This is a genomic window from Paenibacillus sp. YIM B09110 (assembly GCF_037167145.1).
Classification (GTDB): Bacteria; Bacillota; Bacilli; order Paenibacillales; family Paenibacillaceae; genus Pristimantibacillus.
In genome coordinates this window covers 57,672-115,342 of the sequence record NZ_JBANSP010000019.1, presented here as the reverse complement: position 1 = coordinate 115,342, position 57,671 = coordinate 57,672, and the positions used below count along the sequence as shown (strand labels likewise).

At 52.3% G+C, this 57,671-nt stretch carries 41 protein-coding genes and 2 riboswitches (2 of these 43 cut by a window edge); of the genes, 30 read left to right on the top strand and 11 right to left on the bottom strand.

Going from position 1 to position 57,671, the window contains the following annotated elements:
- The 3 genes from V8F51_RS23455 to V8F51_RS23445 all read left to right on the top strand — a co-directional run.
- A protein-coding gene (locus tag V8F51_RS23455) for an MFS transporter (RefSeq protein ID WP_337102926.1) crosses the window boundary here: on the top strand, positions 1-862 show its 3' portion. 452 nt of this gene lie to the left of the window's left edge; only the last 862 of its 1,314 coding nucleotides appear in the window; its start codon lies off the left edge, out of view; its stop codon occupies positions 860-862.
- A 36-nt stretch (positions 863-898) separates the two neighbouring features.
- The gene (locus V8F51_RS23450) at positions 899-3,184 is read left to right on the top strand and encodes a glycoside hydrolase family 3 protein (protein ID WP_337102925.1); all 2,286 of its coding nucleotides are present in this window, start codon (positions 899-901) and stop codon (positions 3,182-3,184) included.
- A 457-nt stretch (positions 3,185-3,641) separates the two neighbouring features.
- Positions 3,642-4,397, top strand: a complete 756-nt coding sequence (locus tag V8F51_RS23445; protein WP_337102924.1) for a tryptophan-rich sensory protein — start codon at positions 3,642-3,644, stop codon at positions 4,395-4,397.
- Between the two features lie 171 nt (positions 4,398-4,568).
- Here V8F51_RS23445 and V8F51_RS23440 read toward each other — a convergent pair whose 3' ends face one another.
- Positions 4,569-5,426, bottom strand: a complete 858-nt coding sequence (locus tag V8F51_RS23440) for a helix-turn-helix transcriptional regulator (RefSeq protein ID WP_337102923.1) — start codon at positions 5,424-5,426, stop codon at positions 4,569-4,571.
- A gap of 264 nt (positions 5,427-5,690) precedes the next feature.
- On the opposite strand from V8F51_RS23440, the gene V8F51_RS23435 reads away from it, so the two are divergent.
- The 10 genes from V8F51_RS23435 to V8F51_RS23390 all read left to right on the top strand — a co-directional run bounded on the left by V8F51_RS23435 (position 5,691) and on the right by V8F51_RS23390 (position 17,314).
- Positions 5,691-6,830 carry an LLM class flavin-dependent oxidoreductase gene (locus tag V8F51_RS23435; protein ID WP_337102922.1) on the top strand — a complete coding sequence of 380 codons (1,140 nt, stop codon included), beginning with the start codon at positions 5,691-5,693 and terminating at the stop codon, positions 6,828-6,830.
- 18 nt (positions 6,831-6,848) lie between these two features.
- A complete protein-coding gene (locus tag V8F51_RS23430; RefSeq protein WP_337102921.1) occupies positions 6,849-8,159 on the top strand; it encodes an ABC transporter substrate-binding protein in 1,311 nt (436 codons plus the stop codon).
- A 4-nt stretch (positions 8,160-8,163) separates the two neighbouring features.
- The gene (locus tag V8F51_RS23425) at positions 8,164-9,036 is read left to right on the top strand and encodes a carbohydrate ABC transporter permease (RefSeq protein WP_337102920.1); all 873 of its coding nucleotides are present in this window, start codon (positions 8,164-8,166) and stop codon (positions 9,034-9,036) included.
- Positions 9,037-9,057: 21 nt separating this feature from the next.
- Entirely contained in the window at positions 9,058-9,873 is an 816-nt protein-coding gene (locus V8F51_RS23420; protein WP_337102919.1) for a carbohydrate ABC transporter permease, read from the top strand.
- Positions 9,874-10,043: 170 nt separating this feature from the next.
- Positions 10,044-11,153 carry a glycosyltransferase gene (locus V8F51_RS23415; protein ID WP_337102918.1) on the top strand — a complete coding sequence of 370 codons (1,110 nt, stop codon included), beginning with the start codon at positions 10,044-10,046 and terminating at the stop codon, positions 11,151-11,153.
- Positions 11,153-11,782 (top strand): glycerol-3-phosphate acyltransferase, encoded by a 630-nt coding sequence (locus tag V8F51_RS23410; RefSeq protein ID WP_337102917.1) that lies wholly within the window; start codon positions 11,153-11,155, stop codon positions 11,780-11,782. Before V8F51_RS23415 ends, V8F51_RS23410 begins: the two co-directional genes overlap by 1 nt.
- Positions 11,783-12,292: 510 nt before the next feature.
- Positions 12,293-13,582: a GTPase HflX gene (gene hflX, locus V8F51_RS23405; protein ID WP_337102916.1), complete on the top strand. Its 1,290-nt coding sequence runs from the start codon at positions 12,293-12,295 to the stop codon at positions 13,580-13,582.
- Positions 13,583-13,753: 171 nt separating this feature from the next.
- Positions 13,754-15,061: an ArsR family transcriptional regulator gene (locus V8F51_RS23400; RefSeq protein ID WP_337102915.1), complete on the top strand. Its 1,308-nt coding sequence runs from the start codon at positions 13,754-13,756 to the stop codon at positions 15,059-15,061.
- 253 nt (positions 15,062-15,314) lie between these two features.
- Positions 15,315-16,034 (top strand): type 1 glutamine amidotransferase, encoded by a 720-nt coding sequence (locus tag V8F51_RS23395; RefSeq protein ID WP_337102914.1) that lies wholly within the window; start codon positions 15,315-15,317, stop codon positions 16,032-16,034.
- A gap of 20 nt (positions 16,035-16,054) precedes the next feature.
- On the top strand, positions 16,055-17,314 hold the full coding sequence (locus V8F51_RS23390) for an ammonium transporter (RefSeq protein WP_337102913.1): 1,260 nt from the start codon (positions 16,055-16,057) through the stop codon (positions 17,312-17,314).
- A gap of 318 nt (positions 17,315-17,632) precedes the next feature.
- Here V8F51_RS23390 and V8F51_RS23385 read toward each other — a convergent pair whose 3' ends face one another.
- Both V8F51_RS23385 and V8F51_RS23380 read right to left on the bottom strand, forming a co-directional pair.
- Complete coding sequence (locus V8F51_RS23385) at positions 17,633-19,045, bottom strand: 8-oxoguanine deaminase (RefSeq protein WP_337102912.1); 1,413 nt, start codon at positions 19,043-19,045, stop codon at positions 17,633-17,635.
- A gap of 53 nt (positions 19,046-19,098) precedes the next feature.
- A riboswitch (purine riboswitch) is annotated at positions 19,099-19,197 on the bottom strand.
- 381 nt (positions 19,198-19,578) lie between these two features.
- Positions 19,579-19,812, bottom strand: a complete 234-nt coding sequence (locus V8F51_RS23380; protein ID WP_337102911.1) for a helix-turn-helix transcriptional regulator — start codon at positions 19,810-19,812, stop codon at positions 19,579-19,581.
- 236 nt (positions 19,813-20,048) lie between these two features.
- Between V8F51_RS23380 and V8F51_RS23375 the strand changes: the two genes are divergently transcribed.
- Entirely contained in the window at positions 20,049-21,368 is a 1,320-nt protein-coding gene (locus tag V8F51_RS23375; RefSeq protein ID WP_337102910.1) for a family 43 glycosylhydrolase, read from the top strand.
- Positions 21,369-21,689: 321 nt separating this feature from the next.
- Here V8F51_RS23375 and vanT read toward each other — a convergent pair whose 3' ends face one another.
- The 4 genes from vanT to V8F51_RS23355 form a co-directional block, all read right to left on the bottom strand.
- Positions 21,690-23,939 (bottom strand): serine racemase VanT catalytic subunit, encoded by a 2,250-nt coding sequence (gene vanT, locus V8F51_RS23370; RefSeq protein WP_337102909.1) that lies wholly within the window; start codon positions 23,937-23,939, stop codon positions 21,690-21,692.
- Entirely contained in the window at positions 23,936-24,742 is an 807-nt protein-coding gene (locus V8F51_RS23365; RefSeq protein WP_337102908.1) for a D-alanyl-D-alanine carboxypeptidase family protein, read from the bottom strand. The genes vanT and V8F51_RS23365 overlap by 4 nt, the downstream gene beginning before the upstream one ends.
- Positions 24,739-25,806, bottom strand: a complete 1,068-nt coding sequence (gene vanG / locus V8F51_RS23360) for a D-alanine--D-serine ligase VanG (RefSeq protein WP_337102907.1) — start codon at positions 25,804-25,806, stop codon at positions 24,739-24,741. The genes V8F51_RS23365 and vanG overlap by 4 nt, the downstream gene beginning before the upstream one ends.
- Before the next feature lie 209 nt (positions 25,807-26,015).
- Entirely contained in the window at positions 26,016-26,741 is a 726-nt protein-coding gene (locus V8F51_RS23355) for a hypothetical protein (RefSeq protein WP_337102906.1), read from the bottom strand.
- 183 nt (positions 26,742-26,924) lie between these two features.
- Here V8F51_RS23355 and V8F51_RS23350 point away from each other — a divergent pair, with 183 nt between their 5' ends.
- The 3 genes from V8F51_RS23350 (at position 26,925) to V8F51_RS23340 (ending at position 31,434) form a co-directional block, all read left to right on the top strand.
- Positions 26,925-27,677: a response regulator transcription factor gene (locus V8F51_RS23350; protein ID WP_337102938.1), complete on the top strand. Its 753-nt coding sequence runs from the start codon at positions 26,925-26,927 to the stop codon at positions 27,675-27,677.
- Positions 27,677-29,113, top strand: coding sequence for a sensor histidine kinase (locus V8F51_RS23345; RefSeq protein ID WP_337102905.1), 1,437 nt, complete (start codon positions 27,677-27,679; stop codon positions 29,111-29,113). Before V8F51_RS23350 ends, V8F51_RS23345 begins: the two co-directional genes overlap by 1 nt.
- Before the next feature lie 199 nt (positions 29,114-29,312).
- Positions 29,313-29,509, top strand: a riboswitch (cyclic di-AMP (ydaO/yuaA leader).
- A gap of 98 nt (positions 29,510-29,607) precedes the next feature.
- Positions 29,608-31,434, top strand: a complete 1,827-nt coding sequence (locus tag V8F51_RS23340; RefSeq protein ID WP_337102904.1) for an APC family permease — start codon at positions 29,608-29,610, stop codon at positions 31,432-31,434.
- Between the two features lie 149 nt (positions 31,435-31,583).
- On the opposite strand, the gene V8F51_RS23335 is transcribed toward V8F51_RS23340, so the two are convergent.
- On the bottom strand, positions 31,584-32,879 hold the full coding sequence (locus tag V8F51_RS23335; RefSeq protein ID WP_337102903.1) for a glycosyltransferase family 39 protein: 1,296 nt from the start codon (positions 32,877-32,879) through the stop codon (positions 31,584-31,586).
- Positions 32,880-33,072: 193 nt separating this feature from the next.
- Here V8F51_RS23335 and V8F51_RS23330 point away from each other — a divergent pair, with 193 nt between their 5' ends.
- Positions 33,073-33,786: a carbonate dehydratase gene (locus tag V8F51_RS23330; RefSeq protein WP_337102902.1), complete on the top strand. Its 714-nt coding sequence runs from the start codon at positions 33,073-33,075 to the stop codon at positions 33,784-33,786.
- 78 nt (positions 33,787-33,864) lie between these two features.
- Positions 33,865-34,332, top strand: a complete 468-nt coding sequence (locus V8F51_RS23325; RefSeq protein ID WP_337102901.1) for a DinB family protein — start codon at positions 33,865-33,867, stop codon at positions 34,330-34,332.
- A 330-nt stretch (positions 34,333-34,662) separates the two neighbouring features.
- Here the strand turns inward: V8F51_RS23325 and V8F51_RS23320 are convergent, their stop codons facing one another.
- Positions 34,663-36,513: a hypothetical protein gene (locus V8F51_RS23320; protein ID WP_337102900.1), complete on the bottom strand. Its 1,851-nt coding sequence runs from the start codon at positions 36,511-36,513 to the stop codon at positions 34,663-34,665.
- Between the two features lie 267 nt (positions 36,514-36,780).
- On the bottom strand, positions 36,781-40,701 hold the full coding sequence (locus V8F51_RS23315; protein WP_442956478.1) for a CARDB domain-containing protein: 3,921 nt from the start codon (positions 40,699-40,701) through the stop codon (positions 36,781-36,783).
- A 604-nt stretch (positions 40,702-41,305) separates the two neighbouring features.
- Here V8F51_RS23315 and V8F51_RS23310 point away from each other — a divergent pair.
- Positions 41,306-43,270, top strand: a complete 1,965-nt coding sequence (locus V8F51_RS23310; protein ID WP_337102898.1) for a methyl-accepting chemotaxis protein — start codon at positions 41,306-41,308, stop codon at positions 43,268-43,270.
- Here the strand turns inward: V8F51_RS23310 and V8F51_RS23305 are convergent, their stop codons facing one another.
- Positions 43,271-44,191: a helix-turn-helix domain-containing protein gene (locus V8F51_RS23305; protein WP_337102897.1), complete on the bottom strand. Its 921-nt coding sequence runs from the start codon at positions 44,189-44,191 to the stop codon at positions 43,271-43,273. It lies immediately after the preceding gene.
- A gap of 170 nt (positions 44,192-44,361) precedes the next feature.
- Between V8F51_RS23305 and V8F51_RS23300 the strand changes: the two genes are divergently transcribed.
- The 10 genes from V8F51_RS23300 to V8F51_RS23255 form a co-directional block, all read left to right on the top strand.
- Positions 44,362-44,994 (top strand): YhbD family protein, encoded by a 633-nt coding sequence (locus V8F51_RS23300; RefSeq protein ID WP_337102896.1) that lies wholly within the window; start codon positions 44,362-44,364, stop codon positions 44,992-44,994.
- A 24-nt stretch (positions 44,995-45,018) separates the two neighbouring features.
- Positions 45,019-45,696, top strand: a complete 678-nt coding sequence (locus V8F51_RS23295; protein WP_337102895.1) for a hypothetical protein — start codon at positions 45,019-45,021, stop codon at positions 45,694-45,696.
- Positions 45,697-45,722: 26 nt separating this feature from the next.
- Positions 45,723-46,466, top strand: coding sequence for a bactofilin (locus tag V8F51_RS23290; protein WP_337102894.1), 744 nt, complete (start codon positions 45,723-45,725; stop codon positions 46,464-46,466).
- A 605-nt stretch (positions 46,467-47,071) separates the two neighbouring features.
- Positions 47,072-47,683, top strand: coding sequence for a peptide-methionine (S)-S-oxide reductase (locus V8F51_RS23285; protein WP_337102893.1), 612 nt, complete (start codon positions 47,072-47,074; stop codon positions 47,681-47,683).
- A 15-nt stretch (positions 47,684-47,698) separates the two neighbouring features.
- Positions 47,699-48,346, top strand: a complete 648-nt coding sequence (locus V8F51_RS23280; RefSeq protein WP_337102892.1) for a hypothetical protein — start codon at positions 47,699-47,701, stop codon at positions 48,344-48,346.
- A 188-nt stretch (positions 48,347-48,534) separates the two neighbouring features.
- Positions 48,535-52,038 (top strand): glycosyl hydrolase, encoded by a 3,504-nt coding sequence (locus V8F51_RS23275; protein ID WP_337102891.1) that lies wholly within the window; start codon positions 48,535-48,537, stop codon positions 52,036-52,038.
- 291 nt (positions 52,039-52,329) lie between these two features.
- The gene (locus V8F51_RS23270) at positions 52,330-53,079 is read left to right on the top strand and encodes an HAD family hydrolase (protein WP_442956477.1); all 750 of its coding nucleotides are present in this window, start codon (positions 52,330-52,332) and stop codon (positions 53,077-53,079) included.
- A 33-nt stretch (positions 53,080-53,112) separates the two neighbouring features.
- Positions 53,113-54,927 (top strand): sensor histidine kinase, encoded by a 1,815-nt coding sequence (locus tag V8F51_RS23265; RefSeq protein WP_442956476.1) that lies wholly within the window; start codon positions 53,113-53,115, stop codon positions 54,925-54,927.
- Positions 54,928-54,934: 7 nt separating this feature from the next.
- Positions 54,935-56,461: a response regulator transcription factor gene (locus tag V8F51_RS23260; protein ID WP_337102889.1), complete on the top strand. Its 1,527-nt coding sequence runs from the start codon at positions 54,935-54,937 to the stop codon at positions 56,459-56,461.
- Positions 56,462-56,695: 234 nt separating this feature from the next.
- A protein-coding gene (locus V8F51_RS23255; protein ID WP_337102888.1) for an ABC transporter substrate-binding protein crosses the window boundary here: on the top strand, positions 56,696-57,671 show its 5' portion. The gene runs 506 nt beyond the window's last position; the window shows 976 of its 1,482 coding nt (coding positions 1-976); its start codon is at positions 56,696-56,698; its stop codon lies beyond the right edge, outside the window.

Here is a 57,671-nt window from a genome sequence, read left to right as displayed (position 1 = left end):
CTTGATCGGACTCGTGCTGCCGATCGCGATGTCGATCGGCATGGTGCTGATGATCGTTATGACCGACGTATCCTCGGACGTGAAGTGGATTCTGATGTCGGTTATCGGCATCGTCGGTCCGGTTATTAGTTTATTCATCATAAAAGACGGCAAGGTCGAGACGGCTCAAGAGAAGAAGGCGCATATGCCGCTTGGGGAGAAACTGAGCAAAGTGTACCCGAGCCCGCGCCAATTCCCGGAATTCACATGGGCGATCGTATCCAAGTTTCTGCTAATGATGGGCTATTGCAGCAGCTTGTACTTAACGGTCATGCTCGTTAACCGTATGGGCTTCACGGAAAGCGAAGCGACGGCGAGCGTAGGTACGATCAACATCATTTCGATGATCGCGATGGCGATTACGAGCGTATTCGGAGGCATGCTGTCGGATAAATTCCGCAAGCAAAAGCCGTTCTTGTACGGCTCTGCTTTCATTATGGTCATTGGCATTCTCGTATTCGCTTTCGTTCCGAATTATATGGCTTATATTATTGCATCGGCTGTTATCGGTCTTGGCGCCGGCTGCTTCACGGCAGTAGACATGGCGCTCGTCTCGCGAATTCTTCCGCGCAAGGAAGATGCGGCTAAGGATTTCGGCCTCATGAACGTGGCGAACGCACTGCCGCAATCTATCGTTCCAGCGATTGCACCGCTTCTGCTCGCCGTCGGCGGCTGGTCCTTCTTCTATATTGCCCTCGCGATTTGCGTCGTAATCGGCATAGCGGCAGTGAAGCCGCTGCCGGAAATCGGGCAGTCTTTCGGTCAAGATCGCAAGGTTGGAGCAGGCGAGCCGGTTGCACCTATTCAGACCAAAATCGTATAAACAATAAAATCGCAACAGGATATGGAGGATATTAAAATGACGAATCATACAGAAAAAGTCGCATCGAACAGCCAAACCGAAATTCGCTACATGAACAATAAAGGAGGGCCGACGCTCGGTTACTCAGCCGCATCGGGCGTTCCGATTATAGAGCAGGACGGGTTGTCGTTCAAAAACTTGAGCAAGGACGGCGCCTTGAAGCCATACGAGGATTGGCGTCTGACGCCTGAAGAGCGGGCGAAGGATCTGGCTTCCCGCCTGTCGGTCGAAGAGATCGCCGGACTTATGCTGTACAGCCGGCACCAATCGATTCCGGCGGCAAGCGGCGGCTGGTTCTCCAGCACGTACGACGGCAAGCCGTTCGAGGAAAGCGGCGCGCAGTCATATGACCTGACCGATGAGCAAAAAGCGTTTCTCGCGAACGATCATCTTCGCCATGTGCTCGTTACCGTCGTGGAAAGCCCGGATACGGCAGCACGCTGGAACAACCTCGTGCAAGCGTTCGCCGAAGGAACAGGGTTCGGCATACCGGCCAACAACAGCTCCGATCCGCGCCACGGTTCGGATTCCAGCTCCGAGTTCAATGCGGGCGCCGGCGGCAGCCGCGTATCGAAGTGGCCGGAGACGCTCGGACTGGCTGCATCGTTCGATCCCGAAGTTACGCGCAAGTTCGGCGAAGTCGCTTCGAAGGAATATCGCGCATTAGGCATGACGACGGCTCTGTCGCCGCAGATCGATATCGCGACCGATCCGCGCTGGTTCCGCTTCAGCGGCACGTTCGGCGAGGATTCGGCCTTGTCGGCCGATATGGCAAGAGCTTACGTGGACGGCTTCCAGACGTCGGAAGGCGACCGCGAGCTGGGCAATGGCTGGGGCTATGACAGCGTCAACGCGATGGTGAAGCATTGGCCCGGAGGCGGTTCGGGCGAAGGCGGCCGGGATGCGCATTTTGCCTGCGGGAAGTATGCGGTCTATCCGGGGGGCAATTTCGAAGAGCATTTGATTCCGTTTACGGAGGGCGCCTTCAAGCTGGACGGGAAGACGGAGCAAGCGTCCGCGGTGATGCCGTATTACACCGTTTCGTACGATCAGGATAAGGCGAACGGCGAGAACGTCGGCAATTCATATAGCTCTTACTTGATTACGGATCTGCTGCGCGAGAAATACGGTTATGATGGCGTCGTCTGCACGGACTGGTTGATCACCGGAGACGAATGGGGCGGCAAAGCGTCGTTCCTGACGGGCAAGCCATGGGGCGTGGAAGGATTATCGATTGCCGAACGCCATTATAAGCTCATCATGGCGGGCGTCGACCAATTCGGCGGCAACAACGAGGTAGGCCCGGTACTGGAGGCGTACGCAATGGGCGCCGAGGAGCACGGAGAGGCGTTCATGCGGAGCCGCTTCGAGAAGTCTGCCGTACGGCTGCTGCTGAATATGTTCCGCCTTGGCTTATTCGAGAATCCTTATTTGCTTCCAGAGGAAAGCGTTGCTCAGGTAGGAAACGAGGCATTCCTGCAGGCCGGTTTTGAAGCGCAGCTGAAGTCGGTCGTCATGCTGAAGAACCAAGAGCATACGCTTCCGCTTCCTGCTAGAAGCAAAGTGTATGTACCGAAGCGATTCACGCCGGCAGGCACGGACTGGTTCGGCAATCCAACGCCGGAGAAGCTGGGGCATGCGGTCAATATGGATGTGGTCGGACGTTACTTCGAGGTAACGGACAATCCGGACGAGGCGGACTACGGACTCGTGTTCATCCATAATCCGAAGCCGGGCTTCGGCTACAGCGAGGAGGACGCGGCAAGCGGCGGCAACGGATATGTGCCGATCAGCCTGCAATACAGGCCGTATACGGCCGAGCATGCCCGCGAGCATAGCATCGCCGGCGATCCGCGCGAAGGCGATGTGCTGGACCGTGCGTATAAGGGCAAATCGGTGACGACGCACAATGAGAGCGACCTCGATACGGTGCTGGAGACGAAGGAAATGATGAAAGGCAAACCGGTTATCGTATCCATGCTGTTGTCCAACCCGGCGATCGTAGCGGAATTCGAATCAGAGGTAGAAGCGATCGTCGTGAACTTCGGCTTGGAGGAGCAAGCATTGATGGATGTGCTTTCCGGCGCTTTCGAGCCGTCGGGCTTGCTGCCGATGCAAATGCCGGCCGACATGAAGACCGTCGAGGAGCAGCTTGAAGACGTCGCCCATGATATGGACTGCCATGTCGATTCCGAAGGCCATGCATACGACTTTGCGTTCGGGCTCAACTGGAGCGGCGTTATCAACGATACCCGTACGGCCCAATACCGCAAAACCTTCTAAGTTAAGCACCTCCTGCATCTCTCAAACTAACGGTACCGTTGCAGAAACTGCAACGGAACGGGCGTGTGGAGTCATTGGTGAACGAGTTGATTGCAGTTAGTGCAACAGATTCGGGTAAAAGGCGTTATCTATACAGCAATAGAGGCAGTTCCATTGCAGAAACTGCAACGGAGCTGTACGAATGAGTGGGAAATAGACTATTCCGTTGCAGATCTGCAACGGAATAGATGCAAGGAGTCGCTAGTGAACCACGGCAAACCAATCCCCCCGCAAAGCGTTGCATAAGCGCTTTACGGGGGGATTGTCATTTTTACTGTCGTTGATTGTTAATGGCATACGTTGGCGGCGGTTGTCCCCATGCTGCCCACTCGATCAAACCTATTCTTAGCCGTATGAATAAATAACGGACAAGACGGGTATGTATCAATCATAACGATTTACCGAGGGGGTTGATGTCATGAGAGTCTTAAACGCTTTGGGGCTTATCTTGGTTCTGGTCATGAACGTACTGGCGGATAAACTGCCGCTGGGCGGCAAAACGACGGGAGAGCTTTCCGCGCAGTACCCCGTTCTTATTATGCCTGCCGGTTACGCATTCGGCATATGGCTTGTCATTTATGCGCTGCTGATCGCTTTTGTCGTCTATTCTTTTACTAATAGGGGAAGGGAAAGCAAATCTGTTCAGGCGGTAGGCATCTATTTCGTCCTTAGCTGTATATTCAACGTTGGCTGGCTGCTGGCTTGGCATTATGAATATGTGAACAGCAGCGTATTCATCATGCTCGCGCTCTTGTTATCGCTTATCGCCATTTATTTGAGAATCAACTCGTCTATTGTGCGGACGGCTGCAACAACCTCCGATCGCTGGCTGGTGAGGCTGCCCTTCAGTCTCTACTTAGGCTGGATCTGCGTGGCGACCATCGTCAATGTTGCATGCGCGCTGTACGCGGCCGAATGGCAAGGATTCGGCTTATCCGAGGAGACGTGGGCAATCATCATGTTGTCCGTCGCTTTCCTATTAGCTCTATGGATAGGTGTAACTAAACGCGATCCGGTCTTCATGCTCGTCTTCGTCTGGGCGTTCGTCGCCATCTTCGTCAAGCAACAGCAGGCACATTCCGCTGTCGCCGTCACAGCTATCCTTTTTGCCGGCATAATCGCCGTGTGCTTGGCAGCGATTGCTTTGAGGAGCAGTAAAGTTGTGAATCGATAAGCAAAGGGAATGATGTGTAGATTGCTTTACCTAATGATTGCCGAAGGTCGGTTCCTTTCGATTCGCATCGAGAGTATCGGTCTTTTTTGCGTACCTATTCAAAATTATTCACCCTATAAAAAATTAATGATAAAGGGATAGAATGGCTCAACTTACTCTTCCGGGCTGCGCTTACCCTTTGCGATAAATTGCCGGGGCCATACCCATCTGCTTCTTGAATGCTTTGGAGAACGAGAACAAGTCGGGATAGCCGACGGAAAGCGCAATTTCGGACAGCTTATAGTCGGTCTGCTTCATCAGCAGCACCGCCTCGTTCATTCGCAGCTGCTGTACATATTTCATTGGCGATTGGCCGAAAGCGCGATGAAACGACTTGGACAAGTGAGTACGCTCAATGCCGATGTAATCGGCTACGCTCTCGATCGAGATACCGTCAGCATAGTGTATCTCAATGTAATCCTTCGCTTGCTGCAGCCAGGTGCCTGAGGATGCCGCATGAGTTTTCGGACCGCTCGATGGAACGGTTAACACATCGAAGATACGTTGGAATACTGATAGCCTAGCGAGATCGGAGTGCGGCCGTTCTTTATTCGTGACGAGCTCGAAGAAGCTCTCCATGGCTTGGAGGGCTTCGCTTGTAAGTCCACCCTGCATATGCGGGCTATATGGCGTTAGCCCGATTCGCTCCAGCAGTTGAAGCGCATGTTTGCCGTCGAAGGCGAAGAACGCCTTGCGCAGCAGCGCCTGCTCGGAGGTGTAATATTCATGCGTCACCTGCGGGAACAAGCAATAAATATCGTTCGGACGCAGCGCATACGTCTGGCCGCCTTGGTGGAAGGTTCCTTCCCCATCGATAACGGCAATTAAATAATAGTAAGGCGATATCCGGGGGCCGATATGATAGTTCGGTTTGGCCATATTCGCGCCGAGTCGGATTGGCCAAGCCGCGCCTGCCTTCTCGAAGGTTGATGGCGTAAAATAATGAATTTCCAACAGCTCGTGGTTATCCTCTCTCATCTGCTCGAACATGGCTACCGCTCCTTTTGCACCTGCATTTAAAATCAATGAAACCACAAAATGACAAACGATTCAACATACAAATTGACATTGACCCGCATCAGCTTGATTGATATTATTCAGGTAACAAATTAATCCGATAAGGTTTGTTGGTTATCTTCCGGACAACTGGCGGTTCAACGATAATCGCATCGAAAGCGTTTGTGGTTGCAATCTATTTCATATGAGATACCATTCTTTACTTCACGATAACGAAGCGTAAAGGGGACAACAGCAATGAGCAATCAGACAGGGGCACAAGTAGAATTCGGGTGGTTTATTCCAACGAACGGAGATGGACGATACATCGGCGTTAAGCCGGAGAGAGAGCCGTCGCAGCAATATTTCGTAGAGGTCGCGCAGGCTGCCGAGGAAGCGGGTTATGAGTTCGCGTTAATACCGGCCGGCGGCGAATGTTGGGATGGATGGATCGTTGGATCATGGGTCGCCTCCGCAACGAAGAAGCTGAAGCCGCTGATCGCGATGAGACCGGGACTGATTACGCCGGTGCTGGCTGCGCGGATGGCCTCCACGCTGGATCGGATGTCGGGAGGAAGAGCGCTCATTAATGTCGTGACCGGCCATTACCCGGCTGATCTGAAGGCAACGGGGGATCCGCTTCATGGAAGCCATGATGAGCGGTATGAACGTACGAAGGAGTTTCTTGAAGTCGTTAAGGGCGTATGGCAGCAGCCGGAATCCGGAGCGGAAGACTTCAATTACGCCGGCCAATATTACGAAGTGGAAGGCGGCGTAAGCAAGCCGGTGCCGCTCCAGCAGCCGCATCCTCCGCTTTACTTCGGAGGCAGCTCGGAAGCGGGCAAGCGCGTAGCCGCCGAGACGGCCGATGTGTACTTGATGTGGACCGAGCCGCTTGATTGGATCGAAGGCCAAATTGCCGAGATGGAGACTTACCTGGCTGAGCTGAGGGAGAAGAAGGGCATCGACCGCAAGCTGCGCTACGGCATCAGGGCGCAGGTAGTCGTACGGGAGACGGAAGAAGAAGCTTGGGCAGCCGCTTGGAACATTCTTAGCAAAGCCGATCCCGAGCAGTTGAAATCGAAGGAAAAGCTGCACTCGAAGACGGATGCGCTGAATCAAAAACGTCAGATGGACCTGTTCAGCGGCTCTAAGGAACAGAATTACGTCATTGGACCGAATCTGTGGTCGGGCTTGTCCGCTATTCGCGGGGGCGGCGCCGTCACATTCGTTGGTACGCCGGAGCAAGTATCCGATCGCTTGATCGAATTCGTCGAGGCTGGCGTAACGTCGTTTATTTTGTCGGGTTACCCGCATTTGGAAGAAGCCCGTATATCGGGCGAGCTATTGTTGCCTCTTGTGAAGCAGAAGCTGGCCGCTAGAGGCATCCATACTTAATTTATCGGAGGAATGGATATGAGACAAATACAGATTAAGAAACCGCAATTGGCATTGCTCGCGCTTATGCTCGTACTAAGCACGGTGCTTGCGGCTTGCGGCTCTAATAATACGAATACAGGCAATAAGCCGGGTGAAACCGCGGCTGCTCCTGGAGGCGAAGCCGAAGGCGGCAAGCCGGTCACAATCAGCTTCATTCACTGGCGCGGAGAGGATGCGGCGGTGCTCGACGGGATTATTAAGAAGTTCGAAGCCGAGCATGCGAACATCAAGGTAGAGACGCAAGTATTCCCGTCCGATCAATATCAATCGACGGCGCAAGCGAAGCTGCTTGACGGCTCGGTAGGCGATGTGTTCGCATCGTTCCCGGGCGCGCAATTCGAAGCGATCGCGAAGGCGGGGCTATTCACCGATTTGAGCGGTGCTCCGTTCGTAGCCAACTTTACGGATACTCTCATTAAAGCCGGACAGAAGGATGGCAAGCAGCTCGCGCTTCCTTATCAGCTCGTGTATAACATTCCTATTTATAACGTGAAGCTGTTCGAGAAATACGGCATCGAAGTGCCGAAGGATTGGGATGGCTTCCTTGCGGCAGCCGAGAAGCTGAAGCAAGAAGGCATCGTGCCGATTGCGTTCCCGGGCGCCGATATCGGACCAGGCCAGTTCATGAACCCGATGGTCATGAACAACGCGCCGGACGAGGCGATCTTCGAGAAGCTCGAAGCTGGCGAAGCGAAGCTGACCGACGAGTGGTGGGTGAAGACGCTGACTCAGTTCAAGGAGCTGAACGATAAAGGCTACTTCCAGAAGGACGCGCTCGGAACGAAGGGCGACGCTGCCGGCGCGCTGTTCGTACAAGAGAAAGCGGCTATTTTGGCAACGGGCTCTTACCAGCTTGTAGGCAATAAGAAAAACAATCCGGAGCTTCAACAAGGCCTGCTCGCACCGATTACGGTACCGGCTGACCAAGCCGTATTCGAAGGGATTCATACGACGACGTTCATGCTCGCGGTGAACAGCAAGTCGAAGCATCCGGAAGAGGCGAAGACATTCATCGAGTTCCTTAGCCGCCAAGACATTGCGGGCGAATATGCGAACGGCACGGGCCAGAATGTAACGATTAAGGACGTCCAATATACAAGCGATGAATTAAAAGCAGTCGCGGAGTGGACGTCGAAGAAAACGCGCTTCCAGCCGCGCTTCACGATCAAAAACGCGGAAGTTCAAAAAGCGGTTACGAGCTCGATTCAAGCGGTGCTTGGGGGAACGGATCCGGCGAAAGCTGCGGCGGATGCGCAAACGATCGTCGATCAGCAGATAGGCAAGTAAGGACATGAAGAAGAATCTGAAGCTGTTACCGTTCTTCTTGCCTGGCGTGGCGCTTTATTTGGCGCTCTTCCTCTATCCGACGGTAACGGGCTTCTATTATTCCTTGACCGATTGGGACGGCTTATCGCCGTCCTATCAGTTTGTCGGCGCGGATAATTATGCGAACGTAGCCAAGGATATTATTTTTCACAAGTCGATCGTGAACAATATCAAGTTCATGGCCGCCGTCGTCGTGCTGCAGACGGTCGTTTCGCTGCTGCTGGCGCTTCAGCTCTCGAAGCAGACGAAGGTGAATGTCGCACTGCGGTCGCTTTATTTTGTGCCAACGATATTGTCGTCGGTTTCTGTCGGATTTATTTGGACATTCGTCTACGATCCGTCGCTCGGTATGCTCAACAATGCGCTTGAGGCCGTCGGCCTGTCCTTGTGGACGCAGAACTGGCTCGGCGACGCAGGCATTGCGATTTTCTCGATCGCCGCGGTGCAAGCGTGGGCGCATATCGGACAGATGGTTATATTGTTCGTAGCCGGCTTGCAGGCAATTCCCGAGGAGCTTGTGGAATCGGCGAAGCTTGACGGGGCGACGAAGCTGCAGCTATTCTGGCGCGTCATCTGGCCGCTGCTTGCTCCGGCAGCGGCGATCGTCGTATCGTACACGACGATTCAATCGTTCAAGGCGTTTGATCTCGTCTTCACGATGACCGGCGGCGGCCCGGCGTATTCAACCGAAATATTGTCGACCTATATTTACAATTCGGCGTTCATGAACTATACGTTCGGCAAGGCGTCGACCGCTTCGGTTTATTTTCTCATTCTTATCTCGCTTATTACGTTTCTTCAGTTCCGCGCGCTGCGGACGGATCGTGTATCTTACTAGTAGGCAGGCAGGTGGTATGGTTTGGCGTTCAAATGGTTAGGAAGATTGCTGCTGCTCCTGTTCGCAGCCGCGATTATCGCTCCGCTGCTTATCGTATTGTTCACGTCGCTTAAGACGACGCCTCAGTTCTATGCAAGTCCGCTGGGACTGCCAAAGTCGCTGTCGTTCCATAATTACAAATCGTTGTTCGACGGACAGCCGATGTGGGGATACTTCCGCAACAGCTTCGCCGTTACGTTAAGTACCGTAGCGCTGGAGCTGATGCTTGCAGGTTTCATCGGATACGGCATTATGCGCTCGGGAAAAAGAGTCGGAGCTGTCGTATTCGGTTTGTTTGCTGTCGGTCTCATGGTGCCGTCGCAGGTCAATATGATCCCGATCTACTCTTTCGTTCATAAGCTGGGCTGGAGCAATTCGCTTACGGGGCTCGTTATCGTGTCGGTATCCGTATTGCTGCCGCTATCGGTGTTCATGCTGACGGGCTTCATGAAGACGCTGCCTAAGGAAATATTGGAGGCGGGCGAGATCGACGGAGCAGGGGAATGGACATTGCTGGCGCGTATCGCGCTCCCGCTTAGCGCTCCATATCTCGCGGCGACAGCTGCATTCCTATTCGTTATCGTATGGAATGATCTCCTGTTCCCGATGCTGCTGCTTAACGGCAAGGATAAGCTGACGCTTCCGCTTGCGATGCTCCAATTCCGCGGCGAGTATATTACCGATTATCCGGTGCTGCTGGCCGGAGTCGTGACCACAGCATTGCCGATGATCGTCTTGTTCGTGTTTTTGCAGCGTTACTTCATATCCGGGGCGCTTGCAGGCTCGCTTAAGGGATAACTTCATTCATACGATAAGGTCAACCGCCTCGGGACGGTTGGCCTTTATTTGCTGTTCAAGATAATCTTCATAGGCGCGGCATCGGCGCAATATAGTTAAACTAAAGACTTTCCAATGAGAATCCATCGTCGCCAGAAGGCTTGTCCATATCGATAGCAGGGGGTAGTGAGATGATATTGTGGATCATCGTTCTATTGCTGATGGCTTGCGCTGCCGGGTTTGTTTTGTTCCATAAAAATAAGGTTCCTATCCTTAAGCCTGCTGGCGCTGAAGATCTGGCGGCGAGTTCGGGCAAGCTGTCTATTATTATTCCCGCGAGGAATGAGGAAAAAAATTTACCGCATCTTCTAGGATCACTTATGGCCCAGACGCATAAGCCGTTCGAAATTATCGTCATCGACGATTGCTCCGAGGATCGGACGCGAGCGATCGCGGAGAGTTATGGGGTAACAGTCATTGCCGGCTCTCCGCCCCCGCCCGGATGGACAGGCAAGAACTGGGCTGTGTGGAACGGTTACATGCAGGCGACGGGCGATTTGCTCGCTTTCCTTGATGCCGATGTCCGTCTCGCCCCTCATGCGCTGCAATCACTGATTGCCGCAAGGGAGGATACGAGGGGGGCAATCTCTGTTGTGCCCTATCACGAGGCGGAGCGATTTTATGAGCGATTGGCGCTCATTCCGAATCTGCTTGGACTATATGCCTTCACCTCGCCGATGGAGCGGGCAAACAAGCTCAAAGGGCTGTACGGGTCTTGTATCCTGACGACACGGACAGATTATGAGCGGGCCAAAGGGCATGAGGGCATTAAGGCTGAACTGCTGGACGATCTCAATCTAGGCGCCAAGTTCATTGAGGCTGGCGTTCCGGTAACGAACTATATCGGTTACGGCATTGTATCCTTTCGTATGTACCCGGGCGGTATTCGCAGCGAGATTGAAGGCTTCAGCAAAGGAGCGGTAATGAGCACGAGCAAGCTTAGCGGCTTCACGACGCTGCTCGTCGCGATATGGCTCATTGGACTGATCGCCGCAGAGGCCGCGCCTTTCGCGATCGGGACGGCATGGGCGTGGCCGCTATTCATCGGCTACTTGCTCTACACGGCGCAAATCTATTATTTCATCCATTACACGGGCCGATTCGGCTGGTGGCTGCCTGCCATTCATATGCTGAGCACCGTATTTTTCCTCTATATCATGCTTTATTCGGTGTATCAGGTCGTGTTCTTCGGACGGGTAGCGTGGAAGGGGCGGCGCATTGAGGTAGGAGGTCGGAAGTAGTGGCGGTGACGATCACCTTGTGGACGCTGCTGTCGTTTCTTTCCGGCTCTCTTATGTTCTCCTACTGGCTCGGTCTTATGGCGAAGCATAACTTGCGATCGCACGGAGACGGCAACCCGGGTGCGCTTAATTTATGGCGAACAGCCGGCTACGGGTATGGGCTGACCGGCATCGCGCTTGATTTTGCCAAAGGGTATGTCCCCCTCTTGTGGATTGTCCACACGGATGCTATATCTGGCTACCCACTCATCCTTCCTTCTGCGGCGGCGCTGCTCGGCCATGTATTCTCTCCCTTCCTGAGAGGCAAAGGGGGCAAAGCCATTGCGACAACGTTCGGCGTATGGAGCGCGCTAACAGCGTTCAAGGCAGCTCTTGCTTATGCCGTTATTCTGGCGATATTGCTGGCAGTGACGAGGCTGCTGTTAAAAGGCAAACGGATAACGTCCCGGATCGACGCGCTTCAGGTTGTCCTGGGTATGCTGCTCCTTACCGTATATATAGCTGTCAGCGGCAGCTATTCCCGTGCGATCCTGCTATTCGGAATATTTAATTTGCTCCTGCTTATGTTCACCCATAGACTGGAATTGCGTCAGCTCTTAGCATCGGAGCAAACGGACCAGCATCATTGAAGCAGAAATTCAATCTAGCAAGTAAACAGCCGTTTGCTTTCTGTTGTTGTCCTATGTTAGAATGGCTTTACTTTAATTGGGAACGGAGGGTTACGTGTGATAGACTTTATCCGAGTTAGAAGTTCGCGCGGCTAATTGAATAGCGCCAATACTCTGCCTGTGTGCAGAGAACTCGGGATAGGTCTGCTCATTAAAGGTAACCCATAGCAAATATGATTGGCTGGAGAGTAATGGAATGATCGGATAGCTCTCTGCCGCCTTTAACCAAATGATGCTTTCGTAAAGCGCATGGAAGGTACTCGTGATAGTGACGGGTCTCTTTTCTAGCGCTGACCGGAATGACCTCGCTGACTTGTGCGATGGCAAGCAGGCTTCGGCTCGCTCCATTCCAGGCAGTATCTACTCCGTGATTCTCTATTTCGTCAAAGCGAACACACAGGCCGCAGCGTCCGTGTGTTTTTTTGTCGCCACATTGATCAAATCAAGGATATTTGAAGGAGGAACTACGATATGGAACAACTGAACAACAAAGCCGTTATCGTCGGCGTTAACTTACAGGATCGGCCTGATTTTATTTACTCTATGGAGGAGCTTCGCAATCTCGCGGAGGCGTGCAACATTGAGGTCGCGGGGGAGCTGACCCAGAATCTGGCCAAAATCAACAGCTCGCACTACATCGGCAGCGGCAAAATCGATGAGTTATCAGCGCTCGTCGCAGGCGTCGATGCATCTACCGTCATCTTTAACGACGAGCTGTCCCCGTCGCAAATTCGCAATTTGGAGAGTTCGCTGGAGAAGAAGGTCATCGATCGTACGATCCTTATCCTCGACATCTTCGCGGAACGGGCTAAGACGCGCGAGGCGCAGCTGCAGGTTGAGGTGGCGCAGCTGCAATATATGCTGCCTAGGCTCGTAGGCTTGCGCGAATCGCTTGGCCGCCAAGGCGGAGGCGGCGGCTCCGGCATGAAAAACAAAGGAACGGGCGAGACGAAGCTGGAGCTTGATCGCCGCCGTATCGAGGACAGAATCCACGCGCTTCAGTCCGAGCTTGAGAAGCTGGTCGCGCAGCGCCAGGTGCAGCGCAAGCAGCGGCAAAAGACGGGTATTCCCGTCGTCTGTCTCGTCGGTTATACGAATGCGGGCAAGTCGAGCCTGATGAACGCGCTGCTGGATGCTTTCATGCCGGAATCGAATAAGCAGGTATTCGCCAAAGACATGCTGTTCGCCACGCTGGAGACCTCGGTTCGCAACATCGAGCTGCCGGACAATAAGTCGTTTCTGCTTACCGATACAGTCGGCTTCGTTAGCCAGCTGCCGCATTATTTGGTAAAAGCGTTCCGTTCAACGCTCGAGGAAGTAGCTGAAGCGGATCTTCTCATTCAGGTCGTCGATTACTCGAATGAGGAGTACGAGCGGCTTATCGATGTGACTAACTCGACATTGAAGGAGCTTGGCGCCGACCATATTCCGATGATCTTCGCCTACAACAAAACGGATATGACGAGCGAGCCGTATCCGCAAGTGAATGGCGATAAGGTGTATATGTCGGTCAAGGAAGGCGCGGGACTGGATGAGTTAGTTACGCTCACGAAGAAGCGGATCTTCCAGGACTACGTGAAGTGCGATGTCATTATCCCGTTCGCGGAAGGACGTGTCGTGGCTTATTTCAATACGAATGCGAACATTCAAGAAACGAGCTATGAACCGAACGGTACGCGTCTCGTTATGGAATGCAGACAAGCGGATTACGATAAATTCAAGGATGTTTTCGTGGAGCCGCTGGAAGTCGAAGTCGAATAGAGCCGGACAGCCGGAAATTAAGTTAAAGAGAGTGCCTCCGGGCGCTCTCTTTGTCGTTGAGGCCTTTTATCGCGCGAAAATGGTCAATTAGGTTGATCTTTATTAGGGTCGTGCTACAGTGGTAACATAGAGGGAATATGAGGAACGACCCCGAATGAGGAGGGTGCCCGGTTGAAAATCAAGCTCGGTTACGTAGGCGTTGAAGATACGATGGGATTTGTCACCGATATTATAAGGCAAAGCGCCGAATTCGAATGTTACCCCTTCACGCATGAGCGGTTCGAGGACATTGGGCCGATCGTGTCGGCTCATGCGCACAAAGTCGATATGTGGCTGTTCTCGGGACCGCTTCCTTATCAAGCGGCTAGGGAGCAGGCGTCTCATATCCAGCAGCCGATGTTCTATATCTCCTATAGCGGAACGGGGTTGTACCGTACGTTATGCCAGCTGTTCTATCGGCAGCGAATCGATATATCCAGGCTTAGCTTCGATATGTACAGCGCAGAGGAACTGGCTAAGGTCGCGGAAGAGCTGGAGCTTGGCGGCAGCGTTCTGAACGGAAAGCCGTTCGAGGGCTCGTACCAAGCGCTGATCGACTTCCACCTGGATATGTGGCGGCAAGGGAGAATCGATTACGCGGTTACCTGCGTCTGGTACGTGCAGGACAAGCTGAAGGAGCTTGGCGTGCCGGTGCTGCGGGTAATTCCGACGGAATCGTCCGTACAGGCGGCGCTGACCGAAGCTTGGCGGACATGGGAAACGTTGCGCTACAAGGATACCCAGATTGCTGTTCAGTTCATTGAGACCGACCCGTATGCGGGCATTACGAAGGATTCGTACGTGTCGGATGAGCTGTTCCGCATGGAGCTTGCGGTAAGCGAGGCGCTGCTCGATTATTCCAGGCGGGTGCAGGGCTCGCTGAAGACGATATCTCCAGGGAGATATGCAATCTTCACGACGCGCGGCATTTTGAAAAATATAACGGAGCATTTCACGCAAATGCCGGACTGTCCCGAGCTTAGCGGCTTGGGCGCAGAGCTGACCTGCGGCATCGGCATTGGCCGCACGGCCTACGAGGCGGAGATGATGGCAGGCAACGCGCTCATGCAGACGAGGCAATACGGTAAAGGAGCTTGGATGGTCGTCTTCAACGACAAGACGGTGTCCGGTCCTTTGGGACGCGCTGAGCGTATTTCTTACTCCTATTCGGCCGAAGGTCTGCAAAATGTTAGCGATGATACGGGATTAAGCTCGTTAACGTTAGGCAAGATCGAAGCGATCCTGCGTAAATTGCAGACGGACGTCATCCATTCCAACGAGCTGGCTCAGCAAATGGGTATTATGCCGCGAAGCGCTCGGCGTATACTTATTCAACTAGAGTCGAGCGGGTATGCTTCCGTAATCGGCGAGGAAACGACCAGCACCCGCGGCAGGCCGCTAAAAATGTACAAAGTGGCACTGCGGCAGGTAAACCAATAGGCTGATACAAAAAAGCTATAAAGTTAACAAGGTTTCAATCTTACACAGTGAAGCACACCGAATCAGGCGTTTATGCGCTTTAGGTGTGTTTTTTTGTGTGAAAAGGCGGCAAGGAGCAAAAAGTTTGTCAGGTTAGTTGACATGAAGGTGTTTTTTTATTAATATACGGTCATAACCTTTAATAAGCCGTAAATATTAATTAAGCCGTAAGCAACTGCGCGGATCACGAACGGCGCTTACGAGGAGGGATAAATTGAATATTATCGCATTCAAGCATTTTGACTTTGATGACGAGCACGCTTTGAAAGCTTGGGCGGCGCAGCGCGGCCATACGCTACGTATGCTGACACCCTCCCATTTAACCGAGTACGAGTATCCCTCCTCTGCATCATTCGATATGCTCGTCATATTAGGAGGGCCGATGAGTGTTTATGAGGATGAACAGTATCCATGGCTGGCTATGGAGAAACGGTTCGTTCGGGAAACGATAGATGCCGGGAAGGCCGTGCTTGGCATTTGCCTCGGCGCGCAAATGCTGTCCGAGGTTCTCGGCGGCAAAGTTAGCCAGAACACGCAGAAGGAAATCGGCTGGCATGCGGTATCCCGTACGGAGGAGCAGCATCCAAGCTTTAGCCACATGCCGCAGACGTTCACCAGCTTCCAGTGGCATGGAGATACATTTACGCTTCCGGCTGGAGCAAGGCGGCTGGCGTATTCGGAAGCTTGCGGAGAGCAGGCGTTTGCCTATGGCGATCTCATCTTAGCGCTGCAGTTCCATCTGGAGACAACACCGGCATGCATCGCAACGATGCTTGATGTGTGGCACAGTGAGCTGATTGATACGCCTTATATTCAGACGGCTGAAGCGATCTTGGAACAGTCGGGAAGAAGCGAGGTTTCGCATGCGATGTTGGCCGGTATATTGGACGGCATGGCGGACATATATGAGAGCAAACGACAACTACGAATCTAGGCAGAGGGGATTGAAGCTTTATGGAACTTGGAATAAACGGAATTTGGACGATGCTTGGCGCTATATTGGTGCTGTTCATGCAATGCGGATTCATTTTGCTGGAGGCAGGCTCGACCCGGATGAAAAATGCGGGGCATATCGCGGGCAAAACAATATTTACGGTAGGTATCGTGTCCATTGTATTTTGGGCGGTAGGTTATGCTTTTATTTTCGGCTCGGAAGGGAATTCATTGCTTGGCTGGGGCGATTACTTCGGTTTCAATGTAATGGACGTGCCTGAGGGCGCAACGGTTGCTCCAATGATCATGTTCCTCTTCCAAATGGCGTTCGCGGCGATCTCGATGTCCGTCGCTTGGGGCGGGTTCGCTGAGCGGGCTAAACTATCCGTTTACTTAATATTCGCGGTGTTATTCTCGGCTCTTGTTTATCCCGTCGTTGCGCATTGGATTTGGGGCGGCGGCTGGCTTGCGGAGCATGGCAAGCAGGACTTTGCCGGTTCGACGGTCGTTCACTTAACGGGTGCAATGGCTGCGCTGGCAGCTACGCTGCTGCTTAAACCGCGTATCGGCAAATTCAACAAAAACGGCAAAGCGAATGACATGCCGGGACATAATCAAGTATTCACGACGCTTGGCGTTATGATTTTATGGATCGGCTGGTTCGGCTTTAACGCCGGCAGCTCGATCACGGCTGGCGACGGCAGCTTCTTCGGCTTTATCGCCGTCAATACGCAGCTTGGCGCTGCGGGCGGAGCGATTGCCGCGCTTATTGTAAGCTGGATATTCGTTGGCAAGTCGGATATTGGCGCGATGCTGAATGGCGCGTTGGCCGGCCTCGTTGCCATAACGGCTTCCTGCGCATTCGTAGAGCCGTGGGCTGCGATTGTGATTGGCTTGATTGCCGGTATCGTTGTCGTACTGAGCATGCGTTTCTTCGAGAAAATGGGTATCGACGATCCGATCTACGCATTGTCGGCACATGGCGCTGCGGGCGTCTGGGGCACATTGTCGAACGGCCTGTTCGCTACGCCGGAGCTGGCCGAGAAAGTAGGAGTCGGCAAAGCAGGCCTATTCTATGGCGGCGGCTTGGAGCAGCTTGGTGTACAAGCACTCGGTATTGCAGCTTGCGGAGCGTTCGCTTTCGCGGTATCGTACATCATTCTTTTCATAATGAAGAAAACGATGGGTCTGCGCGTAACGGAAGAACAAGAGATTATCGGACTGGATGTCAGTGAGCATGGTTCATACGGCTATCCGGAGCTGCTGAAAGATAAGCACTAATTCATGTTTTAATACTTCCGAGAAAAAGGGCCTCAGCCTCCACTTTACAGTGGAGCTTGGGGCCCTTCGTATGATTTGGCCAATCCGGTTCCTATATTAACCGGGATAGTCTCATGTCTCGCCGCAACCTTCGCGTTTGAGTGGATTTTGTCCTATCAAATGGCTTATTCCGGCCGAAAAGTTACTTTTGAATGGAAAACATCCAATCTAATCCACCCATGCGCCCCATTCCGCCACAAAGCGCTCGTTAGCCTGTACGAAATCCATGCAAACGGCGTATTTGATGTTATTTGGCCCATTAGCCTGTATGAAATCCAATCACCCGCGGCCGCGCTGCTTGTAATAGTTAGCGCCAGTATGCTTCGCCGCCGTTTCCAGCATGCGGAGCGCGGCTGCTTGCGCCGATACGGCGAGACGCTGCTCGTTCACATGGAAGAGTTGTCCGTCCTTCACGACGACTTTGCCGCCGACGATGGTCATATCGACATTCTGGCTAATGCCTGTGACGACAGGCAAGGCGGTATCGTCGAACAACGCTCCGGCATATTCGAGCTTGCGGGTATCGATCATGAAGAGATCGGCAGCTTTGCCGACTTCGAGCGAGCCGATGGCATCCTCCCAGCCGAGCACGCGGGAGGAGCCGACCGTCCCGAGCCATAGGCTCTCGGCGGCGCTTGGGCTTTGCTTGCCTGCGCTAAGCTTGTGCAGCAAGTAAGCCTGGCGCACCTCGCCAAGCAGATTGGATGCGTCGTTGGACGCCGATCCGTCTACGCCGAGCCCAACATGGACGCCCGCCTTCAGCATATCCGCGAGCGGGAAGATGCCCGATGCCAGTTTCATATTGCTGCTTGGGCAATGTGCGACCCCGCAGCCGCATGCGCCCATGCGGTGAATCTCGCCATCGTTGAAGTGTATGCCGTGGGCATACCAGACGTCGTTGCCGAGCCAGCCTGTTCGCTCCATATAGTCGAGAGGGCGAAGGCCCTTCGTTGCGAGGCAGAAGTTCTCTTCATCCTTTGTTTCCGCCAAATGGGTATGCATGCGCACCTTATAGCTCCGCGCCAATACGGCCGATTCCCGCAATAAATCTTCGGAAACGGAGAAAGGGGAGCAAGGCGCGACCCCGACGCGCACCATGCCGAACTTCGACGCATCGTGATAGGTCTCGATAACGCGCTGCGTATCCTTAAGGATAACTTCCATCGACTGGGTCACCTCGTCGGGCGGAAGCCCGCCCTGCGAGCGGCCAAGATTCATGGAGCCTCTCGTAGGGAAAAAACGGATGCCAAGCTCGGCAGCAGCTCTGATTTCCTCGTCGATCAGTTCGCCGGATATTCCGTTAGGGAAGCAGTAGAAGTGGTCGGAAGCCGTTGTGCAGCCGGTCTTGAGCAATTCACCGAGGCCGACCATCGCGCTCAAATAAACGTCCTCCGGGCGCATATGACGCCAAATATCATAGAGCGTTAGCAGCCAGTCGAATAGTTCGACGTCCTGCGCCCACGGAATATTGCGAGTGAACGTTTGGTATAAATGATGATGGGTATTAATAAGGCCGGGGTATACGATCTTCCCCGTCGCGTCGATGACGGTATCGGCCGTATCGTAAGGGATATCGAGACCGATTGCTTTAATTTCATGCCCGTCTGCGTACAGACTGCCGCCAGGATAGGTGTTGCGACCTTGATCCATCGTAATGATGTTGCGCGCGTTGCGGATTAATAGCGTTGCCATCGTACAAACCTCCTTTTAAATGAAAAAAATCCTAACCGCGAGCGCAATACCCAAGGAGAGGGCATTACGTTCGTAGTTAGGATTTTTACGGATCCCAGTAGAGCCCCCGAACCGATTATCGAGGTTATACGAACTGCATATGAGTGAGAGTTGAAATGAAATAGATTAATTACATAGTAATCAGCAGTAGAGTTGTTGTCAACTATTCTCACATGATTGAATATGGTTAGACTAGAGTTAGAATTTACGACGAATAAGCTGAAGAGATAACAAGGACGATATGCTGGAGATAGCCAGTACTCCGTTAATTAGCATCTTGAATATATCCGATGAGAAGTCAATGAAGGCGCTTAGAATTGAAACAATACAGATGAGCATAGTCAAAAAAGAGAATGAATAGATCGCTGATCTTCCTAATATGATTAGGCTTCTTTCATCTCCCCCCTCATGCTTATTAAATCTCAATAGTAATACCAGTTGAACGGAAGTGAAAATAAGTGCCAGAATAAGAATTAAGGTCTCAATGAACGCCATTATACCTCTTCCTCCTCAGCCTCTTCTTTATATTGAAAAACTTCGTTTACATCAACATTAAACAGTTGGGCGATCTTAAAAGCCAATATTAGCGAAGGATTGTAACGATTGGCCTCTATTGACACAATAGTTTGTCTACTGACTCCAATTCGATCAGCGACGTCTTGCTGCGACCATTTTTTAGATGCCCGCAGTATGTGAAGATTGTTATGTAACTCTCCGTGTATTTCCATATTCATCCTCCTCGAAGAGATTGTAATATATTTCATACACAATGTAAATAATTTTTTACATTTCTGAGATGTAAGGTGTTCGTATGCTCTCTATAAGAGTTACTCTACGATTGTCATGGTACGTTGATTTGTGAATCGACTATTTAATTTAAGATCGCCTCATGGCGGCGTTTGGGCCTTGCGCGTTATGCTGGAGTAAACATGTTGTTTATTCGAGCTGCAGGGAGGATCATTTAATGAGCAGTAGCTACACAGAAACGAATGTCAAGACGGTATCGTCGAACCCGATTGTTACATCGATTTTTACGGCAGATCCGTCCGCCCATGTATGGGAAGACGGCAAAGTATATATTTATGCATCCCATGACATGGATCCGGCGAGAGGCTGCGATCTGATGGACCGTTACCACGTCTTCTCCTCGGAGGATATGGTGAACTGGACGGACGAGGGCGAGATATTGCGGGCTGATGACGTTGCATGGGGACGGCCGGAAGGCGGTTTCATGTGGGCGCCTGACGCGGCTTATAAGAACGGCACCTATTACTTCTATTACCCGCATCCAAGCGGTTCCGAATGGAATCAGACGTGGAAAATGGGCGTTGCGACCAGCGACAAGCCGGCGAGCGGCTTCGTCGATCGCGGATATATCGAAGGTATGGGCGGCTTCGCCATGATTGATCCAAGCGTGCTGGTAGATGACGATGGACGCGCATATATGTACTATGGCGGCGGAAGCAGATGCGCAGGCGGAGAGCTTAACGACGATATGCTGTCGCTTAAGGACGGCATGCGCGATATGGAAGGGCTTGAGGACTTTCACGAGGCGGTATGGGTATTCAAGCGCGAAGGCCTCTATTACATGATGTACGCGGACAATCTAGATGGAAACAACTGCATGCGTTATGCGACAAGCGATAAGCCGCTTGGTCCTTGGTCGTACCGGGGAATATTCCTGGAGCCTACGGGCTGCTCGACGACTCACGGCTCCATTGCCGAGTACAAAGGCCAATGGTATCTGTTCTATCACAATCAAGAAATATCGGGCCAAGGCACGTTGCGCAGCATGTGCATCGACCGCTTGTACTTTAATGAAGACGGTACGATTCAAACGGTCGTTCAGACGAAAGGCGATATTACGCCTGTCGGTCCTGCGCCGCTGCCGAATCCGAACCGTAAGGTGTATGCTGCGGAAGCGAGCAAGCTAGGCGGCGGAGCTGCCCTGGAGCGCAATAAGCAGGGTGTAAATGTGATCTCGCAGTTGCAGGCTGAAGGCGCTTATTTCGAGTTTGGACAGGTAGACGGCGGCTCTGGCGGTCGCGCGGCCATTCATGTTCGGTATGCAACCGAGGAAAGACTGTCCAAGCTGCATCTCGCTGTTAATGGCAACGACTATTCGTTGCTTAACGCGTTGTCGACGGGCAGCGAATCGGCGTTCAGCGACGCGGTTACGATTACGGTTAAGCTGGAAGCGGGCAGTGACAATACGATACGCCTGACGGGCGGCAAAGGCGCAATTGTTGTTGAAGGCATTGCCGTCAGTCCGTTTAACGATTAACTCCCTATACCAAGAAGCTCGAGCTGCATGCGGCTCGGGCTTTTTTTTAGTAGCTTTGGGCAGGGCGTTCGGAGCTATGTTGGATAATGGCAGTAACTTTTCATCGTTTTGCTGTATTGGACGAGCTATATTGGATATTTGCAGCATAGCCGACGGCTTTGGATGTAAAAAGACGTGAAAAGGCTAAAGTTACTGCAAAAATCCAACATAGCTGCACGGAGCAGCTAATATGTCGTATCTATGATGCAGATATCCAACATAGGCAGAACAAGGGAGGGGAATGCCCGTAGACAAGCAAGCTTCCACAACAAACCGTCAACCTCAGCCCTCGTGCGTATACACGCGGGCGATTCGGCTGCCGAGGCGGCTCACGATTTCGTTGGTCAACGTTCCGCAGCGTTTCGCGAGCTGGCCGGCCGTGATCAGCTCATCGCCGTCATGCCCGATCAACGTAGCGGTGTCGCCTTGCTGAGCCTCCTCGATGCCGGTGACGTCAACGATCATCTGATCCATGCAGATGATTCCCTTGATCGGAGCCCGCTGACCGCGGATCAGCACATAACCGCCGCGTTCGGACAACTCGCGGGGGATGCCGTCCGCATAACCGATCGAGATCGTTGCGATCGTCACGTCCCGATCGGGGACATACGAATGACCGTAGCCGACGGGGCTGTACGCTTCGACAGCCTTGACCTGGGTTACCGTCGCTCTCAAGGATAAGACAGGCCGCAAGTCGATCTGCGCCAGCGGCGTGTCGTCTTCGTGGCTCATAAGCCCATATAGGGAAATGCCGGGACGAGCCGCATCATACACGCAAGACGAATAGTTCAATAGCCCGTAGCTGCTCTGAATATGAGCGATACCGGGGTCGAAGCCAGCGGCGCGAATGAGGCTCATCGCATGATCGAACCGCTGCAATTGCCGGTGCGTGAAGGTCACATGCTCCGGCTTCCGGCTGTCCGATACGGACAGATGGCTGAACGTACCAGTCACTTTAAGGCGCTTGAATTTGTAACAGGCTAGCAAGCTTTCTGTATCGTCATGCGGTACGCCGAGCCGATTCATGCCGGTATCGATCTTCACATGCACGTTCAGCGCCTTGCCGCACGCGTCCAGCTGCTGGCCGTATTCCTCGCTTACGAGCGTCTGGGTCAGCTTGTACCGTTTGAGTTCGCCCGCCCGACGAGGGGAAGTGTAACCCAATATGAGAATATCGCCTTTCACGCCATGCTTTCTTAATTCGATCGCTTCTTCGATCTCGGCGACCGCGAGCTGCCTGATACCCAGCGCATTCAAGTGCGGGGCGATACGGACGCTGCCGTGACCATAGGCATTCGCTTTCACAACGGCGATAACTGCACAAGATTCGGGAAGCACTCCTTTTAACTCGGACAAGTTATGCCGTAAGTTCGGAAAGCTGATCTCCGCCCAGGCGCGATGAACAGCATGACCGTTAACAGCTTCTTTATTGCCCCCGCGAATAAGCGGCAACCGCCCCTCCGCGTAGACCGCGAGTATCGAAGCCAAGATGGATAACAGAGCGACAGCCAAATAATGAATCAAGCTTTTCGTAACGAGCAGCTCGGTTTGCCCCGCTGCTTTTGCCCCGAACCGAACGACGACGATGATCGCAGGATGCAATATATATATCCAAGTGCTGAGCTGTCTCATATACAATCCGGCGCTTTTGCCGATTCCAAGCCAGTTTTTGCCCGTTAGCAAGCATTGGAACAGGAAGTAGACGGCGGGAGCGAGAGTCAGGTATATGCTGTCATGTCGAGGCCATTCTAGACCTCTTAAAATAATGCCTTCGGCAAACATCAAGACGATAGACACCGTAAACCAAGCGGCATTAGCCCTAAACGAAAGGGGCTTGCGCCAACCGACAGTCTGCGGATCCGTTGTCTGCCGTGACGCCGCCAAGGCGCCCAAAGCAAAGTACATAGGGGTGAAAAAGATCCCGTTGCGCGTGTAATCGAACAGAGTGAACATGCCATCGTACAACTTCAACAACGTATCATTGGTAGCCGTTAGACCGTAGTAGCTGTCGCCGAGCAGTCCGATCACATATAGACCGGCAGCCGCAATCAGCATTCCTCTCAGCGACAGACGGCTATAGAGCACATAAGTGATGTACATTCCCAAGATCGAAGCGGGCAAATACCATAGATGATAAAACGTTCCGTTAAAAATCAGATCGCTGGCCAATCCCGCCCAGCTGAATCCGGCTTCCGCCGCTGAAAAATAGCCCGCGTAGACATTAATCGGGATATAGATTATAATCGCCATTACATAAAGTTTACCTGTTCTCAATGCATATCGATGCAATGATTTCGAGTTTCGATTGCTCTCATCGCTCATCCTTTTACGAAAAAAGAAATAGCCCGAAGCGATGAAAAAGAAAGGGACGGCGAGGCGAGCCGCGATGCCGGTCAACAGAAAGTCGGCATCCGGGCTGTACGTCATAAGCGGACCGGTGTGAACAGCTATGACGAGCAAGGCGGCTACGATTTTGAACCAATCGATGTTGATTCCAGCCCCGCCCGAGCGGCTGCGCTGCGCGGTGATCAAGACGGAATCCGCTCCCGTTCATGCATGATGGTAACGATGAAACCATCCCTGTTGTTGCCCGACCATTCATATCCGGAGGCATCGCTTCTCATCGGAATTTCATTACTCCTCGAATGGCTGCCTTTCACGTAGAACACCTCTGCTGTTAGCTTCCCATCGCTCCAATGCTCGTAAGGATTCTCCGCCGTGAATAGTTTCATATACGCGAGATATTGCTCCAAGCACCAATCATGCCGCTCCATAATCAACGAATGCGGAACGCCGATATACCGATAATGCCATGGCTCGCTTGCAATGCCTGTTACCGCCTCGAAGCCTTCCTTATAGCGCTGGATGAAGCCAAAGGCGGCCGCCATGCTCTTGAAGGCAGCGAATTCGCCATGGTCGGGCAGCGAAGGGCGAATGTAATCGACCTCGCCGCTCAGCTCGCCAAGATCGACGGCAAGTCCGGTCTGATGCTCGCTTCGGTCCGGCAAAGCGACGTAGCTTGCCGTAAAGTCATAACCGTTCTCCGCCAAGGAACGGTCGTAGATTTGCTGCTGCTGTTCACGGGTGCGATAGCCGCTGACGATCCCGATGCGGTTCGATAAGCCGCTTGCCGATAACCATAGCTCCAGTTGCCGCAGGCATGTCCGTTCCAGCTGCGGATTTCGCTCCTCTGAGCTCGCTCTAAGCACCGACACGACAGGAGCAAGCTGATCGGGGTGCGGCGGCGAGTCGACCGGATGCTCTCGGTTGACGAGCAAGAGGTGTCCCGTGTGAATCAGGCTGCTGTCCAGGTTGAACATAGTCGCAGGAGTCATCGTGCGCGCTCCTTCCCGGCGATAGCTTGCTCGATAAGCCGGTCCATCAGCTGCGGATACGATACGCCGCTATGCCGCATCATGTTCGGGTAGCGGCTGGAAGCGGTGAAGCCGGGCATCGTATTGACCTCGTTGAACACGATACGGCCATCGCTCGTGACGAACATGTCCACTCTGGCGAGGCCCGAGCAGCCAAGCGTCTTGTAGATGATTTGCGCCGCGGCCCTCACTTGTTCGGCAATTGCTGCCTCCAATCGGGCAGGAAGGCGGATCTGCGAGGTGCGCAGCGAATACTTCTCGTCATAATCGAAAAACTCGCCCGCCAGCTCGATCTCGTCGATCTCGGCGATGAACGGCTCGTCTCCGCTGCCAAGCACCGCGCAGCCAACCTCGAAGCCGTCGATATTTTGTTCGATAATAACCTTGCTATCATGGGAGAATGCGTCTCGAATGCCTTGGTGCAGAGCCGCATGGTCATAAGCTTTCGTAATGCCGAACGACGAACCCGATCTGGAAGGCTTCACGTACAAAGGAAAACCAAGCTTCATCGCTTCGGCCGCTGCCGCCTCCCAATCTCCACTCTCCCATACAGTAATCGAAGCGGCTGTCTGAACTCCTGCAGCGCGAACGAGCGTACTCGCTATCGCCTTGTCCATGCTTATTGCCGATGACATCGTATCGCAGCCAACGAAAGGTATGCCTGACAGTTCCAACAGTCCTTGCACGGTTCCGTCCTCGCCATTACGTCCATGAAGAACAGGAATGACGGCATCTATAGATACAGTTCGATATTCAGTGCCAGCCAATTCAACGATTCCAGCTATAGAACGACTAGGTGATAGGAAGGCAGGGATACAGCTTGCATGGCAATGCCAGCGATCGCTCCTGATCTCATCGGTGCTTCCGTTATATCTATACCAAGTGCCTTCACGCGTAATTCCAAGCATAATGACAGCGTATTTGGAGCGGTCCAAATGGTCGATCACCGAAGCGGCCGATTGCAGCGACACCCCGTACTCCGTAGATTTTCCTCCGAACAGAACGGCTATATGTTGAATGGTCATTAATTATTTTCTCTCCTCTCGAATTCCGAGCTTGCCCTTGATTATAGGGAGCGGAATTAAATAATCCGGAAAGAAAACATTAAGAACTATTAAGATCGCTTTAATATTTTCATAAAAGTTTACAGACGCAGGTAGCAAAAATAGAAGAGGATGTCCCGCTCGTCATTGCGGGACATCCTCTTCTATTACGTATAACTCATGAGCGGTAATTACTTCGTTGCTGCCGCTTCCCACTCAGCGATTTGCACATTGTATTGCTCGAGCAAAGCGCCCAGTGCTTGCTTGATCGCCGCTGCGTCCTCGGACTGAACGGCTTTTGACAAAGCGATCTCGGCACGAATAAACGACATGTCCGCATCGTTTGCCTCCGTAACGGTAACGGCGGCTTCGTCGCTTTGGCTCACGCTAATGTTGATAAGCTCTGCATTTATCATCTTAACATCGTCCAGCTTGATTGGCTGGGCGCTCACGGCTTTCGTCAGGTCGACACTTTTCAACTGAACGCCCGAAGCGCTTGCGGAAGTCAGCGTAGACGTGCCTTCCTCGAGCTTTGTCAGATCAATGTTCTCCGTTACTTCGAAAGCAGGTACTTCTCCTTCTGCGAGAGGGAGGGCTTGGACGGCAATACCGGCGTTGTGGAATGAGATCGCCGTTCCGACATGCTTCTCGTATTGCTCCAACGCCTTCTTCCAGGCTGGTACGGTCTCCGGAGCATATTGCTCGGCAAGCTCAACGGGATTGTTGAAGCTGTACACGACGGACGAGGCTTCCAAAGTGCTTGCCTTAGTTAGCGTAGCTAGCTGCTTCGCCTCCCCTTTGATGATCGGCGTATTTCCGCTTGCGCTTGCTGCGCTCGACAGGGACGGAGCGGCAATTGCGCTTAATAATAGCGCGGACGATAGGACGGCTCTGGAAATGACTAGTTTGCGGTTCATATTTATTCACTCTCCCAATAGGTTTGTGTTACAGCTCTAAGAGTATCGGACGAGTGTGGCACAACGTTGGTGTATTTGTGGAAAAACGATGGCATGACCCCATTAGCGGGGCCTGCTTGGTATACTTGAACCATAAGAATGGATCATTAAAGGCTTGAATGGGAGGGCATGGCATTGAGCGCTTTGCTTACTAATTACCGCATCGCCGTCGTGGACGATGACCAGCATATACGCCATCTTGTTGAAATGTACTTGCGGAAGGAAGGATACGAGACGATCGGAATGGAATCCGCTGAAGAAGCTTTGGCGTTATGGCGGACGAACCCGCCCGATCTATGGGTGCTTGATATTATGCTGCCCGGCATGGACGGCTACGAGCTGTGCAGGCGCATTCGCAGCGAAGCTGAAGTGCCTATCATTATGATCTCGGCCAAGGATACGGAAGTCGATAAAATATTGGGACTAGAGCTTGGCGGCGATGACTACATGGTGAAGCCGTTCAGTCCGCGAGAGCTTGTCGCCAGAATCAATCGGCAGCTGAAGCGCTGGAACAAGCTGAATCAGGGAGAGGAAGGGATGCTTCCTGGACATGGAACGGGAACGGCAGTTGGCTCTGATCCGGCGCTGCAGGGGGCAAGACTGGAGCTAGGCGAGCTTAAGCTGCTGCCGGAGGAGAGGCGCGTATTCTGGCAGGAGACAGAAGTCGACATGACGAGCAAGGAATTCACCATGCTCAAAGTGTTCATTGAGCAACCGAACCGCGCTTTTACAAGATCCGACCTTTTGACGCTCGTATGGGGCGACGATTATTTCGGCAGCGACCGCGCCGTCGATCATTTGATTAAGCGAATTCGTAAAAAAATCGAGCATCTGCCCATTGAATCGGTATGGGGCCACGGCTATCGGATGCGCACGGACAGGGGTGTGAATGCATAATGAAGCTCGTTCATCAGATCAATATTGCTTTCGGCGCTGCTCTTGTAATCGTGTTGTCGGTGACGGCGGTATTGATCCATTTTGTGCTGCTTGATCATTTCATGGTTGCCCAGAAAGAAGATATGAAGCAGGTAAGCGCCGAAATAACGAAGTCGCTTGAGAATCATACAACGTTGACAGCCGTTACATCTCTTGATTCTGCAAAGCTGTCAGGAGAGGCAGTTACGCTGTCGCCAGTTACGGCATCGGGTATTTCGGCAATCGTAACGGATAATAACGGCAATTATGTCGATGTGAATACAGACGAGCTGATCCCGATGGCCTCGATCAATATAATCAGCTCGAATGCGATGATACTGGAGACGGCGACGGCGACACAATCGGGAGCGGTCCCAGTCGCGACGGCCAAAGCAGTCGAATCCATTAATTTGGATAAAATCTGGGACGGCAGCGACAGTCGGTATTTGGTCGACGTAACGGCTGTTCCCCAAGGCAAGCTGACGCTGTTAACCTCCGTTAGCAAGATCGAAGAAATCGAGCGTGCGCTGCTTGGACGTCTGCTGCTCGTATTCGCGATTGGCGGCGTTCTTATACTCGTCCTTAGTCATCTCATTACGAGGAAGCTTATTAAGCCGTTAATCAGGCTGAAGGAGGAGCTGACGAAAGTGAAGGGAAGGCAATTCGCCGACGTACAGCTTGTGAAAGCGAGCGGCGAGATTGGCGCAGTCGCGCGGACCGTTCATGAAATGGCCGGCGAGCTGCATCGGTTCAATCGGGCGCAGAAGCAGTTTTTCCAGAATGCTTCCCATGAACTGAAGTCGCCGTTAATGTCAATCGCGGGATATACGGAAGGTATTCGGGACGGCGTGTTCGAAGGCGAATCCGTTCGCAAAGGGTTGGACATTATATTAAGCGAGAGCGCAAGATTGAAAAACATTGTGACGGAAATGACTCTGCTCGCCAAGCTCGACAGCGAAGAAGATATTTATAAGCCGGTTGTCGTCAACGTCAAGGAGCTGCTTACGGAAACGATCGAACGCGTCAACCCTTTGCTCGTCAAAAAACAGCTGGCCCTTCATCCTTCCATCGAAGAGCATGCCGATATGCTCGTACTCGCCGACCGGGATAAGCTGCTGCAAGCGCTGCTTAATATTTCGTCCAATGCGGTTCGCTATGCGAACAAGCATATTTATATTCATGCGGCGGTTCATGGCGGACGGGTCGAATTATCGGTTTCCGATGACGGCAACGGCATTCCTGAAGAGTTGCTGCCTTACCTGTTCCATCGCTTCGTGAAAGGCAAAGACGGCGAGAGCGGGCTGGGGCTCGCGATTGCCCGCGCGATTGTCGAAAGGTGCGGCGGCAACATTATGGCAGCCAATCGAGCAGGCGGCGGTGCGGAGTTTTCGCTCGCTTTCCCCGCTGCGACCGCATGACGAATGACTATTTTTAAGTCTAAAGCGGATATTGGGGCGATTGAACGATTAAAATGCGCAAAGCAGGGACGTGCGCCGCGTCTTGCGGTCATGTATGCGCATTCATGGATTTTCTAACGCTTTTTTAACGTTTTTTGAACGAAAACGTTGGTTTACATTCCATTCCCAGAGGACTATGATCGTAATGCACTAAAATATATATTCACGATCGCTGAGTTTCCGATCTCGAAGCGGAAAGCAGGGGAACCAATTGCGACGCGCAGCATAAGCGAAAGCTTGCTACGTCGCCGGGGTGAATCCGAGAGTCGCCGTCTTCATGAGGGCGCGCTCGAGGTAGGGCGACTCTAAACGCCCGAATCCGTCAGCTAACCTTGTAAGCGTGTATGGAGAGGTGAATCAACTACGGCTCGTCTTATAGCCGCGGGGATTTCCCTGCGGCTTTTTTTGTTATGCTCTTTTTTAAGGAAAAACCATTCTTTGACGGCGGTGACAGCATGTTAGCTTCAATCAAAAGATTATTAATCGGTCGACCGCTGAAGTCGAAGGAACTTGGCGAGCAGAAGCTCGCGAAGACGAAGGCGCTCGCTATTCTGTCTTCGGACGCATTATCCTCGGTTGCTTACGGTCCGGAACAAATTCTGCTTGTGCTAATGACGATTGGCGTAGCGGCGTTCTGGTATTCTGTTCCGATTGCAATTGGCGTATTGATTTTATTGACGGCATTAATTTTATCGTATCGACAAATTATATTCGCTTATCCGCATGGCGGCGGCGCTTATGTTGTATCGAAACAAAATCTCGGCCTGTTCCCGGGGCTCATATCAGGCGGCGCGCTGCTGGTCGATTATATATTGACCGTTGCGGTAAGCGTATCGGCCGGAACCGACGCGATTACGTCGGCTTTTCCCAGCCTCCATGAATACACAGTCCTGATCGCGGTGGTCTTCGTCATCTTCATCACGATATTGAACTTGCGGGGCGTGACGGAATCGGCTTCGATTCTCTCTTATCCCGTGTACTTGTTCGTGTTGGCGCTGTTCATCATGATCGGCGTCGGTATCTACAACATCGCTACCGGTCACGTATCGCCGGAGCTGCATCCGCCGCTTGGCACGCCGGTTGCGGGTATCAGCCTGTTCTTGCTGCTGCGGGCTTTCGCATCGGGCAGCTCGGCGCTGACGGGCGTTGAGGCGATATCGAACGCGATTCCGAACTTCAAGGACCCTGCTCCGAACAATGCGGCGAAGACATTGGTTGCGATGGGGGCGCTGCTTGCGGTGTTATTTTCCGGTATCGTATGGCTCGCCTATTATTACGGAATTTCGCCAAAGGTGGAAGTGACGGTCGTATCGCAGATCGCCGAAGAGACGTTCGGACGCAACATTATGTATTATTTCATTCAAGGCACGACGGCACTTATTCTCATTCTTGCGGCTAATACGGGCTATTCGGCTTTCCCGCTGCTTGCGGTGAATTTGGCGAAGGATAAGTTCATTCCGCGCATGTTCACGGTGAGGGGCGATCGGCTCGGCTACTCGAACGGCATTATTATTTTGGGCGTACTGTCCATCATTCTCATTATTGCGTTCCACGGACAGACGGAGCATCTGATCCCGCTATATGCGGTAGGCGTGTTCATTCCGTTCACCCTGTCGCAGACGGGCATGATCGTGAAGTGGATTCGTGAGAAGCCGAAAGGCTGGGTAACGAAGCTTATTATTAATGCGACGGGAGCACTTATTAGCTTCGTTGTCACGATAATGTTCTTCCTGACGAAGTTCGAGCAAGTATGGTCGATTCTCATTTTCTTGCCGCTAATCATTTATTTGTTCATGCGGATCAAGAAGCATTATGAAGCGGTAGGGGAGCAGCTGCGCCTGGCGACCTGCGAGCCGCCAGTTGCGATAGAGGGCAACGTCATTATTTTGCCGGTGGCCGGCATTACGCATGTCGTCGAGAATTCGATCAACTACGCGAAGTCGCTGAGAGCCGAGCAGATTATTGCGGTGTACATTCCTTTCGAGCGGGAGGATGAAGCGGCGTTCGAGGAGAAGTGGGAGAAGTTTATGCCTGACGTACGGTTGGTGACGCTCCACTCGCCGTATCGAACGATCATCCATCCGCTGCTCAAGTTCGTCGATACCGTTCAGCGTAAGGCAAGCGAGTCGAATTATCAGGTGACGGTTGTTATCCCGCAGTTCATTCCGAAGAAGGGCTGGCACAATATTTTGCACAACCAGACCAGCTTCATGATTAGAGCCAATCTGCTTCATCGCAAAGACGTGATCGTAACGACCGTACCGTATCATTTGAAAAAGTAATAGGTTGGTTTAAAGGGAGAGGCTGCACCATAAGCGTACTTATGGTGCAGCTTTTCTTATCAATAACGGGGTTTTTTCCAGTTATTACTCCAAAATGGCCCTCAACCTCGAAAATAAAAGGAGTAATTCCAGTTATTTCGGTATTAAGCTTAACCGTGCAAGCTGCTTGAGCTTTTGGCACGGCTCGAGTGCAGCTGCGCTTTCGGTATGAACGCATGAATAGCAAATGCGGCATAGATAATGAAGAACGACATAAGGAAATACCCATACCTTGAAAAGGTGATGAACGGAAGCGCGGTTACGACAAAGTAAAGCGCCGTTAACCATAAGAGCGACAAATCCTTGCGTCGAACTTTCATCACTAACGTCATAATGAAGCCTAAGATTCCTATGCCGATCATAACGAAGTGCGTTGTCTTGACGAAATGCGGCTTTAGTCCGAAAATCTCTTTCCAGTAATAAGGAACTTTGAACATATCATTGACGCGGTCCGCCGTGTATTGCCAAAGGTACGCCATAGGCTGAGTTTGGAAGCCGTAATTTCGAATTTTCACGGCGAGCTCCTTCTGGAAGCGATCCGAATCTATGCGATTGGTCGCAGATGCGATCTTATCGAAGTCGTCCTTGAATTTTTCGACTGCTCCCGGCGGGTATTGCCATTCAAGCTGAGAGCCGAGCAGCGAAGGATTACCCGAAGACAACGTGAGTGGAATAAACTCATGGAAAACAATCGCGTTGCGGATCCACCACGGAGACATGCACAGTAGAACGACGCCGGATACGACAAGGGCGGGCTTAATGAGCTGCTTCACCCGGTAGCCGTGAATAAGCATGTACACCAAGAAAACGACCGGAAGCAGGGCAAAGTTAGGCCGCTCGTAAATGCCCAAGCTTAAGCTCGCGGCAGCTAATGCGAATAATGGCAAGCTGTGCCGTGTAACAGCCAGGTAGCCGGCGTACAAAAACAGCCAAAGGAAGAATTGGCCGAGCACCTCCGTAAGAATGAGGTTGGCAGCGACATAGTTCGGTATATAAAGCGCGAATAAGAGCGCTACAATAATTCCGAACCGGTCATTAAGAAGACGACGGCTAAATAAATAGAGTAGAACGATCGTGCCCGCCAAAAACAAGATTTGCACGAGACGGAAAGCTTGTATACCGCCCCAATATCCGAACAGCTTCATACAAAAGGCGAGAACGAACGGAAGACCCGGCATGATGAATACGGTAGATACGTCCGGCTCATGGTAGGTGAATATTCCATGCTGCAGAAGCGTCTCTGCACTGCGGATGTACTTTACGTCATCGTTGTTATATTCGGTGAAGCTTCCGAGATACATGTCATGGCCTTGGCTGAATGTAATGTACGTGCTTATGATGACGACGAACGATACGATTAGGACAAGTGCGTGGCAGCTAGTGAATGGCCGCCATTTGGTTAACATGGTGAAACACTACCTTTCTTGTTATAAACAATCTGCGAACTACATCGCCGCAGGATTACTTATTGTAGCATGAGTTCCTGTTATATGGAATCAGACGGTCGTATCTGCCAAATTGTTACCTCGACCAGGGGAATCCATCGTTCTTTACACATATAGTTAACTACTGCTGTTAAAGAGTAGGGGGATGACAGGTATGGGAAAAGGGTTTCGTTCGATGGTTCATTTCCTGAAGCCGGAGGGTCCGTATAATCTGTTCGTTCGGTTCATCAGTCCGAATCCGGTTACACCTACCGTACCGGTATCGCGTGTGCCTGTCATAAGCAAGGACGCGTTTATTGGTCCGTTCGTAAGCATTATCGGGGACGTTACGATTAAGGAAGGGGTGTTCGTTGCGCCGGGCGTAAGTTTACGCGCGGACGAAGGGACGCCGTTCTACATTGGCGATCGCACGAATCTGCAGGACGGCGTTATTTTACATGGGTTGAAGGATGAATACGTAACGGTCGGGGGCAGCCGCTATTCGATCTATATTGATTCGGAGGTTACGTGCGGGCATGGCGCTATCATTCACGGGCCGGCGTTGCTGGGAGCGGGAGCGTTCGTCGGTTTTCATGCGCTCGTGTTCGACGCTGAGCTGGGCAGCGGCGTATTCGTTTCGAACCACGCCGTCGTAACCGGCGGTGTCCGCGTCGCAGACAATCGGTTCGTTCCGCCGGGCGCGGTCATTGATACGCAACAGCAGGCTGATCGGCTAAGCCCTTTGCCGCTGGAGAAGCAGCAGTTCGCGAAGGAGGTTCAGCGCGTGAATCAAGCTTTTCCATCCAGCTACAGCATGCTGTTCGGAGACCGTCGCTGCTCTTGCGGACTTGCGTCGTCTTCGCGGAGAGTAACCGACTCGATAAAATAACAAACCGTATGGTAAACTGTGGATAATGTTTGGCATCTGCTCTTATACTGTTAAAATCCACCGAAAAAGAGGGGTCCTATGAGCAAAGCATTATTCTATCAGATCGAAGCCATACGCAATCTTACGATTAAGGCAGTGGAAGGGATTTCCGAAGCATTACTGGATACCGTCCCGGAAGGGTTCAACAACAATCTGAGATGGAACCTGGGGCATATTTATTTGGTGCAGGAGAAGTTTGCTTTTCATTTCTCCGGCGATACGGTGCAATTGCCGGAAAGCTTTGAACGGTTGTTCGCGAGAGGAACGAAACCTGCCGATTGGAAGGAAGAGCCTCCCGCGCTTGAGGTGTTGCTGGAGATGCTGGCCGAACAGCCGAAACGGATTCAGAGCCTATTGCAGGGGCGATTGGACGAAGCGGTTACGCCGACCTATACGACGGGATCGGGCGTGCAATTAAGCACGATCGGGGAATTCCTGACGTTCACCCTCTATCACGAAGGCATGCATCTCGGAGCGATTAAGCTGCTTAAACGTTTTGCCGGTTAACAAAGAAGGTCATCCCTTGCCCAAGCGCATAGGATGACCTTTCTTCATGATGTCGTTTGTTTGATGACGTTAAACGTCCGTGTATTTTCTGACCACTGCAGCCAGCTCGTCCCATTGCTCGCATTGATCCCAGTGAAACGATGCAGGCAGCTTCGCAAAGGACGAGTATATCTTCGTTGATCGTTTATTAATGAAGAATTATACGCGCCAAGAAATTTGCAAGCTGAGACATGTCGAGCCCTCGACGCTCAAATCGCGAATCAACAGTATCCGGAAATCCTGTCGCAGCGGAAAGGGAAGCCCTCGAGTTGAACGTCGCCACTCGAGTATTTACTTAGCCGACTCGCCCCGCATCAGGTACGGATATAAGAGAATGATTCCGAAAACGTATAGGAGCAGCGCGAATAACGCAGGCAGCAAATGCCAAAAATCGGTATAGCCGATCGAGAAATGCACGCTGAAACCGGCATAGAAGCCCGGAGCTCCGCCAAGCAGCAGCGTCCACCACAACCAGCGCGCTCCTTGCTGAATACCCCACAAAGCAATGATGAGAATAGCTAATGCATCGCAAAGCAGCGCGCCGCCGAAGCCAGCCCGATCATGGGCGATTAATGGCATTAACCGCGGATTGGCTGCGTCCAGCTCGGCAGGCGTTACCTGTAAATAGGCAAGATCCTCCGGCACGAAAACTTCCGTGACTCCGACCGTCGCAATCGTTAACCCGCCGATGGCTAGCGCAAAACCGAGTACAACAAAGCATAACTGCCCCCACATCGCCTTGCGCCATATTCGAGTATTGCGCAGATTGACTGGCTTCCGATAGGGCTGGTCCGGGTTGCCGCGCATGGAGAGAAGGAACATAGGAAACAGCAAAGCGGCAGCGAGCGCATGGAGCGGATCGAAATAGCCGTAGCCCAAATATAGAAAAAAGCTAGCAAAGCCCACCAGGCCCGAGGTAATTAATGCTGTCTTGGCCCAGTGTAGGCCGTCCTTCAGTCCATACCTCGCCAACTGGTAATAAAGAATGCCGATAGAAATCATTGTCCCGGCCAGCGTAATCCGATCATGCGACATGAAATGGAGCAGATGATGGTTAATGACATGAAGCTCTTCCACTGACATGCCTATAAAATCCAAATCGTAAGGCAATAGCACAGTCGTCGCGGCGATGATCCATGAAAGAATGCCGCCAATGATCATTCCGATCCCTAGCAAGCACATCCAGCCCCAATGCTTCCAAAAGGAAGGCGTCTCGGGTTTAGCCGTACTCCGAACCCGTTCATAAATAACGGCTTCGTTGATTCGCTTCGGAAGGCCCGGGCCGGCATAGACGAGTCCGCTGTGCAGCATGACGGCATTCGCGCCGGCGTTCATAAGATCGAGCGCATCCTGCGGCTCATGAACGCCGCCTCCCGCTTTGATCACGAATGAATCGGAATAGTGGGAGTGGCTACGAAGATGTTTTATTTTCTCCAGGGATATTTCTTTTGCTTCTCTTCCAACCTTAATTGGGTAGTATTCGTCATGAACATTATCGCATTCGTGAATGGCTTCTCCAATAACAACTCCGTTCCAGAAAGAAGCCTCCTCCATGTCCAGCAGGCTGCATAATTTCTCATTAGAGAGGTCGGGCGGTACATAGAGAAATAGCGGCACTTGATTCGGATTATAGGACGCCGCGACTGCTGTAAAGCCTTTTGCGATATCTACTATTTCCTCCCAAACGCGAGTTCCGTTAATGATATCCACATAAAAGGCCGAAGCGCCAGAACGGCTTAGCCGTGCCATCATATTGCAAAGCTCATGAACAGCCTCCTCCGCGGATGAGCTGGGAAGGGGCGTAATCCGCGCCATTTGCGGCAATCGATGTCCGGGCTTGCCCATACGGATAGCCGTACGTTCAACGCCTTCATTTTCATAGTAGGAGGGGTAGCGTATCGTTTCGTTCGCATGGTCGTTTTCAATCGGTGCTTGAACGTGTATAGGACGAACCGTAACGGGACCATGCTCAATGAAGCCGATGCCGAACTGAGCGAGCGCTTTATGAGCCGTTCCCTGCGGGTCCAAGCTACCAGACAAGCCTACCGGCGTGCTTAAGGAGAGTCCTGCCAGCTCTTGCTCCAGCAGCGGCGACGGCTCCATATGACCAAGCGTCCGTATGACAAAGGGACCGCTAGGCAACTTGCTTAGCGTTCCTATGGCTTTTAACGTTATAGCTCTGCCTAGTCGTGATGGAAGCTTAAATAATAAAGGTCGAAATAAGGTCTGATACGACCAGTCCGGCATAGTTGTGCTCCTTTAACCATCGGTGTACTTTTTAGACATATTTTAAAGATACTCTATACGACTGCCGAAAGGAACCTATATATGGAAAAGGTCTGATAACAGAAAAAAAGCTTACTCGGTTGCCCGAGTAAGCTCTTTTTTGTAGTGGCGGCGTCTAGTCGATCACCAGTTGTTGCCGGATACTCTCGTGACCGTAAAGTTCGGGCTGCCGCTCTCGCCGTAGATGGCGGCAACGCCTGGGTTGTTAATCTTCACGTTCGTGAAGCTTGCGCCGCCGACCGCCGGGCCTTGCCCTTGCTCCGCTCTGACGACGAGCTTGATGCCGTAGCGGGTAGGGTTGTTGATGTTGACGTTCTCGACGCGAACGTTTTGCATCGCGAGATTTTCCGGCGATTTCGTCTGGAACATCAGGCCGAAGTAGACCGGATTGTTGATGTCGACGTTTTTGACGAGGATGTTCTTGAACGTCCGGTCGCCGCCGAAGAACCAGATCGCGCCGAAGTTCTGGTATTCGTTGATCTTGTCGTCCGCACCTACGCTGGTCCAGAAGTCGCCGCCGGTACGGTCAAGCGTAACGCCGTCGATGACCGTATCTTGGTCGCCGAAGCCGAGCGTATTGTAGCCGAAGCTCAGGCTGCTGATCGTGAGACCCGGATACGTAAGCGTATCTGCGCCGTACAGGTTCTGGTACAGGTTGCCCGAACCGCCGTATACGGCGAACGCGGCTGCGCGTCTAACGCAAGTAGCGGTCAGATTCGAGTATACGTTGCCTACGTTGTAAGACCCGCCTGCATCGACTGCGCTGAACAAGGCGAAAGCGTCGTCGCCGGCTCCGCGCGAGTAGTTGTTGTCGATGACATTATAGGACGAGCCGTTCGTCATGTTAATTCCGTCCGCGAACGTGTTTTTGATCCGATTGTCTTGGAACGTATTGTAGGAGGAGTTGACGCCCCAGTACAAGCAGATGAAGTGCTCGACCCAAATATTCTGAACCGTAACGTCCTGCATGCCGTTGCCGTCAATGAACTTGCCTGGACCATCTGTCCGGTAAATATAGTTGCCCCATGCGGACAGATCTTTGATCGTCGAACCGTTCGCGGTCGATCCGATATTAAAGCCGACATCCGTATTGGACTGGCTCTGCGGCGCGACGAGCTTCGTATGCCATGGGCCTGCGCCGATGATCTCCGTTGCACGGCCGTAGAGGAAGATTTTGCTGTTGATCGTCCACTCGCCGGAAGGGATGAAGATGCCCTTCTTCGTGTTATCTTGCCTGAATTCGTTAAGCGCCTGCTCAATGGATTTGGTAGCCGAAACTTGAACGTATTTGCTTGGATCCGGGTTAGAAGCAGCTGGCGCGACGTTTTCCGTTTCGATCATGTCGACATAAATCCAGGATACGTCGCCGGCATCCTTCTGAATTTTAATCTTCGTGCCTGCCGGATACACTTGATCGAGCATAAGCTGCGAATCCTCATAGAGCCAGTATGCCGTTAAGCCTGCCCCAGGAGCGTTGTCGTAGCCGAGACGGCCGAGCGTACTTGGCGTTGCGTAAACGTAAGAGAACTTGGAGGTGACGTTGAAGTTGCCCTTATCGACACCGTCAGCGTAGATGCTGACCGTTCCGGTCGTACTTTCGGCTATCGCGTTGCGTAGAACGAATGCGTTCGCTGGAGCGGTAAGCGTAAACTCGACATATTCGCCCGTTGCATCGAGATGGACGGCTGAACGTCCGGAAGCTTCGCCGGCGAAGTCGCCTGGTTTGAAGTTAGGCGCAAGTTTCGTTCCGTTCGTCGAGTTGGAGGGAGCTTCCGCCTCAATGATGGTGAACGGTATATTCGCGCCGCGGCCAACATATAGGCTTGATGTGCTTGTGTTGTTCGCTTGCTTGATGCTCACCTCGTTCGCATCGTTCGCAACGGTTGCCGCAACCGTATAGCTGCCGTTGGCGGCTGTCCACGTACCGAGATTAACGTTGGCCGATTGGCCTGCCGCGAGCGCTCCGCTATATGAGCCGCTCAGCGTCTGAATCGTCGTGCCTGCTGCGTTCTTCAGCAGAAGCGTAATCGCATGGGCGCCGCCTGCTGATGCAACGTTGCCTTGGTTTTTCAAATTAACCGTGAACGTTACGGTGTTACCTGCGCTCGGATTGCCTGGATTCCAGGATGCCGTCGTAATGAGGTCGGAGCTCGGCACAGGAACGACCGTCAGCGAGGACGCGCTCGTAAAGCTGTTGTTGCTGTCGTTCTGCTCGATGATTGCATTGTTCTCATCGACTTTGGCGCTTACTGCGTAAGTGCCGGCATTTCTTGTTCCGGCATTCAGCGTAACCGTTGTTGAAGCGCCGGCCGCCAAAGCGCTGACCGGTGCAGAACCGACAAGTTCGCCGGCCAGATAGAAGTTGACCGAAGTTGCCGGTGCGTTTGCGTTGCCGTTATTTTTGACGGTTGCGCTCAATGTAATCGCATCGGTCTCGACCGGCGATGCCGGCGCGGAGGCCATGCCGGTAATCGTCAGATCCGGATTCGGAGCCGGTGTGCCGTATATTTCGAATTCCGCTACTTGCCCGGCAGAAGAGCCGGTGTTGGCCGTGATGTTCAAGCGAACCTGCTTCACCGTGGCGGTGACCGGAATCGTTACCGAGTTGCCGGTAGCCGGATTGAATGTGTAAGACGCGGAGGATACGAGATTGTTGAACGCAGCCGAGTCTTGGTTATTGCCTAATACTTGAATCGTTTGGGTGCGAGTGCCCCATTCAGTTGCTGGGTTCAACTTCAAGACGATCGATGTGATGTTATGGTTGGAGCCGAGATCGACTGTGAGGGTACTTGGGTTACTGCCGCCTTCCCAGTATGTAGCCGTACTGCCATCGTTGCCGTTAGCTGCTACAAAAGTGTGGACGGTAGAGGAAGAGGTAATGCTTTTGTTCAATGCGACATTATTTCCGGTTGGCGTCGTAGGTGTAGGCGTAACCGTTGGTGTTGGAGTCGGCGATACTGTAGGTGATGGTGTTGGAGATGCTGTAGGAGTCGGTGTAGTTGTAGGTGTAGGTGTAGGTGAAGCCGTTGGTGTAGGGGTAGGCGTCGTATTCGTGAATGTCAACGTAATCTGGTCCAAGTTAATATTGCCGGAATCGCCCGCGTCATATTTGTACGCGATCGTATTGCTGCCGGCATTCAAAGCCAGCGTTTCGGTTTTCGTGCCCCATGTATCCCAGTTCGCGAGGTTGGCAAGCGTTGTCTGGCGAATTTTCGTACCGTTGACGTAGACGCTGATCGTACGCGAAGCGCCTTGGGCGTTGCCGTATTTCAAGGCGACATCGTAGTTGCCGGCTGACGCTGCGCTAACCGTAAACGTAGTTGCCGCACCTTGTGTCCAGTAACCGTCTACGAACCCTGTGCCGGAGTATCCGGTATGATCGGTATTTACTTTAGCGCCGGAAGCGAGTGCAGCAGTCTCGGCTTGATAAGTGCCTGTAGGTGCTGGTGTAGGAGTAGGAGTAGGAGTAGGAGTAGGAGTAGGAGTAACTGGAGGCGTTGGCGTAGGTGTAACGGTTGCTCCGTAAATTTCGAATTCGGAAATTTGTCCAGCTTGCCAGCCCGTGTTGGCGGAGATGCTCAGGCGAACATAACGCGTGCTGACAGCGGCAAAGTTAATCGTTACGGAATTGCCGCTCACGGAAGGGTTGAACACATAGCTTGCAGAGCCAACGATGTCGGTAAACGATGAGCCGTTCGCGCTGCCCTGCACGGCCAACGTTTGCGTGCGCGTCTCCCAGCCTGCCGGCAGCTTCAACACGACTTGATCGATGCTGGCGCTTGCGCCGAGATCGACTTGAATCCACTGCGGGAATGCGTTGTTCACGCTTTCCCAATACGTACCAGAGTTGCTGTCGACGACATTGCTTGCAACGTATACATCGGCATATCCGCTTGACGTCACGCTTTTGCCAGCGGCAAGGTTAGGCCCGCCGGCGGCGGACGAGTCGGAAGGGTAGAGGGTGAACTGCGACAGCAATACCACGAGGGATAGGAACAGAATGAAGGACGGATTTTTCGTAAGCCGTTTGCTCATAGAGAACATAAATAACCTCCTAGTTATATCTTTCTTAAGGAAAATAATGCGCTTACATTATTGCGCAAAATGAGTGGACTTTTGACGATCACCTCCTTAATAGACAGATAGGTTATGTTGTTTTCATTTGTTTTCACAATTTGACAGAAGTAGAGCGTTCAGAGTTGAGGTCGCAGCGTGCAACGTGCATCGTGCAAAGATAGCGGAGGATGAAAGGGCCATTTCATGAGGAAAGGTTCGGATTGGTCGTATGAGCCTAGCATATAGCAGTTCCCCTCATTACTGAATAGCTATTCCTACGATGATCGTGTGTAATTTTATTGTTTGATTTATAGCGGGCGCGCTGGAAGAAGCGATGAGGACGCTGAAACTGCTTTTAGAGGGCATTAAGCTGGCCGATGTTCGCCAATTATAATAATAGGTGGATAAATAAAGGATAGGAGGGATACGTGTAATCTCGGTGAAAAGCGAACAGGAGATCACCTCATACGATCATCAAGAGGCGGTGCGGGCAGGAGGCTTCAGAAAACATTCAGTTTGGGCTAACCGAGGATTAAGCTTCCCCATACATAATTAACCAATGACATCGCAACTTAGACAAGGGGGCTTTTCGATGATGCTCAAAAACGGGAAGAGAGGAACGGTCAGGAGCCGATTATGGATATCCTTCCTGCTCGTTCTGTTGTTGCCGAGCTTGGCAATAGGAAGCTTTGGCTACGTCACCGCCAAAAACAAAGTAGACGAACAAATGCATTTGGCGGCAACCGCGGAAATCAATCTGATGAGCTACACGATCGATGAGATCATGCGCGCGAAAATAGGCGACGTGACTGTTCTAGCGCAAGCCGTATCCTCTGGTTTGCCGACTGGAGAGCTATTGGATACATACATACAGGCGCATCCCGAAATCGAAGAAGCGACTGTAATTACGGATAAAAACAGTCCGTATTATCTGTTGGCCATGGAGAATAACGGACAAGTTGCCATAACGGAGCCTTATACCCTGGCAGACGGCAAGACTTCGGCTGTAACCGTGGCGAAGATGGCAAACGATGGTCAATCGGTAATCGCGATAGCGTTGAATTTATCCGGCCTGCAAGCGGAGGTAAGCAGCGTAAAAATCGGCGAGGACGGATTTATCGCGATCTTCAGCCCGGGCGGAGCGGCCATCGTATCCCCTCCATGGGGCAGCGGGGGCGAGATGGAAGACGGAGACGGGCAAACGCCGCCTGCGGACGCTGAAGGAGTAGAGGGAGAAGCTGCTCCCGAAGGCGGCATGAATTCGATGTTCAGCGGAGATACGGGCGAAATCGAGCAGCAATCGCCGGATGGGGATACGCGCAGGCTGATCTACATCACGAACGGGTTAACGGGTTGGAAAATCGCCGGCGACCGCTCTCCGGGCGAGGTTACCGAAACGGCCGCGCCAATTTTTGACAACACAATCATCGTTATTGCGGTATCTACGCTGCTTGGCGCGATACTAATCCTGTTTATCATTCGCTCTATCACAGGACCGTTAACAGAACTTGCTCGCGTTTCCCGTAAAATAAGCGAAGGCGATTTAAGCGAGCAGGTAAACGGGCCGGCGAACGGCGAATTCGGCCAGCTGGCGGCCAGCTTCAACTTAATGATCGGATCGCTCCGGTCGGTATTATCCGATGTTGGACGATCGTCGGATCAGTTGGCCGCCTCATCGCAGCAGTTGTCGGCGAGCGCTGTCCAAACGTCATCGGCTACGGAGCATATCGCGGACGTTGTCGAACGCATGGCGGAAGGTGCCGGCGAGCAGGTTCGGCTGGTTGAAGAGGGCGCGCTGGCCGTGCACGAGGTGTCGGGGCAAATCGGTCAAATCGCTTCGAGCGCGCAACGGGCGGCGAGTACCACGATGCAGGTTGCGGACAAATCGTTGGAAGGAAGCAAGGCTTTGAAAATCGCGATTGGCCAAATGAGCTCTATCAGCCGTTCCGTTGACGGTTTGGCCCAAACGATTGCCCATTTGGTCGAGACATCCCAAGAGATCGGGCATATCAACGAAGCGATAGCGGAGCTGTCGCAGCAGACCAATCTGCTCTCGCTTAACGCTGCCATCGAAGCGGCCAGAGCAGGGGAACAGGGGCGAGGGTTTGCCGTCGTTGCCGAAGAGGTGAAGAAGCTTGCCGGTCAATCCTCGCGTTCCGCGGAGAAAGTGGCTGCTCTCGTTGGCTCCGTGAGGGAGGAAATCGGTCAAGCGAGAAGCTCGATGCTTGCGGCGACCAAGGAAGTTCAGCTAGGGATGGAGGTCATTCAAACGGCAGGCGGCTTGTTCTCCCATATCGAAAGCTCCGTCCAGTCGGTCAATAGCCAAGTCGGCGAAGTATCGGCTGCCACCCAGCAGATGAAGGAAAGAACGAATGAGATCGTGCAAGCGATGTCACATATTTCGGATGTATCGCAAGCTGCGGCAGCAGGTGCGCAGGCTGTTTCGGGGGCAACCAGGGAGCAGCTCGCGGCCATGGAGGAAATATCCGGTTCCTCCTCGTATTTGATCCGGATGGCCGGCGAGCTGCAGACCGTAGTCGATAAGTTCAAGCTGTAATTATTTCATCCGGTTCACGAGGCCGGTCACCAGCCTGCTCAGCGTTTCTTTCCCGATGAAGGGGGCGAGACTTGCGAGCAGGTCCGGATTGTAGTTGTCCTCGTTCATTCCTTCCAGCAGTTTCTCGATATGAGCCTTGCCAAGGAAGGGGGCTAACCCTACGATGCGGCTCGCATCCAGACTGCCATCGGTAACTTGGTCGACAAGTCGGCCGAGTGTGCCTTTGCTGATGAACGGGGCGAGACTTTGCACGGCGCTCCAGCTAATGTTGCCGTTCGCTGCTTGTGTGACGAGTTTGTCTATGTCTTCCCGGTGGAGGAAGGGGGCGAGTCCGATAATTTGCGATAAATCGATTGTACCGTCGATGGTCCGATCGACTAGCTTGCTAAGCGTTGCTCTGCTAATGAACGGAGCAAGCGAGCCTATCGATTCCCAAGGAATTTCTTGATCCGCTGCCTGAAGCGCGAGCCTATCGATCGTCTCTGCGGGCAGGAATGGCGCTAACTGCTGAATGACATTTATGCTGAATTTTGTTGTATTCACCTTATCGGCCAATTGCTTCAGTGTGCTTGCTTTCATTAGCGGGGCAACCTCCAAGAGCTCCTCCGCTTCTATCCTGCCGTCGTTCACCATATCGGCTACTTGATCGGTTTCGTCGACAGCTATTATCTCAATAATGGTACCTGTATGCTGTCTTTGCTGGCTGCTTGGTTCTCCACCGTTAATAATGTCATCGACCGTCGTATTGAAAAACTTCGCCAGCCCCGGCAGCGTTCCGATATCGGGCATTGACTCCCCGCGCTCCCACTTCGAGACGGCTTGGTGGCTCACGCTCAACTGATCGGCCACCTCCATTTGCGTCAAATCCTTCTCTTTCCTAAGCTTCGAGATGTAGGCTCCAATCAAGCGTAAATCAAGCATTCCAATTCCTCCTAAAACGTTACGTACAGCGCGCACTGCCAATAACAGCATAGCATGCGGGTGTTTTGCGGACTATCAATTGTTGGTAGAATTGAGGTTTGCAACCAGCGGTAGAATTTCACTTTACTGCGTAACAATGTTATGTTACATTGATAGCAGGAAGGGGCGTTATGATGGACGATGAACTCATATCCAAGAAAGAGCTGCTTGAGCTGACGGGCATTTCCTACGGACAGCTGTACCGATGGAAGCGCAAAAACCTCGTGCCGGAGGATTGGTTTATCCGGAAGTCCGCATTTACGGGACAAGAGACGTTTTTTCCGAAGCAACGAATGCTGGCTAGAATTGATAAAATCATTAACATGAAGGATGATTTGTCGCTCGATGAGTTGGCTGAAGTGTTCTCGCCGACGCCTGCCGGATTGGCGATCAGTGTGCAACAATTATTAGAGCAAAACATTGTTTCGGATGTTACAGCGGATTTTGCGGATGAACAAATGAGTAGACTGCCCCTCTACACCTTCGAGCAGACGATGTACTTTTACATATTGGACCAAAGCTTGTTGACGGGCGAGATGAGCCTGGATGAGGGCAAAAACTTGCTTCGAACGTTGACGGAGCATTACCCGAAATTCGAGGGCAAACCTTGTGATCTATATTTAATTCGTAAAATGGGTGTATCGACGTTTTTTCTTATGGCATCGGAAAGCGAGCTTTACATGGAGAGCGGTGTTAGAGTTGCCTTGCATATTCCTATTGCCAAGTGTATCGAGGAATTAAAGCTGAAGCTGTCGTCTTATTAGTTAGAGGTGAAGGGGGATATGTCAATGGAGGCGATACGTAAACCTGATCTTAAGATAGTGGGTATAGGTTCTACGCAGGGCGGCGAAGTCGGCATGGCGAAGATTGAAGGAATCGGGCGAGTGAAGGGCAGCATACGCTGCACGGATTTTGTGCTGGACGGTATTGCGACGATTCATGGCAGTTTGGAATCTGTAAAAGCCCGATTGTATGGAACGTCTCACATCGAGGGCAATGTGCTCGCGAAGCAGCTTGAGCTGAACGGTAAAGTAACAGTAGATGGCGATTTGATAGGCGACTTTATGGAGATTAACGGGATGCTGACGGTCAAGGGCAAGTGCGAGATGGAAACGTTCCGCGGGAGCGGCAGGCTGCATGTAGGATTGCTAAACGCAGGGACGGTCGAACTGAAGATCCACGGGAACTGCAGCATTGGTGAAATCGGCGGCGAGCGCATTATTATTCGGAAAGGATCGAGCAAAGGTCTACTCAAATGGCTGAAGACGCTTCCTGTTCCGTTCGGCGATAAGCTGAGTGTCCATACAATCGAAGGCGACGACATTCATGTGGAATTTACGAAGGCAAAGGTCGTGCGCGGGAATAACGTGACGATTGGTGCGGGCTGCGAGATTGAGCTTGTGGAGTATAAGGAGAAGTTCGTTCAGGATAAGAACGCGCATGTCGGCAGCAAGGTTAAGCAATAAAGGAGAAGACGGAGGGAGGCTAAGGGATGAGCAGTATGTCACAAGGCGGATTAACGAGCGGTGGCTTAACGATTACAGGTAGCTCCGTTGCGCTTGGCGGCCATTATGATCGGGTGAAAATTGTCGGAGAAGGCTCGATAGAGGGCGATGTTCAGAGCAATAAGCTCAAAGTTATGGGCACGCTGGAGATGAACGGACGATTGCAGACGAAGGACATTCATGTTGTCGGCACAGCCGTCTTCTCGGATCATGTGCAAGCGGCAACGGCGAAGGTGACTGGAACGGCGACAGTCGCAGGAAACGCGCAAATACAGGAGCTTCGCTGCTCGGGTGCGATGGAGGTTGCGGGCAATGTGCGCAGCGAGCGGTTCATACTGAAGGGTGAACTGAAAGCTAAGGGAGCCTGCGAGGCTGATCAGTTCACGGTGAGAGGCATGTTCCACATTGGAGGCCTCCTGAATGCGGGGCGATTGGACATTAAGCTTTATCAGGACTGCTCGGCTGATGAGATTGGCGGCGAGAAGATCACGATCAAGAAGGCAAGCCTGCTCAATCCGTTCAACCTGTTTTTCTTCAGGCCGGACGCCAAGGCGTCGTTGACAACGAACGTTATTGAAGGCGATCAAATCTATATCGAGTATACGAAGGCGAATATTGTTCGCGGTAAACGTGTGACGATTGGGCCTGGCTGTGAGATCGGCGCAGTCGAATATAAGGAAAGCTTCGAGCTGATGAGCGGATCTACGGTGAAGCAGAAGCGTAAAATATAAGGGATGAAGCGGATTCGGCAGCATAGCCGGGTCGGCTTCTTTTTTTCGGCAACTGTGGTGAAATAGCGAAAGTTTGTTTCGTTATTTTGGTCGAGGTAGTGGTGATTAGCGGAATAGGGAAAGCTTTTTGCGCTATTATGGTTCGCACGGCATCGAAGGGAGGCGTTTCGGCGAGCTGGTGGTGAAATAGCGAAAGTTTGTTTCGTTATTTCGGTCGAGACAGTGATGATTAGCGGAATAGCGAAAGCTTTTTGCGCTATTATGGTGCGCACGGCGTCGAAGGGAGGCGTTTCGGCGAGCTAGTAGTGAAATAGCGAAAGTTTGTTTCGTTATTTCGGTCGAGACAGTGGTGATTAGCGGAATAGGGAAAGCTTTTTGCGCTATTATGGTTCGCACGGCATCGAAGGGAGGCGTTTCGGCGAGCTAGTGGTGAAATAGCGAAAGTTTGTTGCGTTATTTTGGTCGAGGTAGCGGTGATTAGCGGTATAGCGAAACATTTTTGCGCTATTGTGGTACGGTCGATATCGATGGGGGAGGTTTTCGGCTAGAATATAGGTAGTTGTTCGAGTTATGAATTGTGTATTGAAGGATGCGGAGGCGCGCAAATGAGCGATACGATTACACTTGGTATGGGCTGCTTCTGGAGTCCGGATGCATTGTTCGGCAGCGTGCCCGGCGTTGTTCGTACACGGACAGGTTATACGGGAGGCACGACGCCAGCTCCAACCTATCGCCAGATGGGCGACCATTCGGAGACGGTAGAGCTAGCGTACAATACCGCCGTTGTTTCTATTGAGGAGCTGTTGCGGCTTTTCTGGGATAACCATAACCCCTACAATATTAATGGATACAAGGGAAGACAATATCAGTCCTTATTGATCTATCATCATGAATCGCAGCGAGATGCCATTCAAGCGGTACTGAAGGAGCGGGAGATAGCTCCCGATACGGAACTCCAACCATATACAACGTTCTGGGAAGCGGAAGAAAGGCATCAGAAATATTATTTGCACAGATATCCACAAGCGGTTGCTGCGCTTAACGGTCTGTATTCCTCGCGTGACGAGCTGCTGAGATCTTCGGTAGCTGCGCGTTTGAATGGTTTGGCCAAAGGGTACACCAACCTGTCGCGCTTAAAAGAAGAAATCGGAGGATGGGATATCGACTCAGGTGAACGGGAACATATTTTGCATGTGATCACCCAAATTCGTTGGTAGAGGAGGGGATGGGTAATGGGTTTGTTTCAAATGAAGCCGGTACAGAATGGACAGCATCGTATGGTTTCTTTCCTGGAGGATAACTACGTGTGCACAGGTTCTGAGGGATTAGGGGATTTGGAATGTGTCAGCGAGACGGAGCTCGTTGCGCGGGTAACTCGGCAATACGGGGCGGAAGCTGCGGCGATTAGCGATAATATCGAAGAGCTTGGCTGCTTCGTGTTCAATATGCAAGATGGCGACTACGTGCTTGTGGCTGACGGAGACGATGTTCATCTAGGCGATCTAGGCGACTATTATTATGTCGATCGCTTGGATAATGAGGAAGACGGAAGCTGTCATCGACGAGGGGTCACTTGGCTTACGCGCTATGCTCGTGCCGACCTTAGAGAGGAGCTGCATGCTTTTCTGGCGGATGAGGCTGCGGTATCACGATTCGAGAAGCCGGTCACCAAAACGGAGTTGGAGAACGATTGGGCATTGAAGACGTTGAACAAGGACCGGATGAGCGAGGAGGCGCTTCCCGCTGCAGTACCTGCCTATCTCATCGCCGAGGCGCTAGCGGTATTGGAAGCTGCGTTGCATAGCGACAACGCGGATCGAAGGGAACGTGCCGCTATTGCAATACTGCAATATGCAAGTAAATCTAGCGTCATGCCATGAAGGTAATAGCTCTGATCAAGAGGAAACTCTTGCTTGGAGCTATTTTTATTTTGTTATTTTTGTTAGCTAACATTTTAATAAATAAGCAAAAAACTATGATCATGCCATGTTTAATGTAAGCGCTTCAATGTATAATATTGGTGTAATTATTGTAGTGTTATCCAATACATATTGCGGAGGGATGCGGGTTGTTTAAAACAAGGAAGAAATGGCTTTCAAGTATCATTGTGTTCTCTATGCTGCTTTATTTGTTAGTGCCGTTTGCAGGTATGGCATATGCGCAGACAGAGGATGTGAATTATGACTTCGAAGATGGCACGGCAAGCGGATGGCAGGGCGGCTGGGGGGATGCGCTTGTATCGGTAGAAGCAAGCGGCGATCTCGCTGCTGAAGGCAATAGCTATGCGCTAAAAGTAAATACGAGCTACTCGAACCTTGCGACATGGCAGACCGCTGCCATTCGTGTATATCACGGCCTTGATCTAACGAAATACGGCAAGGTCGATTATGATCTTTATGTCCCGCAATCCTTTCCCGGCGTGCTAGGGGTCAGTACTGACCTGAACGGCAGCTGGCAGGGGCTTGACTACAGCAACCATGATATTACCGCGCTCGCCTCGGGTGCTCAGACGATCAATGGCATCTCCTATGTGCTGATTCATAAGAGCGTCGCCATTCCGGTGGGCTCAGCGCAAGGCGAACTCGTTATTCAAATGCAGAAGAACATGGATCTCGTCTACAACGGCGCAATCTATGTAGATAATATCCGATTGTCTGCACGGACCGATATCCCAATTGATCCGGAGCCTCCTACGCAAGTCGTCGGTACGTACAAGGCTGTCGATGCGTTGCTGGCTGGCAACGGTCCTGAATTCAGAACCGTTTCAGTTGAAGGCGATGCTCTCTATGATGGCGAAGGCTACGTCTCCTTCTTCTATGAGCATGACGAAGCGAGTCCGGGAACGGCTACGTTCAATGTGAACGTTCCGGCGACAGGGCTGTACAAGTTGATCGTCGGCTATTACGCGCCCTATGGGGATAAGGAAACGTCGATTCTCATTAACGGACTGTCAAACGGCAACTCGAAGCTGCCGATCTTGCCTGCGGGTGAAGTAACGGGCGAGTACGCGGCCGGCAAAGTACTTCTGCAAGAGGGCGCTAACACAATCGGGTTCGCGAGAAACTGGGGTTATTACGGGATTGAATATATTACGCTTGAATCTGATAAGCCGGTAGCCGACCGTGTCGAGGCGGAGGACGGCGTCATAGGCGAAGGGGCATCCGTGCTGACGGACGCGCCGGGGTATTCGGGCACGGGCTACGTGTTCATGTCGGGGAACGGTTCTATTACGCTGACGTACAACGCGGCTTCTGAGGGGCTGTATGATTTTGCTATCGGCTACCAAGCTCCGTATGGCTTCAAGGAGACATCCGTGCTGCTGAACGGTTCTCCTGTCGCAAGCGTTCCGCTTGAGCAGACCACCGAGTTCTCGGAGAAGCAGGCCGGCAAGCTGCTGCTTCAAGCCGGTGAAAATACGATTCGCTTCGATCCGGGCTGGGGCTGGTACAATATCGACTACGTTTCGTTGACGCCGACTGCGCCGCCAAAGACGCATAACGTACCGAAGACGCTTGTGAATCCAAATGCTTCGCCGGAAGCCCAAGCGGTCATGAACTATCTCGTGGACAACTACGGCAAAAAGATTATTTCCGGCCAGCAAACGTTGGAAAATGCAGAATGGATTAATGAGCAAACGGGCAAATATCCGGCTATTTTCTCTACTGACCTGATTGAGTACTCGCCTTCCCGCGTCGAGTACGGGTCGACTTCGCAAGAGGTCGAGAAGATCATGGACTGGGCTGAGAGAGGCGGTCTTATTTCCTTGTGTTGGCATTGGAACGCTCCGAAGGGACTGTTCGGCAATGAAGTGGGCAAGGAATGGTGGAGAGGCTTCTATACAGAATTCACAACGTTTAATCTTCAATATGCGCTAGATAACAAGGATTCGGAGGATTATGAGCTGCTGATTCGCGACATCGATGCGATATCGGTCCAGTTGAAGCGACTGCAAGATGCGAATATTCCCGTGCTATGGAGACCGCTGCATGAGGCAGAAGGCGGCTGGTTCTGGTGGGGAGCGAGCGGACCGGAAGCAGCGAAAGAGCTTTATCGTCTGATGTACGACCGGCTGACAAACTACCATGGTTTGGACAACCTAATCTGGATTTGGAACTCTCCTTCAGCGGACTGGTATCCAGGCGATGATGTTGTAGACATTATTAGTACCGACATTTACAATCCGGCGGGTGATTACAGCCCGAGCAGCAATAAATACGACAGCCTCGTATCGCTTGTGAACGATAAGAAGCTGGTGACGCTGCCGGAGAACGGGCCGATTCCCGATCCGGATTTGCTGCAAATTTATAACGCCGACTGGAGCTGGTTCAGCACATGGGCAGGCGGCTTCATTACGGACGGCGTCACTAACACCGCAGAACATTTGGATAAAGTATTTAACAGTGATTATGTCATTACGCTGGATGAGCTTCCCGACAATATATACAGCTACGGACTGCCGGATACTTCGGCTTCCTTGTCAGCGTCGCCTAATGCGAATGGATGGTTTAACGAGGATGTTACGGTGACTTTAACCGCCGGCGCTTCTGGTGAAGGGAGTTCGCTAACCACGTATTATGCGGTTAACGGTGGAGCTTACGGGGTATATGCAGAGCCCATAGAAATTGCTTTCGAAGGCAAGACAACGATTTCGTATTATTCGGTTGATGCGGCAGGTGCAGCGGAAGCGGTCAAGACGGTTCAGGTGAAGCTGGACAAAACCGCGCCGTCGGCGCATCTGCTGCAGTCGGGTAGTGCTGTCCATGATATTACGCAAGGAGAGCCGTTGAAATTCGAGCTGACAAGCACGGATGCGGCATCCGGCGTTGAGGCCGAGCAATTGTTGCTTGACGGTACAGCGATTGTTAGCGGTCAAGCCATCCATTCGTCCGCTCTTGCAGCGGGATCGCATACGGTTCAGTATACCGTTACGGATAAAGCCGGCAATGAACTAGCAGGCAGTGTTACCTTCGGAGTTGTGAAGCCGCTGGCGAAGGGAGCTCCGGGAAAGCCTGTGCTAAGCGACAATAATGGATATGACACCGGATTGAAGGACGGCAGCTACACCGTTACGATGAATCTGTGGCACGGCAACAATGGTACGGAGTTCAAACTATATGAGAATGGCGTGCTGATCAGCACGAAGAAGCTGACGGACGTATCGCCAGCTGCGCAAACCGTCGCTACGGCGATTGCAGGCAAAGCAAACGGTACGTACACGTACACTTGCGAGCTTACGAATGTGTTCGGCACAACTTCGTGCGCGCCGCTCGTCGTCGTCGTTAAGGATGCGAATCCAGGCAAACCCGTATTGTCCAGCGACAACTGGGATGGAGACGGCCAGTTCAAGGTAACGATGAATATGTGGTGGGGAACGAATGCCACGGAGTACCGTCTCTACGAGAACGGTCAGCTCATCGATGTGAAGCCGCTCGGCGAATCCACGCCTGGCGCGCAAAGCGCGGTGACAACAATTGCGGGCAAGGCAAAGGGCACATACAAGTATCGATGCGAGCTTGTGAATGCGGCTGGCGTTACTTCGAGCGATACGATAACGGTCGTGGTGAAGAAGTAATAGGATGAAGTTTAACAAAAGCTTTGTCCGTTCCAATAGGAGCGGGCAGAGCTTTTTTGTGTTAGTCGTGGACCCACGCAACAGTCCCGAAACCGCCCACCCCAGCGCTGTAAGAGCATATATGACCTTACCCGTGACACAAACGGGTTACTCCTTCGCTGTAAGAGCGCATACGCACTTACAGCCTCGCGCGGACACGGCACTTTTAGCCTTTTTGCAATCGTAGAAGCCATCCGCCCCCGTCTAGTGGTAGAATAAGTACAAAAAAACGAGTGATAGACAGGAGAAGTAATGAAATTGGACACCAATGTTACTCATACAGCCGTATTTTTTGATGTGGACGATACGTTATACGATCATTTGACGCCGTTTCGAAAAGCGTTGGAGACGGTCGTAGCGACCACTGAAGCGTTCCCGTACGAAGAAGCGTATCAGCGGATGCGCTACTATAGCGACATACTATCGCTGGAGATGGGCGGAGCGGGCAAAATGGAGGAAGGGCAAGCGACGGAAACGATGCGCCGCCGCCGCTTTCAATTAACGCTTGCCGAGTTCGGCATAGAGGTCAGCGAGCAGCAGGCGGCCGACATTCAGGCTGCGTATATAAGCTGCCAGTTCGATATCCACATGTTCGACGGTGCGCGCGAATTGCTGAAACGGCTGAGCGGGGCCGGCTTCGTTATAGGACTCATCACAAACGGGGCGGAAGCACATCAGATGAGCAAGATCAAAGCGATGGAGCTGGGTGCGCTTATTCCGCCGGAACGTCAATTCGTCTCGGGCAAGCTTGGCCATGACAAGCCCGATCGCCGTATTTTCGAATACGTGAATGAACAGACAGGAACGAATCCGGCGAGCTGCATCTATGTCGGCGATTCGTGGCGCAACGACGTCATCGGCGCGATTGAGGCGGGCTGGAGCGTCATTTGGTTCAATCATCGCGGAGCGCAGCCGGAGTCGGGGCATGTGCCGCATCATATCGCGTCAAGCTATGAACAATTGAACCGATTGCTTATGAGAAATGAAGTACGTTCGGTATAATGGTTTGCGAAGAGAAGGAGGGGAGGCTAAGACGTGAGGACGGGCAACTTGTACCGCAAATATATGAAAAATAACCTATTCGTCAAAATGATCCTGTTGTTCGCCGGCATCACGATCGTCACGATCATCACGTTCTCCTATCTGATGTACTTATCGATGTCGCAATCGGCGCTCCAGAGGCAGCTTGACGTACAGAAGCGAGCGATCGAAAGCGTAGGCAATTATATCGGGAGCAAATACGATTCCGTGCAGACGATGATGGTCGACGTGTATCGGGACAATCAGCTGGCATTCAATATGTCTTATCTGATGGAGAAGCCTTACCCGGACTACGTGAAGTTCGGGCTCGACCAATACTATAACAACAACAGCTCCTCTATGGACGCCGTGCAATATTTCCGCAATATGTTGGACGACGATGCGGACATTACGAGCCTCATGATGTACAGCGCGGAGCAGCAGCAGCTCTATACGTATAACGTGAACAGGCAGTTCAAAATCGTTTCGACGAACGCAGCAAATTCGTACGTGCCGGACGCGATGTACTTGGAGGAGGGCTCGAATGTCTCGCTTCCGAACATCTGGGTGAAAAAAGCCGTTAAGCTGAGTCCTGAGCTCAGACTGTACGGCGTGAAAGTGCCGATTAACAATAATCAAACGCTGCGCAATATCGGCCAGCTGCTCGTTTTCTTCGATGCGGACAAGATCAAAGCCAGCTACTCTTCGATGGAGGACAAGCTGATGGGCTCCATCCTCGTGCTGTCCGCGGAGGGGGAAGTGGTGTTTGATACTTCGGACGTCTATTATGGCAAGCCCTATCCGTACTTGGAGCAGATCGAATCGGTATACGATTCGGACGGTGAAACGAGCCAAGGGATGATCGTGTCGAAGCTTCAGCGCACGAAAGGCGGCTTCACTGTGCTTAGCGTCGTGCCGAAGAAAGAGATAGAAGCGTCGTATCGCGGCGTCCGCAGCACGATCCTGACGATCAGCTCGATCTGTATTTTGTTCGCGATTCTCATCCCGTCCATCTTCATCTCGAATTTCGCCAAGCGGACGCATAACATCATTCGTGTTACCCGCAAGGTGAAGCAAGGAGATCTGACCGTTCGAATCATGGACGGCAAGGAAGACGAGCTTGGTCAAATCTCGAAGAGCTTCAACGATATGCTTGAGGAGCTGAACCAATATATCGACCGGGTGTACAAGGCGGAGATCAAGCAGAAGCATACGGAGCTGGCGGCGCTCGAGGCGCGCGTTAATCCGCATTTCCTGTACAATACGCTCGAGGTCATCCGGATGAGGGCTATCTCTCAAGGGGCGAGCGATGTCGGCGAAATGATCTACAGTCTGTCGGTGCTGTTCAAAAGCTACGTGCACCAGAAGCCGAACTATACGCTGCAGGACGAGCTGGAGGCGTGTCGCCTCTATCTGGAGCTGTTCCGCATCCGCTATAAGGATCGATTCGCCTACGCTTTCGATTGCAGCCCTGAGCTGAAGAATAAGAAGGCGCTGAAGATGTCGCTGCAGCCGATTATCGAAAATTATATTTTGCACGGTCTGCGCTCGGACAGCAGCGACAACCGTATCGATATAGAGGTGGCGAAACAAGGCGAGTTGATTAGCGTAAAGGTATCCGATAACGGCAAGGGCATAACGCCGGAACGACTGGGTGGAATAAAGTCGGCGCTGTCCGCGCCGGAGAACGTTGGCGAATCGTTCGGACTGCGCAGCATTCATGAACGGCTGCAGCTGCTCTACGGCGACGAATACGGTGTCGCGATCGAGAGCAAGCTGGGCGAAGGGACGACGGTGTCCGTTTATTTTCCGGATGAAGGGGAGGTTTGATGCGGATATGTATAAGGTGTTTATTGTAGACGACGAGCCTTTCATCATCGAAGGGCTTTACGATATTATCGATTGGGGCGGCATGGATATGGAGATCGTCGGCCATGCGGAGAACGGGAAGGATGCGCTCGAGGCGCTCGCAAGGCGTCCGGCCGACATTCTGATTACCGACATCTCGATGCCGGTCATGAACGGGCTGGCTCTTATTCGAAGCGCAAGGGAGACGCTGAATGCCGACCTGAAGGTTATTGTGCTAAGCGGCTTCAACGAGTTCGATTATTTGAAGGAAGGCATGCGGCTTGGCATCGAGAACTATTTGCTGAAGCCGATCAATCTGGAAGAGCTGAAGGCGACGCTGGCGAATACGATAAGCAAGCTTAATGAAGCCAGAGCCAGCAACAATTTCAATGAGCAGAGCATTCGGATTCTGCGGGACAATGTTATGTATCGCTGGCTCATGAATCAGATCGACCCGGCGCAGTTCGGCGAACGCGCGGAACTGCTTGGCATAAGACTCGATACGCCTTATGTCGCGATCGCCATCATCAGCATGGCGCACCTGCAGAGGGAGACGCTCGATTGGATGGCGACCCGTAATGAAAGCGACTATGGCACGTCGATCATCGCATTCCGCGACATGGAGGGCGATGTCGTCGTTGTGTTCAAGCTGAACGAACGCGAGGACGGCTTGGAGCAAGCAGCGCAATTGCTGCGCAACTTCAGAGCCGAGTGGCCGGGCAAGGAGCAGCCGAGACTGTCGCTTGGAAGCGCGGAGAAGCTGGAGGATGCAGCGCACAGTTATGCTCATGCCCGCAAGGCGCAGGAATATTACATGATCTACCCTGACCGGGAAATCGTACGTTATGACGAGCTGCCGAGCGGGCAAGGCGACAATCAACAGCGGTTTCCGCTTGATTGGGCGGAGTATGCGCAGCTCATTATGGCGAAAGAGAAGGAGGAGCTGCTGCACCGCCTGGAGGATGATTTTGCGCAGCTGCAGAAGCGGGAAGGACTCACTCCGGCCGATATTCGCGATACGGGCATGGAGCTGGCGGTGCGCTTGAAGATGCAGCTCGAGGAAATTCGCCACGACGAGGAGACGCAGCTATTCCAAGGCAGCTTCGATCAGCTGCGGCAAGCGGCATCGCTCGAGCAAGTAGTGGAGATGCTGAAGGAAGCGGCGGGGCTGACGGTCGATGCGCTCATTCGCGATGTGAAGAGTCCGATCGTGCAGCAGGTACTGAACCATATTAAGGACGCCTTCAACGAAGACCTGTCGCTGAAGAAGCTGGGCGCCATGTATAACATCCATCCCGTTTATTTGGGCCAGCTGTTCCATAAGGAAGTGAACGAGACGTTCACCGAGTACATGAACAAATATAGGGTCGAGAAGGCGAAGGAGCTTCTCAAGAATACGACGCTTAAGGTGCATGATATCGCCACGAACGTCGGATACTGGGAGACGGGCTACTTCTATAAACAATTCAAAAAACATGTCGGCATCTCGCCGTCGGAATACAGGGGGCTGCTATAGCGATTTCTCTTCGCGAAGCAGCTTTCTTTATTTTGAGCATGATTTATTTAGTTTCTATTCTATTTGAAAATGTTTTCATTTAATAAAGTTAAGGGAGTTCGAAGGACAAGCGTTAAGTAACACGGAAAAGGCTTTCACGCAACGACAGCACGTATAAACGATCATGCTGCGCGGAAGGATGTAACCATGCGAAGCTTGTCCCGAGAGCGATATTCGAAGGGGAGGGTAACATACATGAGTAACAAGAAAACCCGATTTTCTGTGCTGTTAACGGCACTGCTGGCGTTCGCGCTAGTTGTAAGCGCATGCGGCAGTGACAACAAAACGGAGAGCAACGGCAACGGCGGATCGTCGGAGAAGCCGGTTGAGCTTATCTGGTACACGATTGGTGTACCGCAGAAAGATTTGGCTAAGGTCAATGAAAAAATCAACGAATATACAAAAGAAAAAATCAATGCAACGGTTAACATTAAAATGATCGACTTTGGTGACTATACACAAAAAATGCAGGTTATGGTTTCCTCGGGCGAGCCGATGGACATTTTGTTCACAAGCTCGTGGGCGTTCGATTACGTGCAAAACGCGCGTAAAGGCGCATTCACGGCGATCGACGATCTGCTCGAGACAAGCGGCAAAGGCATCAAGGAAACGCTTGATCCGGCGTTCCTTGAAGGCTCCAAGGTTGACGGCCATAACTATGGCGTGCCTGCCAACAAAGAGCTTCCTGCCCAAGAGGTATGGCGCTTCAACGATGAGCTCGTGAAGAAATACAACCTGGACATCAAGAGCGTTACCACGATGGAAAGCCTAGAGCCGCTTCTGAAAACAATCAAGGATAACGAGCCGCAAGTGACGCCGCTCTCCCTTACGAAAGACTTCGTGCCGCTCATGCCTTTCGATTACATCATCGAGAAGCTGCCAATGGCCGTTTACTTGGACACGACAGACTACAAAGTGCTTAACATCTTCGACACGCCTGAACTGAAGGCTGCTCTTGATACGATGCACAAATTCTATGAAGCGGGCTACATTTCGCCTGAAGCAGCGACGACAACTTCGGTTGAAGACTTGTACAAATCGGGCAAATGGTTCACGGACCGTGCTTCGACTCAACCGCTTGCAGAAAATCTATGGACGGCAAGCTACGGCTACCCGGTTACATCGACACCTGCCGGCAAAGCGTACACGTTCAACTGGTCGGTTATGGGTT

Bases quoted from the DNA above. Each gene is read 5' to 3' on its own strand.
- V8F51_RS23330 (WP_337102902.1), top strand. From the start codon at position 33,073: ATGGGAAAAGGGTTTCGTTCGATGGTTCATTTCCTGAAGCCGGAGGGT.
- vanG (WP_337102907.1), bottom strand. From the start codon at position 25,806: ATGACCATTCAACATATAGCCGTTCTGTTCGGAGGAAAATCTACGGAG.
- V8F51_RS23295 (WP_337102895.1), top strand. From the start codon at position 45,019: ATGGAGGCGATACGTAAACCTGATCTTAAGATAGTGGGTATAGGTTCT.
- V8F51_RS23445 (WP_337102924.1), top strand. From the start codon at position 3,642: ATGAGAGTCTTAAACGCTTTGGGGCTTATCTTGGTTCTGGTCATGAAC.
- V8F51_RS23385 (WP_337102912.1), bottom strand. From the start codon at position 19,045: ATGGCAACGCTATTAATCCGCAACGCGCGCAACATCATTACGATGGAT.
- V8F51_RS23300 (WP_337102896.1), top strand. From the start codon at position 44,362: ATGATGGACGATGAACTCATATCCAAGAAAGAGCTGCTTGAGCTGACG.
- V8F51_RS23415 (WP_337102918.1), top strand. From the start codon at position 10,044: ATGATATTGTGGATCATCGTTCTATTGCTGATGGCTTGCGCTGCCGGG.
- V8F51_RS23430 (WP_337102921.1), top strand. From the start codon at position 6,849: ATGAGACAAATACAGATTAAGAAACCGCAATTGGCATTGCTCGCGCTT.
- V8F51_RS23435 (WP_337102922.1), top strand. From the start codon at position 5,691: ATGAGCAATCAGACAGGGGCACAAGTAGAATTCGGGTGGTTTATTCCA.
- V8F51_RS23305 (WP_337102897.1), bottom strand. From the start codon at position 44,191: ATGCTTGATTTACGCTTGATTGGAGCCTACATCTCGAAGCTTAGGAAA.
- V8F51_RS23260 (WP_337102889.1), top strand. From the start codon at position 54,935: ATGTATAAGGTGTTTATTGTAGACGACGAGCCTTTCATCATCGAAGGG.
- V8F51_RS23285 (WP_337102893.1), top strand. From the start codon at position 47,072: ATGAGCGATACGATTACACTTGGTATGGGCTGCTTCTGGAGTCCGGAT.
- V8F51_RS23375 (WP_337102910.1), top strand. From the start codon at position 20,049: ATGAGCAGTAGCTACACAGAAACGAATGTCAAGACGGTATCGTCGAAC.
- V8F51_RS23425 (WP_337102920.1), top strand. From the start codon at position 8,164: ATGAAGAAGAATCTGAAGCTGTTACCGTTCTTCTTGCCTGGCGTGGCG.
- V8F51_RS23440 (WP_337102923.1), bottom strand. From the start codon at position 5,426: ATGTTCGAGCAGATGAGAGAGGATAACCACGAGCTGTTGGAAATTCAT.
- hflX (WP_337102916.1), top strand. From the start codon at position 12,293: ATGGAACAACTGAACAACAAAGCCGTTATCGTCGGCGTTAACTTACAG.
- V8F51_RS23355 (WP_337102906.1), bottom strand. From the start codon at position 26,741: ATGAACCGCAAACTAGTCATTTCCAGAGCCGTCCTATCGTCCGCGCTA.
- V8F51_RS23310 (WP_337102898.1), top strand. From the start codon at position 41,306: ATGATGCTCAAAAACGGGAAGAGAGGAACGGTCAGGAGCCGATTATGG.
- V8F51_RS23365 (WP_337102908.1), bottom strand. From the start codon at position 24,742: ATGACTCCTGCGACTATGTTCAACCTGGACAGCAGCCTGATTCACACG.
- V8F51_RS23270 (WP_442956477.1), top strand. From the start codon at position 52,330: ATGAAATTGGACACCAATGTTACTCATACAGCCGTATTTTTTGATGTG.
- V8F51_RS23345 (WP_337102905.1), top strand. From the start codon at position 27,677: ATGAAGCTCGTTCATCAGATCAATATTGCTTTCGGCGCTGCTCTTGTA.
- V8F51_RS23290 (WP_337102894.1), top strand. From the start codon at position 45,723: ATGAGCAGTATGTCACAAGGCGGATTAACGAGCGGTGGCTTAACGATT.
- V8F51_RS23315 (WP_442956478.1), bottom strand. From the start codon at position 40,701: ATGTTCTCTATGAGCAAACGGCTTACGAAAAATCCGTCCTTCATTCTG.
- V8F51_RS23280 (WP_337102892.1), top strand. From the start codon at position 47,699: ATGGGTTTGTTTCAAATGAAGCCGGTACAGAATGGACAGCATCGTATG.
- V8F51_RS23390 (WP_337102913.1), top strand. From the start codon at position 16,055: ATGGAACTTGGAATAAACGGAATTTGGACGATGCTTGGCGCTATATTG.
- V8F51_RS23450 (WP_337102925.1), top strand. From the start codon at position 899: ATGACGAATCATACAGAAAAAGTCGCATCGAACAGCCAAACCGAAATT.
- V8F51_RS23335 (WP_337102903.1), bottom strand. From the start codon at position 32,879: ATGTTAACCAAATGGCGGCCATTCACTAGCTGCCACGCACTTGTCCTA.
- V8F51_RS23340 (WP_337102904.1), top strand. From the start codon at position 29,608: ATGTTAGCTTCAATCAAAAGATTATTAATCGGTCGACCGCTGAAGTCG.
- V8F51_RS23325 (WP_337102901.1), top strand. From the start codon at position 33,865: ATGAGCAAAGCATTATTCTATCAGATCGAAGCCATACGCAATCTTACG.
- V8F51_RS23380 (WP_337102911.1), bottom strand. From the start codon at position 19,812: ATGGAAATACACGGAGAGTTACATAACAATCTTCACATACTGCGGGCA.